General features: G+C 42.1%; 57 protein-coding genes and 2 riboswitches (2 of these 59 cut by a window edge). Of the genes, 50 read left to right on the forward strand and 7 right to left on the reverse strand.

Features of this window, described 5'->3' with window-relative positions; all coding sequences use genetic code 11:
* The 7 genes from comGB to AC1DIV_RS06170 all read left to right on the forward strand — a co-directional run.
* A protein-coding gene (comGB, locus tag AC1DIV_RS06140; protein WP_477575983.1) for a competence type IV pilus assembly protein ComGB crosses the window boundary here: on the forward strand, positions 1-56 show its 3' portion. 997 nt of this gene lie to the left of the window's left edge; 56 of the gene's 1,053 nt are visible here — the last part of the coding sequence; its start codon lies beyond the left edge, outside the window; its stop codon occupies positions 54-56.
* Between the two features lie 76 nt (positions 57-132).
* Positions 133-444, forward strand: a complete 312-nt coding sequence (gene comGC, locus AC1DIV_RS06145) for a competence type IV pilus major pilin ComGC (RefSeq protein WP_048688337.1) — start codon at positions 133-135, stop codon at positions 442-444.
* Between the two features lie 7 nt (positions 445-451).
* Positions 452-895 carry a competence type IV pilus minor pilin ComGD gene (gene comGD, locus AC1DIV_RS06150; protein WP_048688291.1) on the forward strand — a complete coding sequence of 148 codons (444 nt, stop codon included), beginning with the start codon at positions 452-454 and terminating at the stop codon, positions 893-895.
* A complete protein-coding gene (locus AC1DIV_RS06155) occupies positions 882-1,220 on the forward strand; it encodes a hypothetical protein (RefSeq protein ID WP_323598480.1) in 339 nt (112 codons plus the stop codon). Before comGD ends, AC1DIV_RS06155 begins: the two co-directional genes overlap by 14 nt.
* On the forward strand, positions 1,168-1,647 hold the full coding sequence (gene comGF, locus AC1DIV_RS06160) for a competence type IV pilus minor pilin ComGF (RefSeq protein ID WP_081088666.1): 480 nt from the start codon (positions 1,168-1,170) through the stop codon (positions 1,645-1,647). The genes AC1DIV_RS06155 and comGF overlap by 53 nt, the downstream gene beginning before the upstream one ends.
* On the forward strand, positions 1,640-2,026 hold the full coding sequence (gene comGG, locus AC1DIV_RS06165) for a competence type IV pilus minor pilin ComGG (RefSeq protein ID WP_477575985.1): 387 nt from the start codon (positions 1,640-1,642) through the stop codon (positions 2,024-2,026). Before comGF ends, comGG begins: the two co-directional genes overlap by 8 nt.
* A gap of 92 nt (positions 2,027-2,118) precedes the next feature.
* Positions 2,119-2,304, forward strand: coding sequence for a YqzE family protein (locus AC1DIV_RS06170; RefSeq protein WP_048688303.1), 186 nt, complete (start codon positions 2,119-2,121; stop codon positions 2,302-2,304).
* A gap of 44 nt (positions 2,305-2,348) precedes the next feature.
* Here AC1DIV_RS06170 and AC1DIV_RS06175 read toward each other — a convergent pair whose 3' ends face one another.
* Both AC1DIV_RS06175 and AC1DIV_RS06180 read right to left on the reverse strand, forming a co-directional pair.
* Positions 2,349-3,146 (reverse strand): YqhG family protein, encoded by a 798-nt coding sequence (locus tag AC1DIV_RS06175; protein WP_477575987.1) that lies wholly within the window; start codon positions 3,144-3,146, stop codon positions 2,349-2,351.
* Complete coding sequence (locus tag AC1DIV_RS06180; protein WP_057278810.1) at positions 3,124-4,812, reverse strand: DEAD/DEAH box helicase; 1,689 nt, start codon at positions 4,810-4,812, stop codon at positions 3,124-3,126. Before AC1DIV_RS06180 ends, AC1DIV_RS06175 begins: the two co-directional genes overlap by 23 nt.
* Before the next feature lie 375 nt (positions 4,813-5,187).
* A riboswitch (glycine riboswitch) is annotated at positions 5,188-5,275 on the forward strand.
* A gap of 3 nt (positions 5,276-5,278) precedes the next feature.
* A riboswitch (glycine riboswitch) is annotated at positions 5,279-5,364 on the forward strand.
* Between the two features lie 140 nt (positions 5,365-5,504).
* On the opposite strand from AC1DIV_RS06180, the gene gcvT reads away from it, so the two are divergent.
* The 3 genes from gcvT to gcvPB are packed head-to-tail and all read left to right on the forward strand — an operon-like array spanning position 5,505 to position 9,425.
* Entirely contained in the window at positions 5,505-6,611 is a 1,107-nt protein-coding gene (gene gcvT, locus AC1DIV_RS06185) for a glycine cleavage system aminomethyltransferase GcvT (protein WP_072273223.1), read from the forward strand.
* Positions 6,612-6,628: 17 nt separating this feature from the next.
* Positions 6,629-7,975: an aminomethyl-transferring glycine dehydrogenase subunit GcvPA gene (gcvPA, locus tag AC1DIV_RS06190; RefSeq protein ID WP_477575989.1), complete on the forward strand. Its 1,347-nt coding sequence runs from the start codon at positions 6,629-6,631 to the stop codon at positions 7,973-7,975.
* Positions 7,968-9,425 carry an aminomethyl-transferring glycine dehydrogenase subunit GcvPB gene (gene gcvPB, locus AC1DIV_RS06195; protein WP_063594101.1) on the forward strand — a complete coding sequence of 486 codons (1,458 nt, stop codon included), beginning with the start codon at positions 7,968-7,970 and terminating at the stop codon, positions 9,423-9,425. The genes gcvPA and gcvPB overlap by 8 nt, the downstream gene beginning before the upstream one ends.
* Positions 9,426-9,564: 139 nt before the next feature.
* Here gcvPB and AC1DIV_RS06200 read toward each other — a convergent pair whose 3' ends face one another.
* The gene (locus AC1DIV_RS06200) at positions 9,565-9,948 is read right to left on the reverse strand and encodes a rhodanese-like domain-containing protein (RefSeq protein WP_034308355.1); all 384 of its coding nucleotides are present in this window, start codon (positions 9,946-9,948) and stop codon (positions 9,565-9,567) included.
* A 201-nt stretch (positions 9,949-10,149) separates the two neighbouring features.
* Between AC1DIV_RS06200 and AC1DIV_RS06205 the strand changes: the two genes are divergently transcribed.
* Together AC1DIV_RS06205 and AC1DIV_RS06210 are read left to right on the forward strand one after the other, a co-directional pair.
* The gene (locus AC1DIV_RS06205; protein WP_048688324.1) at positions 10,150-10,986 is read left to right on the forward strand and encodes a lipoate--protein ligase family protein; all 837 of its coding nucleotides are present in this window, start codon (positions 10,150-10,152) and stop codon (positions 10,984-10,986) included.
* A 387-nt stretch (positions 10,987-11,373) separates the two neighbouring features.
* Positions 11,374-13,944 carry a vitamin B12-dependent ribonucleotide reductase gene (locus AC1DIV_RS06210; RefSeq protein WP_477575990.1) on the forward strand — a complete coding sequence of 857 codons (2,571 nt, stop codon included), beginning with the start codon at positions 11,374-11,376 and terminating at the stop codon, positions 13,942-13,944.
* Positions 13,945-14,096: 152 nt separating this feature from the next.
* On the opposite strand, the gene AC1DIV_RS06215 is transcribed toward AC1DIV_RS06210, so the two are convergent.
* Positions 14,097-14,282: a hypothetical protein gene (locus AC1DIV_RS06215; protein ID WP_477575992.1), complete on the reverse strand. Its 186-nt coding sequence runs from the start codon at positions 14,280-14,282 to the stop codon at positions 14,097-14,099.
* Positions 14,283-14,419: 137 nt separating this feature from the next.
* Here AC1DIV_RS06215 and splB point away from each other — a divergent pair, with 137 nt between their 5' ends.
* Both splB and AC1DIV_RS06225 read left to right on the forward strand, forming a co-directional pair.
* Positions 14,420-15,445: a spore photoproduct lyase gene (gene splB / locus AC1DIV_RS06220; RefSeq protein ID WP_034308346.1), complete on the forward strand. Its 1,026-nt coding sequence runs from the start codon at positions 14,420-14,422 to the stop codon at positions 15,443-15,445.
* 85 nt (positions 15,446-15,530) lie between these two features.
* Positions 15,531-16,412, forward strand: coding sequence for a patatin-like phospholipase family protein (locus tag AC1DIV_RS06225; RefSeq protein WP_340876908.1), 882 nt, complete (start codon positions 15,531-15,533; stop codon positions 16,410-16,412).
* A gap of 23 nt (positions 16,413-16,435) precedes the next feature.
* On the opposite strand, the gene AC1DIV_RS06230 is transcribed toward AC1DIV_RS06225, so the two are convergent.
* Together AC1DIV_RS06230 and AC1DIV_RS06235 are read right to left on the reverse strand one after the other, a co-directional pair.
* Entirely contained in the window at positions 16,436-16,810 is a 375-nt protein-coding gene (locus AC1DIV_RS06230; RefSeq protein ID WP_048677789.1) for an SA1362 family protein, read from the reverse strand.
* Positions 16,811-16,947: 137 nt separating this feature from the next.
* Positions 16,948-17,901 (reverse strand): DUF1385 domain-containing protein, encoded by a 954-nt coding sequence (locus tag AC1DIV_RS06235; RefSeq protein ID WP_340876907.1) that lies wholly within the window; start codon positions 17,899-17,901, stop codon positions 16,948-16,950.
* A gap of 333 nt (positions 17,902-18,234) precedes the next feature.
* On the opposite strand from AC1DIV_RS06235, the gene AC1DIV_RS06240 reads away from it, so the two are divergent.
* From AC1DIV_RS06240 to AC1DIV_RS06375, 28 genes are all read left to right on the forward strand, one after another.
* Positions 18,235-18,747 (forward strand): YqhR family membrane protein, encoded by a 513-nt coding sequence (locus AC1DIV_RS06240; protein ID WP_477575993.1) that lies wholly within the window; start codon positions 18,235-18,237, stop codon positions 18,745-18,747.
* A 94-nt stretch (positions 18,748-18,841) separates the two neighbouring features.
* Positions 18,842-19,291 (forward strand): type II 3-dehydroquinate dehydratase, encoded by a 450-nt coding sequence (gene aroQ / locus AC1DIV_RS06245; RefSeq protein WP_034308334.1) that lies wholly within the window; start codon positions 18,842-18,844, stop codon positions 19,289-19,291.
* Entirely contained in the window at positions 19,288-20,349 is a 1,062-nt protein-coding gene (locus tag AC1DIV_RS06250) for a M24 family metallopeptidase (protein WP_477575995.1), read from the forward strand. The genes aroQ and AC1DIV_RS06250 overlap by 4 nt, the downstream gene beginning before the upstream one ends.
* Before the next feature lie 26 nt (positions 20,350-20,375).
* A complete protein-coding gene (efp, locus tag AC1DIV_RS06255) occupies positions 20,376-20,933 on the forward strand; it encodes an elongation factor P (protein WP_034308328.1) in 558 nt (185 codons plus the stop codon).
* A 615-nt stretch (positions 20,934-21,548) separates the two neighbouring features.
* The gene (locus tag AC1DIV_RS06260; RefSeq protein WP_477575997.1) at positions 21,549-21,737 is read left to right on the forward strand and encodes a hypothetical protein; all 189 of its coding nucleotides are present in this window, start codon (positions 21,549-21,551) and stop codon (positions 21,735-21,737) included.
* 171 nt (positions 21,738-21,908) lie between these two features.
* The gene (gene spoIIIAA, locus AC1DIV_RS06265) at positions 21,909-22,841 is read left to right on the forward strand and encodes a stage III sporulation protein AA (protein ID WP_477575998.1); all 933 of its coding nucleotides are present in this window, start codon (positions 21,909-21,911) and stop codon (positions 22,839-22,841) included.
* On the forward strand, positions 22,834-23,349 hold the full coding sequence (gene spoIIIAB / locus AC1DIV_RS06270) for a stage III sporulation protein SpoIIIAB (protein WP_034308322.1): 516 nt from the start codon (positions 22,834-22,836) through the stop codon (positions 23,347-23,349). Before spoIIIAA ends, spoIIIAB begins: the two co-directional genes overlap by 8 nt.
* A 21-nt stretch (positions 23,350-23,370) precedes the next feature.
* On the forward strand, positions 23,371-23,574 hold the full coding sequence (spoIIIAC, locus tag AC1DIV_RS06275) for a stage III sporulation protein AC (RefSeq protein ID WP_034308319.1): 204 nt from the start codon (positions 23,371-23,373) through the stop codon (positions 23,572-23,574).
* A 23-nt stretch (positions 23,575-23,597) separates the two neighbouring features.
* A complete protein-coding gene (gene spoIIIAD / locus AC1DIV_RS06280) occupies positions 23,598-23,978 on the forward strand; it encodes a stage III sporulation protein AD (RefSeq protein ID WP_223255841.1) in 381 nt (126 codons plus the stop codon).
* 33 nt (positions 23,979-24,011) lie between these two features.
* Positions 24,012-25,220, forward strand: a complete 1,209-nt coding sequence (gene spoIIIAE / locus AC1DIV_RS06285; RefSeq protein ID WP_048681800.1) for a stage III sporulation protein AE — start codon at positions 24,012-24,014, stop codon at positions 25,218-25,220.
* Positions 25,221-25,236: 16 nt separating this feature from the next.
* Positions 25,237-25,845: a stage III sporulation protein AF gene (spoIIIAF, locus tag AC1DIV_RS06290; RefSeq protein WP_034308312.1), complete on the forward strand. Its 609-nt coding sequence runs from the start codon at positions 25,237-25,239 to the stop codon at positions 25,843-25,845.
* Positions 25,846-25,852: 7 nt separating this feature from the next.
* Positions 25,853-26,524 carry a stage III sporulation protein AG gene (spoIIIAG, locus tag AC1DIV_RS06295; RefSeq protein ID WP_053535677.1) on the forward strand — a complete coding sequence of 224 codons (672 nt, stop codon included), beginning with the start codon at positions 25,853-25,855 and terminating at the stop codon, positions 26,522-26,524.
* Between the two features lie 14 nt (positions 26,525-26,538).
* Complete coding sequence (locus AC1DIV_RS06300) at positions 26,539-27,120, forward strand: SpoIIIAH-like family protein (RefSeq protein WP_340876901.1); 582 nt, start codon at positions 26,539-26,541, stop codon at positions 27,118-27,120.
* Positions 27,121-27,743: 623 nt separating this feature from the next.
* Positions 27,744-28,244, forward strand: coding sequence for an acetyl-CoA carboxylase biotin carboxyl carrier protein (accB, locus tag AC1DIV_RS06305; protein ID WP_323598491.1), 501 nt, complete (start codon positions 27,744-27,746; stop codon positions 28,242-28,244).
* Between the two features lie 14 nt (positions 28,245-28,258).
* Entirely contained in the window at positions 28,259-29,611 is a 1,353-nt protein-coding gene (gene accC, locus AC1DIV_RS06310) for an acetyl-CoA carboxylase biotin carboxylase subunit (protein WP_034308301.1), read from the forward strand.
* Positions 29,612-29,648: 37 nt separating this feature from the next.
* Complete coding sequence (locus tag AC1DIV_RS06315; protein ID WP_477576028.1) at positions 29,649-30,053, forward strand: Asp23/Gls24 family envelope stress response protein; 405 nt, start codon at positions 29,649-29,651, stop codon at positions 30,051-30,053.
* A 432-nt stretch (positions 30,054-30,485) separates the two neighbouring features.
* Positions 30,486-30,878: a transcription antitermination factor NusB gene (gene nusB / locus AC1DIV_RS06320; protein WP_063590645.1), complete on the forward strand. Its 393-nt coding sequence runs from the start codon at positions 30,486-30,488 to the stop codon at positions 30,876-30,878.
* 69 nt (positions 30,879-30,947) lie between these two features.
* The gene (folD, locus tag AC1DIV_RS06325) at positions 30,948-31,823 is read left to right on the forward strand and encodes a bifunctional methylenetetrahydrofolate dehydrogenase/methenyltetrahydrofolate cyclohydrolase FolD (protein ID WP_477576000.1); all 876 of its coding nucleotides are present in this window, start codon (positions 30,948-30,950) and stop codon (positions 31,821-31,823) included.
* Between the two features lie 139 nt (positions 31,824-31,962).
* The gene (xseA, locus tag AC1DIV_RS06330) at positions 31,963-33,315 is read left to right on the forward strand and encodes an exodeoxyribonuclease VII large subunit (protein ID WP_057278793.1); all 1,353 of its coding nucleotides are present in this window, start codon (positions 31,963-31,965) and stop codon (positions 33,313-33,315) included.
* Complete coding sequence (locus AC1DIV_RS06335) at positions 33,312-33,545, forward strand: exodeoxyribonuclease VII small subunit (protein WP_034308286.1); 234 nt, start codon at positions 33,312-33,314, stop codon at positions 33,543-33,545. The genes xseA and AC1DIV_RS06335 overlap by 4 nt, the downstream gene beginning before the upstream one ends.
* A 1-nt stretch (position 33,546) precedes the next feature.
* Positions 33,547-34,440, forward strand: a complete 894-nt coding sequence (locus AC1DIV_RS06340) for a polyprenyl synthetase family protein (RefSeq protein ID WP_251540910.1) — start codon at positions 33,547-33,549, stop codon at positions 34,438-34,440.
* Positions 34,441-34,689: 249 nt separating this feature from the next.
* A complete protein-coding gene (gene dxs / locus AC1DIV_RS06345) occupies positions 34,690-36,582 on the forward strand; it encodes a 1-deoxy-D-xylulose-5-phosphate synthase (protein ID WP_048681832.1) in 1,893 nt (630 codons plus the stop codon).
* A gap of 4 nt (positions 36,583-36,586) precedes the next feature.
* Entirely contained in the window at positions 36,587-37,414 is an 828-nt protein-coding gene (locus AC1DIV_RS06350; protein ID WP_477576002.1) for a TlyA family RNA methyltransferase, read from the forward strand.
* A gap of 320 nt (positions 37,415-37,734) precedes the next feature.
* Positions 37,735-38,184, forward strand: a complete 450-nt coding sequence (ahrC, locus tag AC1DIV_RS06355) for a transcriptional regulator AhrC/ArgR (protein WP_034308279.1) — start codon at positions 37,735-37,737, stop codon at positions 38,182-38,184.
* Positions 38,185-38,206: 22 nt separating this feature from the next.
* Positions 38,207-39,922, forward strand: a complete 1,716-nt coding sequence (gene recN / locus AC1DIV_RS06360) for a DNA repair protein RecN (RefSeq protein WP_048681817.1) — start codon at positions 38,207-38,209, stop codon at positions 39,920-39,922.
* Between the two features lie 161 nt (positions 39,923-40,083).
* On the forward strand, positions 40,084-41,376 hold the full coding sequence (gene spoIVB, locus AC1DIV_RS06365; RefSeq protein ID WP_251540909.1) for a SpoIVB peptidase: 1,293 nt from the start codon (positions 40,084-40,086) through the stop codon (positions 41,374-41,376).
* Positions 41,377-41,705: 329 nt separating this feature from the next.
* Positions 41,706-42,497, forward strand: coding sequence for a sporulation transcription factor Spo0A (gene spo0A / locus AC1DIV_RS06370; protein ID WP_034308269.1), 792 nt, complete (start codon positions 41,706-41,708; stop codon positions 42,495-42,497).
* A 1,177-nt stretch (positions 42,498-43,674) separates the two neighbouring features.
* Positions 43,675-44,409: a glycerophosphodiester phosphodiesterase gene (locus tag AC1DIV_RS06375; protein WP_072273212.1), complete on the forward strand. Its 735-nt coding sequence runs from the start codon at positions 43,675-43,677 to the stop codon at positions 44,407-44,409.
* 38 nt (positions 44,410-44,447) lie between these two features.
* Here the strand turns inward: AC1DIV_RS06375 and AC1DIV_RS06380 are convergent, their stop codons facing one another.
* Entirely contained in the window at positions 44,448-44,684 is a 237-nt protein-coding gene (locus AC1DIV_RS06380) for a DUF2627 domain-containing protein (protein ID WP_034308264.1), read from the reverse strand.
* Positions 44,685-44,889: 205 nt separating this feature from the next.
* Here AC1DIV_RS06380 and AC1DIV_RS06385 point away from each other — a divergent pair, with 205 nt between their 5' ends.
* The 8 genes from AC1DIV_RS06385 to scpA all read left to right on the forward strand — a co-directional run.
* Positions 44,890-46,950, forward strand: coding sequence for a sigma-54 interaction domain-containing protein (locus tag AC1DIV_RS06385; RefSeq protein ID WP_477576004.1), 2,061 nt, complete (start codon positions 44,890-44,892; stop codon positions 46,948-46,950).
* 368 nt (positions 46,951-47,318) lie between these two features.
* Positions 47,319-48,416, forward strand: a complete 1,098-nt coding sequence (bcd, locus tag AC1DIV_RS06390) for a branched-chain amino acid dehydrogenase (RefSeq protein ID WP_048679307.1) — start codon at positions 47,319-47,321, stop codon at positions 48,414-48,416.
* A gap of 134 nt (positions 48,417-48,550) precedes the next feature.
* Complete coding sequence (gene lpdA, locus AC1DIV_RS06395) at positions 48,551-49,972, forward strand: dihydrolipoyl dehydrogenase (protein WP_477576006.1); 1,422 nt, start codon at positions 48,551-48,553, stop codon at positions 49,970-49,972.
* A 24-nt stretch (positions 49,973-49,996) separates the two neighbouring features.
* Positions 49,997-50,992 (forward strand): thiamine pyrophosphate-dependent dehydrogenase E1 component subunit alpha, encoded by a 996-nt coding sequence (locus AC1DIV_RS06400; RefSeq protein WP_048679300.1) that lies wholly within the window; start codon positions 49,997-49,999, stop codon positions 50,990-50,992.
* A 12-nt stretch (positions 50,993-51,004) separates the two neighbouring features.
* Positions 51,005-51,988: an alpha-ketoacid dehydrogenase subunit beta gene (locus tag AC1DIV_RS06405; protein ID WP_048679296.1), complete on the forward strand. Its 984-nt coding sequence runs from the start codon at positions 51,005-51,007 to the stop codon at positions 51,986-51,988.
* Between the two features lie 25 nt (positions 51,989-52,013).
* The gene (locus AC1DIV_RS06410; RefSeq protein WP_477576008.1) at positions 52,014-53,297 is read left to right on the forward strand and encodes a dihydrolipoamide acetyltransferase family protein; all 1,284 of its coding nucleotides are present in this window, start codon (positions 52,014-52,016) and stop codon (positions 53,295-53,297) included.
* Between the two features lie 318 nt (positions 53,298-53,615).
* Positions 53,616-55,517, forward strand: a complete 1,902-nt coding sequence (locus AC1DIV_RS06415) for a methylmalonyl-CoA mutase family protein (RefSeq protein ID WP_477576010.1) — start codon at positions 53,616-53,618, stop codon at positions 55,515-55,517.
* A 1-nt stretch (position 55,518) separates the two neighbouring features.
* Positions 55,519-57,671, forward strand: the 5' portion of a protein-coding gene (gene scpA, locus AC1DIV_RS06420) for a methylmalonyl-CoA mutase (protein ID WP_323598506.1). It continues 40 nt past the right edge of the window; only the first 2,153 of its 2,193 coding nucleotides appear in the window; it begins with the start codon at positions 55,519-55,521; the stop codon falls past the right edge of the window.

Consider the following 57,671-nt stretch of genomic DNA (forward strand, 5'->3'; position numbering starts at 1 on the left):
TGTCCATTTATTTGGCGGTTTTGCTGCCGATGTTCTCACTGCTCGAAGGTTTATAGGATTTCATTTTTGTATTCCGGAGGTGAAAGTGCCCGAAGGTCATCTGGTATTCAGATGCTTCAGGAGCATGATGATATGTTGAAGAAAGTGATGAATGAACGTGGTTTTACACTAATTGAAATGCTTATTGTTTTACTGGTGATATCCATCCTTTTGATTATAACAATCCCCAATATCACGAAAAACCAATCCACAATCCAGTCTAAAGGATGTGAAGCTTTCGTGAAGATGGCCCAAGCACAGGTGCAGGCTTATGAAATCGATAATGCTAAACTGCCCGGAAGTATCGATGAATTGGAAAGTCAAGGCTATCTCAAACAGACTTCCTGCCCAAATGGGGATGAAATTAGTTTGGATAGTAAAGGAAAGATAACGGTCGTTGAGTAGGAGAGAAGTGAATATACGGCATTCCGATGGTGGGTACACACTATCTGAAACCCTTATTGTCCTCGCTATTTTTGTACTCCTTATTTCCATCGGTCCTAATTTATATCCCAGCTTCACTAAAGGAATGGAAAATAGGCTATTTCTTTCTCAATTCCATGAAGATCTTTTCTATGCTCAACAGTATGCCATCAGTCATGAGAGCTTGATTTACCTCCACATTGATAATACCAAAAAGGTTTATACCGTTTCGTCTTATAAGGAGGGGATCGTTTTAGAAAGAAGCATACCAGAGGATATACAGTTTTTAAGCGGCACTTTGGGGTACAGCTTCCATTTTAATCAATATGGAAATGCTTCCAAAGCCGGAACGATTATGATTGACACGTCAAAGGGAAAGTACAAGCTAGTGCTCAATATCGGTAAAGGGAGGTTCCGGATTGAGAAATTGTAAAGGGTACGTCTACCTTGAACTGATGGCTGCATTTTCCGTTTGTATATTACTGGTCCTTGCCATTTTACCAATGCTTGAAGAGGTATTGACGCATCGGAAAGATATTTCCGTAAGGACAGAAGCCCACCATTTATTATATGAAAGGTTGACGGCGTTCATGGATGGGGAGATTCAGGCAGTTGGTCAGGAGATCATTTACAAAAAAAGAAGCTTTGAATTGGTTTGGAAGGACCATGGGGATTTCCCGGGAATGATTGAAGGGTGTGTACGCTATGAAGATGAAACGGGTAATTGGGAATCCATTTGTGATGCTGCAAAAAAATGATGGCTTTACGATGATCGAATTGCTTTTTTCTTTATTGATTTTAATGACGACGTCGCTTTTTGTTCTGCAGCTCTTCTCAATCATTCACACCCAGATGAGGTCCGTTGATAAATTGCATCCTAAAGAGTGGGAGGTCTTTACCATGCAAATGAAGCAGGAGGTCCGGAGTTCCAAAGCTCAAGATGTAATGGGAAATAAATTATATTTGCTTTCAGGTGAACAATTATCATCGCTGGAACAATATGAAGATAAGGTACGAAGACGAGTGGATGGTATGGGGCATGAGGTCATCTTGCAGAACATTTCGGAATTCCGGGTCGATAAGGATGGAAGTGTCATTGTTATAAATATAACGGATAAAGCAGGGACTACTTTCAGTCGAAGATTTCATCCCTTCTTTAGGAATGATACGAAAGTCGATGAATAATCAAAAAGGAGTCGTTTTCCCGATGGTCATGATTGTGGCGAGTGTTTTCATCATGTTCACGATACTAATGATCGACCAGTTTATCATTGATAAAAAGTTTTATAAAGAAGTGGAAGAGTCGCTTGTGGCCGACCATCTTGTCCATCTAGCCATCAAGGATGTGACGGCAGAGTGGGGCGAAGAAATCCCGAAAATCATCCAGGGGAAAAAATCATATCCCAATGGTGTGGTGCGATATTCCTTAATGAAGCAAGAAGGTCCTTACGTCTATATCGAGTTTTCTTCCAAAACTAAAAATGACCGAGAAGGAAGGGTCATCATTCAATACGATAAAGAAGCGGGGGAAGTGAAAGAATGGTTGGAGAAGCAAGCTATGTAATACCAAAACAACAGGTTCACGTGTTCAGGGAGCAAGGGAAGGAATAAAAAAAGCGTAAACCGGAAATACTTTGCGTAGGGTGATGATTTTATATGTCTACAAACGCTTATATTAAATATCTGACGCAGCAGCTTGTCGAGTATTTCAATCTGACGAAAAAAGAACGAAAAGAAAAACGCCGTCACAGAAAAGAGGATAAAAACCATGGTATGTCCCATTGGTTTGGCATTGTCCCTTTTGCTTTGTCGATGTTTGTAAGGAAAACGATCAAAAAGTAAAACAGATGTCCTGAACTTTGGACATCTGTTTTTTTGTTCTTTACTTATCCCAACGCACTATCTGAAAGGTAAAATAATCCTCCGTTGATGATGGATATTCTGATGTTGGGTTCATATTGTGCTTTTAGTGCTTCTTTTTCGGTATAATAGCTCTCACTTTTTTCGTCCATATCCTTGTAAAAATGCTCCAATAAATTCAAGTCATTCTGCCAGCGCAGCATTGCCTCCTCCGCCCAGGAATGGTCATCATCCTCGAAACTGGTTCTGATGTATGTATCCAGTCTTGCCAATCCACTCTTGGGCATGATGAGAGGTGAAAGCGTAAAGGAGTAATCCGGTATTTTCGGGGTGACGTTAATCGGTAAAACCCGATGGTGAAACCCTTCCATTATTTCACCCGAGATTAAATTCAATCCGATTGACATGAAAGTATCTTTTTTGCGGTCGCATTGATACGATATTTTCACATTCAAGGTCAGCCAAGGAAACAAAGGATTATTTCTGCCTTTTGATGGAGGCGTATTCTCAAAAAGTCTAGTATACCCTGCCAGCTTTTTGGTTGATTGAATAATCTGGTGAAGGCGAGGGGAGCCAAAATGAATCATTTCTCCCTTTAAATCGGATGGAGCTTGTTCTGGGTCGGTAATGAATGTGATCTGTGCCGGGTTCGGAACACCTCCTGTTTTTTCTAGATAATGCCAATAAAAGGGTCTGTTCATTAATTCCTTATCCATTTCAATCGTCAATTGCACTGTAAGGTGTGTTGGTGCATTATCCAGTATTTCACAATCGTTGGCTTTAAAGAAAGTGATTAAAAAATCATGAATTTCCCGTTGCTGCATGAACCTCACCTTCCTTCATTGATTGAGCGAATTGGATCAATGATGAAAAATTATCCATCTTGATTTTCATTTCGCCCTCTGTTTTGGACTCGCCGACTACATCAATTAAATATTCTTCAATGTTGTTAATATCCAGTTTGGTTAGAATATCATCCAATTCACCGATTACTTTTTCAAATAAATTTATTTTTTCGTATAGTAACTTCAGTATATGTTCTTCAACTGTATTTTTCGTGGCAAAGTTATAAATCATCACATCTTCTTCCTGACCAAGGCGGTGGATCCGTCCAATTCTCTGTTCAAGCCTCATTGGGTTCCATGGCAGGTCAAAATTAATCAAGTGATGGCAAAACTGAAGGTTTATCCCTTCCCCGCCAGCTTCTGTTGCGATTAATACCTGAATATTCTTTTGGAATAATTCTCGCATCCAGTCTTTCTTTCCGCGCTTAAAACCGCCCCGGAAAGGAACAGAAGAAATTCCATTCTGCTGTAGGTACCATTGGAGATATAGTTGAGTCGCCCTATATTCCGTAAAGATAATTACTTTGTCATCAATTTTCTTGATCAGTTCCAAAGCTTTTTCAGCCTTTGAGTTCTGGACCGTTTCATTCACTTTAGTAAATAAATCATCAAGCTTTGCCAAAAAATCAGGGGAAGGCTGATCGTATTTATCTCTCATATTCTTTAATGTATAAAAGACAGCCTCTCTGCTGCTGCATGCTTCCCTTTGGAGAGTGAGAGCCGAAAAGGCGCTTCCTTTTGATCCATCCGAAATTGGCTTGAATTTGGAAACAGCATCATACAATGCTTGTTCCGTTGGAGAAAATTCAATGGTGATGGTTTCCACATGCCGTTTTGTCCATTCAATGCCAGTATCGGCCCGCCGGTTTCGAATCATGACAGTGTTGACCAGTTCCTTTAGGTGTTCATCTTCAGTTATGTTCCGGCCTTTCCCTTTATACTTTTCCGAAAAGAGTGAGGCATTTCCCAAGTGGCCCGGTTTCAATAACGAAACGAGGTGGAATATCTCCTCGACTTTATTTTGAATCGGAGTGGCTGTCAGGAGTAAACAAAATTTCTTTTTCAGATTTTGGACGAATTCATAGTTCTTCGTCTTATTATTTTTAAGTTTATGAGCTTCATCAATAATGATGAAATCATATTCCTGAGTAAAGATGATATCTCGATGTGGAGCGCGTTTCGCTGTATCAATGGATGAAATGACCACATCACAGGAGTCCCAGACATAACTTTTTCTCTGAACGACTGCCGGAATATGAAACTTGGTATTCAATTCAAATGCCCATTGTGTGACAAGGGAAGCCGGAACAAGGATCAATACTTTTTTTACAAGTCCCCTAATCATATACTCTTTTAGGATCAAGCCTGCTTCAATTGTTTTTCCCAGCCCTACCTCATCAGCCAAAATAGCTTTTCCATTCATCTTTTCCACTACTTGCTTCGCCGCTTCCAATTGATGGGGAAGCGGGGTTAACTGAGGAAGGTGCTTGGGCGCCTGTAAACCTTCAAAATCAGGGATGATAAGATTTTCCTCCATTTGAACCGCCAACTTATAAAGTTCCCAATTTCCCCATGGACCGTCATTTTCCATCTTTTGCAGAAACTCGTCATTCCATTCAGAATTGAAGGATATATTGATTTTCATAGAAATAACTCCCTCTTAAATCATAATTTCCTTAATATAAGGTCAAAATCCGAACATTTCATATGTGAAGTAAGATAAATATTTCTCTTCAAAAGTTATTGCAGAGATAAGTTTCTTAGGGTAGGATATAAGTATATTTAGAAAATTCCAATTTCCAAACGCTGCAAAGAATGTTTGTACATCGATTTTGCAGTTCGCGTTTTCTTAGTATGGGCTATATGCTCCTAATTTATCCAAGATTACCGAGGAGATCAGTTAAACGGTTTCTGAAGTTTTAGGAGAATTGGCAGAGAATGCATTCCATTTATGTTCAAAGGTTTTACCGATGCTGGGGGCTTATTCGCTTCCTTTCAATGGTAGACCATTTATATGCGGGTGAAGATAAGGGGAGAGACTACGGATGTAGCGCCGAAGGAGCAAACTTAGCAGTGAATCTCTCAGGCAAAAGAACTCTTATTGGACGCAACTCTGGAGAGCGCCGCCCGTTATGGGACGCGGCCACCAAAGGGGAAAACCTATTACATAGGTAAACTTTCAGGTTTCAGGACAGAGAAAAAGCTCAAACGGGCTTTCTCTGTCCTTTTTTGTGCTTTTTTCACATCATGAATCAGGATGTATCTGATGCGTAATGACAAGAAGCTTTTGATAATGAAGCCAATTAATTTTTTAAAAAATCTGAAGGGGGTCATTTTTTGACCAATTTAAAAAGAACACCACTATTTGAGGTTTATCGTGAATACGGAGGTAAAACGATTGATTTTGGCGGCTGGGAACTTCCTGTCCAATTTTCGGGTATAAAGGATGAACATGAAGCCGTACGGACAAAAGCGGGGTTATTCGATGTTTCCCATATGGGGGAAGTCGATGTTAAGGGGCCTGGGAGCCTTTCCTTTTTACAGAAGATGCTGACCAATGATATATCAAAGCTGCAACAAGGCGGTGCCCAATATACCGCCATGTGTTATGAAAACGGAGGCACGGTTGATGATCTTATCGTGTATAAAAGGGCTGAGGACGACTATCTGCTCGTGGTCAATGCAGCGAATACAGAAAAAGATTTCAATTGGCTGCAAGCTAATTTAACGGAAGATGCCCAAATTACGAATGTATCCAGTGACTATACACAGCTGGCACTTCAAGGACCAGCTGCAGAGAAGATATTACAAAAACTATCAGGAAGTACTGACTTAAGTGAAATTGGATTTTTCAGGTTCAAGGATCATGTCATGATTAACGGTATCTCCACTCTGGTATCCCGTACTGGATACACTGGTGAAGATGGTTTTGAGATATATAGCGACAGTAAAAATGGCCCTGCCCTTTGGAAGGCGATTATGGATGCCGGTAAGGAAGAGGGGGTTCAGCCGATTGGTTTAGGTGCTCGTGATACCCTCCGTTTTGAAGCGAAACTGCCGCTGTATGGGCAGGAGCTTTCAGCGGACATCACCCCGATAGAAGCCGGGATTGGTTTTGCAGTAAAAGTGGATAAGGAAGTTGATTTTTTCGGGAAAGCCGTACTTGCTGAGCAAAAGGAGAAAGGGGCTCCCCGCAAGCTTGTGGGAATTGAAATGATTGACCGTGGCATTCCACGTCATGGGTATAAGGTCTACAGCGGTGATGAAGTCATTGGCGAGGTCACGACTGGTACCCAATCGCCAACATTGAAGAAAAACGTTGGATTGGTACTTATCGATAAGGAATTTTCGGTTCTGGATGCGGAGGTCGAAGTGGAAATCCGTTCCAAACGTTTGAAAGCCGTTATAATACAAACACCTTTTTATAAAAAACCACGTAAATAGAGGGGAATGGTCATTAGATGAAACATCGTTATTTACCCATGACAGAGCAAGATAAACAAGAAATGCTGGAAGCGATAGGGGTATCAACTGCTGAAGAACTTTTCAATGATATCCCTGAAAGCGTTCGTTTTCAAGGAGAATACGATATCAAGCCTGCTAAATCGGAACCTGCATTAATGAAAGAATTATCAAGGCTTGCTGCAAAGAATGCGGACCTTAAAAATTATGCTTCCTTCCTTGGTGCGGGTGTCTATGACCATTACGCCCCGGTCATCGTCGATCATGTTCTTTCCCGTTCTGAGTTTTATACGGCTTATACACCGTATCAGCCTGAAATTTCACAGGGCGAGCTTCAAGCAATCTTTGAATATCAAACGATGATATGTGAATTGACGGGCATGGATGTGGCTAACTCCTCCATGTATGACGGCGGGACGGCGCTGGCTGAAGCAGCAATGCTTGCTTCAGGACAGACAAGGCGGAAGAAGATTCTCATTTCAGGAACCGTTCATCCTGAATCAAGAGAAGTTGTGAAGACATATGCGAAAGGGCAACGCGTGGAAGTGATCGAAATTCCCCATAAAGACGGTGTGACTGACTTAGCTGCTTTAAGTGAATTGGCGAATGATGACATTGCAGGAGTGATCGTGCAATATCCGAACTTTTTTGGCCGGATCGAGCCATTGAAAGAAATGGAAGAAATCATTCATGGCGTCAAGTCCATGTTTATCGTTTCCAGTAATCCGCTTGCATTGGGAGCTTTGACATCCCCTGGTGCACTCGGTGCAGATATCGTAACGGGGGATGCTCAGCCATTCGGCATTCCAGCGGCATTCGGTGGACCTCATTGTGGATATTTTGCGGTTACTAATAAATTTGTACGGAAAGTTCCGGGCAGACTCGTCGGTCAGACGGTTGATGAAAATGGAAAAAGAGGGTTTGTACTGACGCTTCAAGCTCGTGAACAGCACATTCGCCGTGACAAAGCCACATCCAACATATGTTCCAATCAAGCTTTGAATGCCTTGGCAGCTTCTGTTGCAATGACCGCGCTTGGGAAAAAGGGTGTCAAAGAAATGGCCGTGCAAAATATTCAAAAAGCACATTATGCGAAAAAAGCAATTATGGCAAAAGGGGTGGAAGTGATATTCGACGGTCCTTCGTTTAATGAATTTGTCATTAAACTGCCTGCTCCGTTTTCAGAAATCAATAAAAACCTTTTTGAAAAAGGGATGATCGGCGGCTTCGATTTAGGTACGGTTTATCCTGAATTGAAAGACCATATGCTGGTTGCGGTAACTGAACTAAGAACAAAAGAAGAAATTGATGCACTTGCGCAGGAATTGGGGGATCAACATGAATAATCAAGATCAATCACTCATTTTTGAAATCAGTACTTCCGGCCGGATCGGGTACAGTCTGCCAGAAATGGATGTTGCAACTATTCCGCTCGAAGAAATTCTTCCTGCCGACTACATCCGTGAAGAAGAGGCAAAGCTTCCTGAGGTGTCCGAACTGGATATCATGCGTCACTATACTGCACTTTCCAAACGGAATCATGGGGTGGATTCGGGTTTTTATCCACTGGGTTCATGCACGATGAAATATAATCCGAAAATAAATGAAAATGTGGCACGCTTTAACGGTTTTGCCCATATCCATCCATATCAAGATCCCGCTACTGTACAAGGAGCATTGGGACTATTATTTGATTTGCAGGAACACTTAACGGAAATCACCGGGATGGACCAAGTGACATTACAGCCTGCAGCAGGTGCCCACGGTGAATGGACAGGATTGATGATGATTCGCGCTTTTCACGAAGCGAATGGAGATACAGAACGGACGAAAGTGATTGTACCTGATTCGGCCCATGGTACTAATCCTGCCTCTGCCACTGTTGCCGGACTAGAAACGATTACAGTGAAGTCCGATGAAAATGGGTTAGTCGACCTTGAAGATTTAAAACGTGTTGTCGGACCTGATACGGCGGCCTTGATGCTGACGAACCCCAATACATTGGGATTGTTTGAAGAAAATATTTTGGAAATGGCACAACTTGTCCATGACGCAGGTGGGAAGCTTTATTATGATGGAGCCAATCTGAATGCAGTCCTATCAAAAGCACGACCGGGTGACATGGGCTTTGATGTGGTTCATTTAAATCTCCATAAAACATTCACAGGCCCGCATGGAGGCGGCGGCCCGGGTTCTGGTCCTGTAGGTGTGAAGTCCGACTTGATTCCATACTTGCCTAAACCTCTTATAGTCAAGCAAGGTGAGCAATTCGTCCTTGATTATGATCGTCCGCAATCCATTGGTAGGGTGAAACCATATTATGGTAATTTCGGAATAAACGTGAGGGCATATACGTACATCCGTTCAATGGGTCCTGATGGCCTTAAAGCCGTCACAGAGAACGCGGTCATCAATGCCAATTATATGATGCGCAAGTTGGAACCTTATTTTGACTTACCATATAATCGTCATTGTAAACATGAATTCGTATTAAGCGGACGCCGGCAAAAGAAATTGGGGGTAAGGACTCTCGATATAGCTAAAAGATTGCTGGATTTCGGGTATCATCCTCCAACCATTTACTTCCCGTTGAACGTGGAAGAAGGAATGATGATTGAACCGACTGAAACCGAGTCAAAAGAAACGCTGGATGCGTTCATCGATGCGATGATCCAGATTGCCAAGGAAGCGGAAGAAACTCCGGAAATCGTTCAGGAAGCTCCGCATACAACCGTTATAAAGCGGCTTGATGAAACTCTTGCTGCCAGAAAACCCGTTTTGCGTTATCAAGCCTAGATTAGTAGCTTACACGAAAAAAATCCCTGCCTTCCGGCGGGGATTTTTCATGTTTATGTAAGATTCCATTAAAGTCCAACAGTTGACTTTCTTTTACTTGAGCTATGGAATTAAAAAGAGCCCATGCCGAGATGGGGTCTTATTTCTTTGCTTTGATTTTCCCGGTCCACATCTTGAAACCGCCCTTTAAGTGAAAAAGTTCCCTGTAGCCCTTTTTGTATAGCATGGCTGCAGCTCTGCCGCTGATGATTTCGCTTTGAGCATACAAATATACAGGCTTGTCCGGCCTAATTTCGACCAAGCGGGTTTTCATTTGAGTCATAGGGATGTTTCTTGCGCCTAAGATATGACCATTTTCGAAATCATTCGGTTCCCGCACATCGATTAGCTGCACTTTTCTGTAGTTGGCGATAAATTCGTCCTGTGTTAGTGTTTTAACGATTTTACGCTGGCGGTACCAATTAAAAAGTGAATACGCAATAACCACTCCTAGGATGATGAGCAGTGTATATAATATTTCCAAACATAAAAACTCCCTTCTACCTTAACGAATACAGACAATCTTTATTATATAATTGCTTTACCCAATAATCAAAAAGAATTTTCATCAAATTCTTCATGACTTGATAGCACTTTCTTTTTTAGAGTGTTAAAGTCTGTTAAACTACTACATGTGAGTTTTTTGTGGGGGATTGAAAAACGTCTATCGAAACGAGGGGTAAGGATGACTAAAGAAAAATGGGGTTTTATAGATTCGGGGTATTGTTCACCGGCTTTTAATATGGCGCTGGACGAAGCCCTGTTAAACTGGCAAAGCAAAGGGGAAATTCCGCCGATCATACGCTTTTACGGCTGGGATCCAGCGACATTGTCGATCGGTTATTTTCAAAAGGCAGAAGCGGAGATTGATCTGGAAGAGGTCAAAAGGCAGGGCCTTGGTTTTGTTCGCAGGCCGACAGGAGGACGAGCGGTACTGCACGAACATGAATTGACTTATAGTGTAATCGTTCCAGAATCCTATCCGGGAATGCCAACCACCGTTACTGAAGCTTATCGTGTCATTTCTGAAGGAATATTGATGGGGTTCAGGAATCTTGGATTGGATGCTTATTTTGCCGTGCCTCGAAGCGAACAGGAAAAAGCGGCTTTAAAATCGCCCAGGTCTTCCGTCTGCTTTGATGCACCTAGCTGGTATGAACTGGTCGTTGAGGGCAGGAAGGTCGCTGGCAGCGCTCAAACCAGGCAAAAAGGCGTCATCCTTCAGCACGGGTCCATTTTGCTTGAGCTTGATGATGATAAGCTCTTTAGCGTATTTAAATTCTCAAATGACAGGGTTAAAGAGAGAATGCAAAAAAACTTAAAAAACAAAGCTGTGGCCATGAATGACATTGCCGGGAGAAAGATAACCATCCCTGAAGCGAAAGAAGCTTTCGAAAAAGGTTTTGCCGAAGGACTTTCGGTCGATTTAGAGCCATATGTCCTCACCGAAAAGCAATTGCTGGAAGTGAAGGCCATTGCAGAAAGCAAATATGAAAGCGATGAATGGAATTTCATGAGATAGAGGAAGCATAATTAGAGTGGATAATAAAAAGTTTTTTCAGATTTGTTTGACCGAATAACACATCCCTTGCAGGGATAAGCCCTAAAAGGGATGGGGAAAAAGCAAGGTCCAAATTAATTGAAATCTGATGAAAAATTATTGTAAATCGACATTTTCCTCCCTTTTGCTAACTATATTAATTGATTTAACGTTTGACAAAATTAAAAGTTATTCAAAACAAACACAATATATAGTAGTTGAAATATTTAATGCGACACTATATGTTGATTTTTGAGTTTCGCTATGATAGATTTAGGGTACTTGTTAAGCGAAACGGACATGTAAGGCTACATAAGGATTTTTGCGGCAGCAAGAACGGATCATGAAACATATAAAGGAGAGGGAATTATGTCGGTTGTAATAAAAGAAGCTTTAAAGGTTGATCTAGAAAGGTTGAATAAGGATATTTCTTTATTTCCCCAGGTTCACCCTGTAACTGCTGATATGAAAATGGCGCATAAGGGAGTGTCCCGTCTAGTCATGCTTGACCGCTATTCTTTTAAGGATACTGAAAAAATCACACTCTCGGCAGGCGATTTCGTCGTGTTGACGATTAAGGAAGATCCGAAATTCCCGGCAAGGGGTCTCGGTTACATCGTTGAAATTGATTGGGAAACCAAAAAAGCCAAGGTATTGGTGGATGAAGAATTCCGTGGCGTATTGGATAATCCGGAAGAAGTCGAGACGGGAATTGTAAACCGTCCGTTGGATATAATCGAAAAGCCGCTTGAAATATACTATGAACAAATTGCGAAACGTAATGCAACGGGATTGGCATCAGTGGAAACCACGGAAGAAAAAAGAACGGAATGGTTCAATAAATTCTATGAAGAATTAAAGAACCTTAATTTCGTCCCGGCAGGCCGAGTATTATACGGTGCAGGTTCCAATACGGATGTTACTTATTTCAACTGCTATGTAATGCCATTCGTACCGGATTCACGTGAAGGTATTTCAGAACATAGGAAACAAGTGATGGAAATCATGAGCCGCGGCGGCGGAGTGGGTACGAACGGATCGACACTGCGTCCAAGAAACACTCTGGCAAAAGGGGTAAATGGAAAATCCTCGGGTTCAGTGTCATGGCTTGACGATATTGCAAAACTGACGCATCTTGTTGAACAGGGCGGCAGCAGACGAGGCGCGCAAATGATCATGCTTGCTGATTGGCATCCCGATATTGCAGAGTTCATCATTTCCAAAATGCAAAATCCAAGGATTTTGCGTTACCTAGTGGAAAACACTAAAGATGAAGCCATCAAGAAATATGCGACGGATAAATTGAAATTCACGCCGCACACGGAACAGGAAACGGCTATGTATCAAGGGATCATCAATTATAAGGAGATTCCTGGCCAAGGCGGGTTCAGCGAGAAAATCATTAGGGATGCAGAGGAAAAGATCCGTACAGGCGGAACGTACAGTGTTCATAATTCGGATTTCCTGACTGGAGCCAATATCTCTATTTGCCTGACTAAGGAATTTATGGAAGCGGCTGAACAAGATGCGGAATATGAATTGCGTTTTCCTGATGTTGAAAGCTATAATGCCGAAGAAATGGCCATTTACAATGAAGAATGGCATAATGTCGGTGATGTTCGCGAATGGGAGAAAATGGGCCATAAAGTCCGTGTTTACCGTAAAATCCGGGCTAAAGAGCTTTGGAACTTAATAAACATTTGTGCAACATATTCAGCTGAACCAGGTATTTTCTTTATCGATAATGCTAATGAAATGACGAATGCCAAAGCATACGGTCAACAGGTCGTAGCCACGAACCCTTGTGGAGAACAGCCATTGGCCCCATATTCAGTATGTAACCTTGCGGCTGTCAATCTGGCTGAAATGGCTGATAAAGAAAGCAAAACGGTTAATTTCGAGAAACTTAAGCAGACAGTTGAAGTCGGTGTGCGCATGCAGGACAATGTCATTGACGCAACTCCTTATTTCTTGGATGAAAACAAAAAACAGGCACTGGGCGAGCGACGGGTTGGACTTGGTGTAATGGGTCTGCATGACCTGTTGATCTACTGTGAAACGGAATATGGCTCTGAAGAAGGAAATATCCTGGTTGACAAGGTGTTTGAAACGATTGCGACCACAGCTTACAGGGCTTCAGTGGAACTTGCTAAAGAAAAAGGCAGTTTCCCGTTCCTGATCGGGTCAACGGACAAAGAAACCAATGAGCTTAGAACACGTTTCACACAAACCGGATTTATGGAAAAAATGCCGGAAGATATCAGGGAAAGTGTTGCTGCACATGGTATCCGTAACTCTCATTTATTGACAGTGGCTCCTACGGGAAGTACAGGAACGATGGTTGGGGTATCAACAGGTCTTGAACCATATTTCTCCTTCACGTATTTCCGCAGCGGCCGTCTTGGTAAATTCATTGAAGTTAAGGCTGACATTGTACAGGAATACTTGGATCGCCATCCAGAAGTCGATACAGAAGAGCTTCCAAAATGGTTCATTTCAGCTATGGAATTAGCTCCAGAAGCACATGCTGATGTTCAATGCATCATTCAACGCTGGATTGACAGCTCGATCAGCAAGACGGTCAATGCTCCAAAAGGATATACTGTCGAACAAGTTGAAAAGGTATATGAACGTCTATACAAAGGCGGAGCAAAAGGCGGAACGGTATATGTGGATGGCAGCCGTGACAGTCAGGTCCTTACGCTCAAAGCGGAAGAAAACCAAATGGACGAGCAGCTTGAAATGGATGAATTGACAGATGTGGAAGAAAAGAAAAAAGTTGTATTGGTCGATACGATAAATGAGCTGCGTTCGACGAATGTTACAATTGGTTCGGAAGTGGGTAACACTTGCCCCGTATGCCGTAAGGGTGAAGTTCAGGAAATGGGCGGATGCAATACGTGCACGAATTGCGGAGCGCAATTGAAATGCGGGCTTTAAGCTGATGCAAAGGAAGTCGTTAAGTATGCTGCAAAGCTATCTTAACGGCTTTTTTTTTAGAGTCATTAATCCAGGGCAGTGACAGTCTGTTCAATTAAATATCAATAAAGAAGACCGAATCATCGTAAATTCGGTCTTCTTTTCACGTTCAATCAACCATTTCCATTTTGCTGCCCTATTTCCTTTTCGGCTAGATATTGGTTGCCATCTTTCAATACCGAAAATTCATCCACCGAGTCTCCCGGTATATTCCTTGGATTTGGAAATTTATTATCTGTTTGAACGGTGATCGTTTGTTTTCCCATTCCATTTGTCAAGAAGTCTCGTTTATTAGCCATATCGCATCTCCTTCATTTTGAATTTCCAAGTAAAAACAATCATGAGGATAAAAGAATAAAGAAAAACTATCCTTATGAATTAGATTGTGTAGTTCGATTGAAAGTATGAACAAATCGAAAAAAGAATGGAGATCGAAATGAAACCATTTATGCCACAGTTAGTATATATCGAGCCGAGGGCATTGGAATACCCGCTTGGCCGGGAATTGAAGAAGAAATTCGAAGATTTGAACATTGAAATCCGTGAGACCACATCGCATAACCAAATTAGGGATCTTCCTGGAGAAAATGATCTGCAAAAATATCGTGTCGCCAAATCGACACTCGTGGTAGGAATCAGAAAAACATTGAAATTCGATTCTTCAAAGCCATCTGCTGAATATGCCATCCCTCTTGCTACAGGGTGCATGGGGCATTGTCACTATTGTTATTTACAGACGACACTCGGATCAAAGCCATATATTCGGACATATGTGAATCTTGACGAGATTTTCGAGGCAGCCGAAAAATATATAAATGAGAGAAAGCCTGAAATTACCCGTTTTGAGGCAGCCTGTACATCGGATATCGTCGGAATTGATCATTTGACACATTCGTTAAAAAGGGCCATAGAGTATTTTGGGAAAAGTGAATATGGGGTTCTTAGGTTCGTCACTAAATTCCATCATGTCGATCATCTGTTGGATGCTGAACATAATGGAAAAACGAGATTTCGCTTCAGTATAAATTCACGTTATGTGATAAAGAATTTCGAACCCGGGACTTCGAGCTTCGAAGAACGGATGGAAGCGGCACGTAAAGTGGCAGGTGCCGGATATCCCCTGGGTTTTATCGTAGCTCCAATATACCGTCATGAAGCATGGAAGGAGGGCTACCATGAATTATTCGAACGGTTGAGTGAGGCATTAAAAGGGGTGGATATCCCTGACTTGACTTTCGAATTAATCCAGCATCGGTTCACTGGTCCAGCAAAAAAAGTGATTCAAAAAAACTATCCGAAAACAAAATTGGAACTGGACGAAACGAAGCGTAAATATAAATGGGGCCGATATGGAATTGGTAAATATGTTTATCAAAACGAGGAAGCAGCAGAGCTGGAAACGACCATTCGGGGGTATATAGCGGAATTCTTCCCGAAAGCGGAAATTCAGTATTTTACCTGAATCAAGGCAATTTTCTTTTTAAAACTGTCATAAATCGCTCTAATCCTGCTTAGAAATGTAAAGACCGGATTAGGGGAGGGCAGCTATGATTATTGACGGCGTTTTTTCCGGTGGCGGGATTAAAGGCTATGGTTTAGTGGGAGCCCTGCAGGAATTAGAAGAAAAGGGATTTGTATTCCATCGAACAGCAGGTACGAGTGCAGGATCCATAATTGCAGCATTCGTAGCGGCTGGGTACACGGGAAAAGAAATGGAAAAGTTTTTTCTTGATATAGATTTAAGCGGCCTGCTGGATAAAAGGCGTGGCCTTTTGCCTATCCCATTTGCCAAATGGCTTCTTTTATACTGGAAACTGGGCCTTTATAAAGGCAACGCCTTGGAAGCATGGGTCGCCGGTAAACTTGCCGAAAGGAATGTAGTCACCTTTAAGGATGTTCGGCCGAAATCACTCCGTATCATAACCTCTGACATTACAAATGGAAAATTGGTCGTACTGCCTGATGATTTGCCGAATTATGGAATAGACCCGAGTGCTTTTCCAGTGGCAAAGGCAGTAAGAATGAGTTGCAGCATTCCTTATTTCTTTGAGCCAGTCAAACTTAATGTCGGAAAAAGCAAGTTCCTTTTTGTTGATGGAGGTGTGTTAAGCAATTTTCCAATGTGGTTATTCAATTCAGATCATGTTAGAAAGGAAAGACCGGTCATTGGCTTGCGGTTAAGCGTCGATGAGATATGGAAACCGCATGAGGTGGACAATGCGGTCGAATTGTTCTCCGCACTATTTAAAACGATGAAAGATGCCCATGATGCACGGTATATTTCCAAGAAACACGTCCATAATATTGTATTCATCCCGATGAAGGGAATTTCTGCAATGGATTTTAATCTGGATGATGAAAAAAAGGGTGAATTGATCAATAAAGGCAGGCAATGTACAAAAGAATTCCTTAAAAAATGGACTTATTGATGTTAAATAAAAAAATCGGGCTCTTAAAAAGAAGCCCGATTTTTCTTTTTATTCTTTTTCCCTTCGATGACGGTTAAGTGACTATCCGTTTTCTTTCTCCATTTTATTTTCTTTGATGATTTTGCTGCAGAGAAGCTAGCCACATTATCCTTTTTCGAAGTTCGGTTTTTTAGCCTTTTTTTCGATTGGCGGGCAGCCTTTCGGAATGCTTGCTGCTCTTTCTTAACTGGTTTTCCCTTTGTTAATCCGGTATAAATCATATAAATAATCCCTGCGACAATGGCTATTATGAGAATGTTTCTAAAAAAGCCAATCGGGTCATTAAATAGTCGGCTCAATAGTCCGAGGACTCCGAGGGCGATGATTCCGTATATCATGAAAGATATGAAACGTTTCAACAAAGACACCTCCTTAAGAGCATCATAAGCATTTTTAGCTTATTTTAAACATTCTAATTGTGAAATATTTGAAAAAAATGAAGATCATTCATTTAGTTAGTATATGATTTTTCATCATCAAAATGTGTATAGATGTTTTACACAATTACATCCGAATCTAAACCTTTTTCTGTCTCTTTTTCCATCCTCAACAGTTCTTGGAAGGATGCCAATGCGACTTCGACTTGATCATCGGTAGGGGCTTTGGTTGTCAATAACTGAAGCCAAAGGCCGGGATAGCCAAGGTAACGCAGGATGGGAGTGTCCCTTACTTTGTTAGTCAACTGCAAGACTTCGAATGCAATGCCGAGCACGACGGGGATAAGTAAAATGCGATTGACGACACGAACCCATAGCGGATCAATTGGTACAAGAAGATAGACAAACATCCCTACAATGACAGTAAATAAAATAAAGCTGCTGCCACAGCGATAATGAAGGCGGGAACTTGCCTGCACGTTTGCAACCGTCAATTCTTTTCCGCTTTCAAAGCAATTGATCACCTTATGCTCTGCTCCGTGATACTGAAAGACCCGCTTGATCAATGGCGTCAAGGAAACTACATAAATATATACGAGCAGTAAGATCAGCTTGAACAAGCTTTCCACTAATACCTGAGCCGTATGGCCACTGAAAATGGGTTCTGTCAATTTTGCGAGGAAGACAGGAATCAAGGTGAAAAGCAATTTCCCAAAAAGGAAGGAGATCACACCGATCACGGCAACACCTAGCCAAAGACTTAATTTAGAGGGGTCTTTCGTTTCTTTTTTCGTTTCGACCTCTTTTTCCCCGTCTTCTTCTTCATACTGTTCAGTTGAAAAGTTAAGATGTTTCGAACCGGTGGCACTTGACTGAAGCAGTGATACGATACCCCGTAGAAACGGTATTTTTTTTAAGCGGTTTACAACAGGTTTTGATTCACGCGGCAGATGATAATATACAATCGTCGAATCTTTGCGGCGTACCGCAGTGACTGTGTGATGTTTGCCACCGAACATGACGCCTTCCACTACAGCCTGCCCTCCATAAACGGGTTTTTGAACCTCAGACATTTCTACACCAACCTAATAGTTATTCACGTAGCTCTCTCATGGGTGCTAACATGTGTATTATCAAGCATCACAAGGGTTTAAGGCGGTCCTCCAAAATGGAATGGAAGCTTTACCCCCTGCAATTGCTTTTTGAATGTTGAATCACAGGAAGGTATTATCCTGTGTACATTATAAATTTCAACAGAGGAAGGGGATTTTCCTCTGAAAAAAGCAGATTATTTATGATTTAATCATACAGAATTAATCACAAAACCTCTAGTGATTCTCCTCCCCAATAATAAAAAAAATAGTTCTATTTAACAAAGGGCATACTACGTAGCGGAGGTGTTTGATATGTCTTCTAATGAAAATGGACAAATTCAACAGGAATATCAAAACATGTTAATCTACAATGTACTTGCTGTCGGTTTTGTAGGGGGGGCTTTAGCCAGTTTTATCGGGATTCTAGCCCATTATGTTAACTTTATGGATTTTAGCCCAAAATTCATACTGACTTCGTGGTCAAATATGACCTGGATCGATCATTGGCTCGGTACGGTAATGACCATGATTTTATTCGGAATTCTATCCGTGGGAATCGCTTTTATATACTATAGTCTTTTTAAAAGGATGAAGAGTATTTTTCCGGGTATTATTTTGGGGGTGGTCTGCTGGGCTTTGCTTGTATTTGTCCTGAAACCGATGTTCATCGATTTGCCAACCTTTTATAAAATGTCAGCAAATACGGTTATAACAAGTGTATGCATTTTTATTATATACGGTCTTTTTGTAGGGTTTTCTATATCATACGATCATCAGGAATATTTACGCTATAAAAACAAGTCCGAGAAGCAATCGGAAAGCTGATTGCTTCTTGGTTGTAAAAAAGTAGTAAGACAATTTGTAATTATGATAGAATGTTCATGGAAAGCATTCTTTTAACATGAGCAGGTGTTTGATGATGACAAAAATCTTACTAATCAATGGTCCGAATTTAAATCGCTTGGGGAAGCGGGAACCTGCACATTATGGATCCTCGACGCTTGCGGATGTGGAAGCGCAATTAATGCTGCAAGCACAAGGGTTAAATGTGGAATTAACCACTTTTCAAACTAACCATGAAGGAGCGATTATCGACAAGCTCCATTGGTCAGAGGATCATGGGATCGACGGGATTATCATTAATCCTGGGGCTTTTACTCATTATAGTTATGCGATTCGTGATGCAATAGCCGGAATTGATGTTCCAGTGGTGGAAGTGCATATTTCGAACATACATGCCCGTGAAAGCTTCCGACATGAATCAGTGACCGCTGCGGTATCGGCGGGACAGATTGTCGGCTTGGGGATACACGGTTATGAATTGGCGTTGCAGGCGATCACAAAGATTGCAAAGGGGGAAATTAAATGAATAAACTAATGCGCTTAAGAGCTTCGATGGAAAAGGTGGGCATTGATGGTTTTTTGATCACCAGTACATATAACCGCCGATACATGACCAACTTCACGGGAAGTGCAGGCGTTGTCCTCATTTCCCAAAAAGAAGCTAAATTCATCACTGATTTCAGATACGTGGAACAAGCGGGCAAGCAGGCACCGGACTATGAAGTCGTTCAACACAAAGGAACCATCATCGAAGAAGTCGGCAAGCAGGCTAAAGCGATGAATATCGGCAAGCTGGGTTTTGAGCAAGAGCACCTGACTTATGCTACATATAAAGCTTATGAAGCGGCCATTGATGGCCAACTTTTGCCGGTGTCTGGGGTTATTGAGAATTTACGCTTGATAAAGACTTCATCAGAGATTAAGATATTAAAGGAAGCGGCTGCTATTGCTGATGCTGCGTTTACGCATATACTGGATTTCCTGCGTCCAGGGATTTCGGAACTGGATGTATCCAATGAACTTGAATTCTTTATGAGGAAACAAGGGGCAACTTCTTCTTCCTTCGATATCATAGTAGCATCCGGCATAAGGTCCGCACTTCCGCATGGAGTGGCTACTAATAAAATCATCGAAAAAGGCGATTTTGTCACATTGGATTACGGGGCATATTATAACGGGTATGTGTCTGACATCACTCGGACATTAGCGGTTGGCAAGCCAAGTGAAGAACTTATTAATATTTATGACATTGTTTTAGAAGCTCAACTGAGAGGAATGGCTGGGATCAAACCCGGTATGACTGGCAGGGAAGCGGATGCACTAACTCGAAATCTAATTGAAGAAAAGGGATATGGGCAGTATTTTGGACATTCGACCGGACATGGAATCGGCCTTGAAGTTCATGAAGGTCCAGCATTATCCTTTAGGTCTGATATCATTTTAGAACCAGGTATGGCTGTAACCGTTGAACCGGGCATTTATTTACCGGGCGTAGGCGGAGTGCGGATTGAAGATGATACAATCGTTACAATTGACGGTAACGAAGCACTTACTCATTCAACTAAAGAGTTAATCATTCTGTAAACATGTACATGTAGGAGGACAAATTTATGATTTCTGTAAACGATTTTCGCACGGGTGTTACGATTGAAGTAGATAATGGAATTTGGCAGGTTATCGAGTTCCAACACGTTAAACCTGGTAAAGGTGCAGCTTTTGTACGTTCTAAACTTCGTAACCTTCGTACGGGTTCAATCCAGGAGAAAACATTCCGTGCTGGTGAAAAAGTTGCTAAAGCACATATTGAAAACCGCAAGATGCAGTACCTTTATGCAAGTGGAGACAGCCATGTATTCATGGATAACGAAACGTATGACCAAATCGAGCTCCCGGCTTCAAGCATTGAACGTGAACTTAAGTTCCTAAAGGAAAATATGGAAGTGCATATCATGACTTTCCAAGCGGAAACACTTGGTGTCGAGCTTCCAAACACAGTGGAACTAGAAGTGGCGGAGACTGAGCCTGGAATTAAAGGCGATACATCTTCAGGCGGCACGAAATCAGCCGTACTTGAGACGGGCCTTTCGGTTCAAGTGCCATTCTTCATCAACCAAGGTGACAAACTATTGATCAATACAAATGAAGGTTCTTACGTATCACGTGCATAAATGAAAGAAGGCCGAGATTAATTTCTCGGTCTCAAATTGCAGACAAAAAGGTTTCGGAATGGTTTCATTCCGAAACCTTTTTGATTTTTTATGGGATTGGACTTCATGATGACGCAGATGATCTGCTTCTTCCGTATATTCCTGCCAATATGGAGTGCCACCAGTTTCTGAAGGTCCTTACTTTCTGTACAACACTGTGATAAAGATGAACGAGTCCTGCACAAATGCAATTGGATGATTTGTACACACGATAGTCCTCTTTAATCTCCATTTTACAAGCTGGCACCAGTTGGTCCAAAGTAATCATTCATGCTGATCGAATCATGATCATGTTTAATAAGCAACCTCATCTCCTCAAGTTCCCAGTCTGGAAGGTCCGTATGGTCTCATCCCAAACCATGATTTTATAAGAAGACTTGGTTACCCTTCATGTTTTACTTTTTTATGGAGTGGAACCCTCACTGGATTGAAGAAAACTGCGACACTCCTGCCGAATAACTGGCTAGCCGAGACCCCACAGGCGCTTGCGCCGAGGAGGCTTGGCAGACAGTCGGCGGAAAGGGAGCGGATTTCTGAAATCAACTGAAACTTTTAAATGAAAAATGTATCCGAACCGTGTTTTTAAAACAAGACTTGGTTATCCTTCATGGTTTATTTTTTATATTGGATGAAACCTATATAGGATTGAAGAAATTTGCGACACTCCTGCCGAATAACTGGCTAGCCGAGACCCCACAGGCGCTTGCGCTGAGGAGGCTTGGCAGACTGTCGGCGGAAAGGGAGCGGATTTCTGAAATCAACTGAAACTTTTTTAAAATAAAAAGACGTAGACCGAGATTAATTTCTCGGTCTTTTTTAGATCCAGGAAGTTATAAAAAAATCAATAAATGGTCCGTTTCTTTAATAGCCTGTCATCATTGCGGGCTTGTCGGCATATATTTTATTGAAAGTGGTGTATACAGGAGGATTGTCAAAATGGAAACGATTCTTTCTTTTTTACCGAAAAGTTTATACGAGCAACTCCGCGGTATGACACCGATGATGATCGATAAGATGGAAGAACTGCGAATTCGGGTTGGAAGGCCGCTTGAGGTCATTGTAGGGGGGGAACCATACTTTTTTCCCTATGAAGTGACCCATTCGGATGCAGATCAATTATTGAATAATATAGGTCAATTTTCGTTATATACGCTTGAGGAAGAATTAAAGCGAGGATATATAACCATAGCGGGCGGACACCGGGTGGGGCTTGCTGGCAAGGTGATCCTGGAAAATGGTTCGGTCAAAGCGATCAGGGATATTTCCTCATTCAATATTCGGGTTGCACGTGAAAAAATAGGTGCAGCTGAACCTCTCACTTCATATTTATATGACGGGGAATGGCAGCATACCATGTTGATCGGTGCTCCGCAAACGGGAAAAACGACCATATTACGTGATATTGCAAGAATGATATCCAGTGGTAATGAAAAACTCGGCATTGCCCCTCAAAAGGTGGGGATAGTGGACGAGCGCTCAGAAATTGCCGGATGTGTGCATGGAGTGCCGCAGCTCGAATTCGGAACAAGAGTTGATGTTCTCGATGGATGTCCTAAAGCGGAAGGGATGATGATGATGATCCGTTCGATGTCCCCGGATGTATTGATCGTGGATGAAATAGGCCGCGAAGCGGATACGCAGGCTGTGCTGGAAGCCGTGAATGCAGGTATTAAACTCATGATAACCACGCATGGCCATACACTGGATGAAATCAAGAAGCGACCCATTATCGCTGAAATATTAAAGCAAAACATCTTTGAACGCTTTATTGAATTAAAAAGAAGTAAATCCGGTAGGAGGAGCTACAAAGTCCTTGATGCAGCAGGGGTTCCCATTTACTTGGGAGAAAGGGTGAACCCGCATGTTTAAGTTAATAGGAGCAGCGATAATTATTATAGCGACGACTTGGGCGGGTTTTGAAGCGGCGAAAAAATTAAGTATGAGGCCCCGTCAACTGAGACAGCTGAAAGTCGCCATGCAATCGCTTGAAGCTGAAATCATGTTCGGTCATACACCCTTGAAAGAAGCGGCAAGGAAACTTTCTAAACAGATGGCCAAACCTTTGTCCAGCTTTTTCGATACATTTGCAAATCGACTCGAGTCAGGTGAAACCACCGTCAAAGAAGCATGGGATGATAGTTTGAAGAAAATATGGCAATCCCTTGCTTTAAAACAGGGAGAATTCGAGATTCTTTCACAGTTTGGGGAGACGCTTGGGAAAAGCGATAAATATCATCAGCAAAAGCAAATCATGCTAACGATGGCACATCTGGAACGGGAAGAAACCGATGCACTCGACCGCCAGGGGAAATATGAAAAAATGATGAAAAGTCTTGGTTTTTTATCAGGGCTATTATTGATCATCTTGCTGATGTAGGAATATGTGGGGGGAATGAAAATGGGCATTGACGTGGACATCATATTTAAAATAGCGGGTGTGGGGCTTGTAGTGGCATTTCTTCACACGATACTCGATCAGGTTGGGAAGAAGGAATATGCCCAGTGGGTGACACTTTTCGGATTTATCTATATTTTATTCATGGTTGCTTCTGTAGTAGAGGATTTATTTCAAAAAATTAAATCTGTATTTCTATTTCAGTAAGGGAGGGATTCGCGATTGAAATCATAAAAATCGTGGCCATTGCCCTAGTTGCCACCTTTTTGGCACTGATCGTCAAAGAGCAAAAACCAAATTTAGCATTCCTGCTTGTTGTTTTTGTAGGATGCTCCATTTTTCTTTTTTTAGCTGACAAAATATACGAAATCATTTTAATGTTAGAAAAAATTGCAGTTAATGCGAATGTAAATACCGTGTATCTAGAGACCATTTTAAAAATAATCGGAATTGCCTATATTGCAGAATTCGCTTCCCAAATTACAAAAGATGCAGGGCAAGGTTCGCTCGCTTCCAAAATAGAATTAAGCGGAAAAATCTTGATTCTTGCCATGGCGATTCCGATTTTGACGGTCATTATCGAAACGATTCTACAGATGCTCCCAAGTTAATGGATTACTCCTACTAGTCAATGAGGTGAATGTATGAAGCAGCGGATGCCTTACTTATCCATACTATTCGTTTTACTCTTTTTTTTGCATGCATCTATTGGACAAGCTGCCGAAAATCCAGAAAATGGTGAAGTTGATCAAGAGCCGATCATGCAGTCCGAACTGGTACAAGCCCAAATAGAAAGGCTGGGCGTCGATGAGCTCAAACAATATTGGGATGGCATCGTTACGGAATATGGAGGATTCTTACCGGAAAGCCAGAAAGGGAGCTTCATGGATTTTGTAAGCGGCGATAAGAAATTTTCTTTTGATGAATGGATTAAGGGAATCACAAAATTCATTTTTCATGAACTGCTCGTGAATGGAAAGCTGCTGGGGTCACTCATTTTATTAACCGTTTTCAGCATGTTCCTCCAGTCTTTGCAGAATGCGTTCGAGCAAAGCTCCGTAAGTAAGGTCGCTTATGCAATCGTTTATATGGTGCTGATCATTTTGGCACTTAACAGTTTTCATGTGGCGATTGAATATACAAAAGATACGATAGATTTGATGATTTCCTTTTTAATGGCGCTCATCCCTTTACTCTTGGCATTGATAGCTGCTTCAGGCGGACTTGTATCGGCAGCCTTCTTTCATCCGGTATTGATGTTTTTGATGAATACAAGCGGCATCTTGATTCAGTTCGTCGTCCTTCCGTTATTATTCTTTGCAGCGATTTTAAGCATAGTCAGCACGTTGACCGAACATTACAAAGTGACTCAGCTGGCACAACTTCTCCGTAATTTTGCCATCGGGATCCTTGGAGCATTCATGACCATATTCCTTGGTGTGATCTCCGTTCAGGGAGCATCCTCAGCTGTAGCTGACGGAGTGACGATCAGGACAGCCAAATTCGTGACAGGTAACTTTATACCGGTCATAGGGCGCATGTTTACCGATGCAACGGATACGGTCATTAGTGCCTCCGTCCTTTTGAAAAATACAGTGGGATTGTCAGGTGTCATCATTCTCTTGCTCATTACCACATTTCCCGCCATAAAAATCCTGATGATTTCTTTTGTCTATAAATTGGCAGCGAGTCTTTTGCAGCCGCTGGGCGGAGGACCTGTAATAAAATGCCTTGACATTATAAGTAAAAGCATGATTTATATTTTCGCCGCATTGGCCATTGTCTCACTCATGTTTTTTTTAAGTATCACGGTAATCATCGCCTCTGGAAACATTACCCTGATGGTTCGTTAGAAAGGAGGAGGACTTGGTGAGTTTTTTAGCTGGCTGGGTATCCAACATCATCATATTTGTACTGCTGGCTACTGTGATCGATATGCTTCTGCCGAATTCAGCTTTACAGAAGTATGCCAAAATGGTTATCGGGCTTTTACTGATTGCAATCATCATCACTCCTATATTGGGATTATTCAATAAGGATTTCGATGATATTCTCACTGCGGCCACTAGTGAATTTGAGGATCAGAAAAAAAAAGATTTAGGAAATTTGACAGAAATGAAGAAAAAAGAAATACAAGCTACCCAGGGTGCATATATTTTAAAACAAATGGCTGTTGACTTACAGGCAGAAGTGGAAGAGGAGCTGATGGCGGATTATAACATGAGGATTAGTTCAATTGATGTAGGGGTCAAGAATGAGGAAGAGCCGGGTGTTGATGATCTGCAGAACATAACCATCTCATTGGAAAAGGCAGAAGGGAAAGAAAACTCGGAGATAGAGGCAGTAGCGAAGGTTGATATCAATACAGATAGCCCATCCACTTCGAATGATGCCAATCTGGATGCTGTCAAAAGGTTTCTGGCAACAAGTTGGTCTGTTGATGAAGAGATCATTGAAATCGCCGGGGAAAGGAAGTGACTGAGTATTGAACAAAGACAAAGGTCCATTATCCTGGCTGCAAAAACTATTAAATAAAGACCCTGACCAAAAAGAGCCTAAGGAAAAAAAACCTTCCCTGTATGTCTATGCTCTAATAGTTGTCCTTTTGGGATCGGGAATCATGATGGCCGGGAATTTGTTAACCACCAACAAGACGGGACAAACATCTGAAGTGACGACTGTATTCAATAATGATAAACAGCAGGAAGAAGATGAGGATGTTGAAACATTCGGCCAGAAGAAATCAGAATTCAAGACTACAAAAGACTATGAAATATATCTACAGAATGAAATGAAGGAAGCGCTAGAATCCATCGCAGGCGTCCAGGATGTGAAAGTCGTAATCTACGTCGATGCATCCGAGAAAAAAGTATATGAAAGAAATAAAGTCACCCAAAAACAAGTCACTGAAGAAACCGACCAGGAAGGCGGCAAAAGGACGGTCGAAGACACATCCGTTGATGAACAGCTAGTTTTGGTCAAGAGCGGTGAAAAAGAAGGACCGATCATTTCGGAAACGAAAAAACCTAGTGTACGAGGAGTCCTGGTAGTCGCTAAAGGGGCCGAAAACATTCAAATAAAGAAGTGGATCATCGAGGCTGTCACACGCTCACTTGATGTACCGAGTCACAGGGTTTCTGTCATGCCTAAAAAATAAGGGGGAAAATCTACATGTTATTAAAAAAACAAACCGTTTGGTTATTGACTATGCTAAGTCTGGTCGTTGTGCTTTCAGTCTATTATTTAACCGCTCCTGAAGAAAATGCCGCCGATATGACGGCAACAGAGCAAATGGAACAGGAAGAAAATAAAACAGAGAACAAAGCAGAGACAAAAGGGGAAAATAAAAGTGAAAAAGAAACTTCCAAAAATACAGAAGGTTCCTCTGTAACCATTGCATCTGGAGATGAGTTCGAATCGTTAAGGATGCAGATTGAAGATGAACGGGCGAAGCTGAATGAAGAATTGACTGCTAAGATGGGCAACACAGAACTATCAGCTGAAGAAAGAGACGAGGCTTATGCAAAAATCGAACAATTAAGTGAAACGAAAGTGAAAGAAAATATCATCGAAAACTTAATTGTTGCCATGGATTACAATGCCGCACTGGTCCGGGTTGACGGAACGGATGTTAAGGTGAGTGTCAAGGCGGATAAACAAACGAAAACAGAGGCCAATAACATTATCCGCCTCGTAAGGAAAGAAGTGAGCGATGCACAAAATGTAGTGGTCGATTTCCAACCGGAAAAGTAAACACACATACAGAAAAAAGTGACTGATACAGAACAGTTCAACATCATAAAAATTTGAAAGCCCCCTTAATAAAAAAATGGGAGGCTTTTTATTATGATTTTATTAACTATCTTACAAACCTGGAAACTTTAGAGGAAAAGTTTTTTTATGTCGATTGGAATCAGGAACTCAAATAGAAATGGTGATAATGATCATCCGTAATATTCTAGAAAAGTAATTACAATGGATATTATGGCTGGTTTTCCAGGAATGAAATGCAAAATTCAAGAGAAAGCGTTAAGGTGCCCCAGTTGATAAATATTCACAATATTATAATAAAGGTGTAAGATGGAAGTATGGATATTCAGTAACAATTAATCTATCATTGAATTTGTATAAGCTAATATTGTATGATGTTAGAAGCTGGTCATAAACTTTTCAATTTTCTTAGGGAAACAATATTTTGAGAAAGTGAAATATCTGTTATACTACAGATGAGGTTTGTATTCAGTTTATTCGCATTCGCGTAAAGAAAGCGGCTACTTTGTGCAGTATTGGACAAAGTAGGATAAGCTAAGGGTAGGGTTACATAAAATATTATTGCCTCACAAACTCATATTAAATTAGACAAGGGGTGCCACAAAATGAAAGTGCAAGAAATTCGTGAAATTATTAAGTTAGTCGATCAATCAAATATCGGTGAATTCGTTTTTGAAAATGAAGGAACGAAAATTAAATTGAAAAAAACCGAAACGGGTACAGTATTACACCAAGCAGCTATTGCTCCAGATGTTGTTCAAGCCAATGCAGCTGTAGAGGTCAAGCCCGCAGCGGCCCCTGCCCCTGAAGTACCGAAAGCTGTTGAACCTGCAAAACCGGCTGCTGCCGTCACTGAACAGGAAAATTTACATAAAATCACTTCCCCGATGGTAGGGACATTCTACCAATCTCCTGCACCGGATTCACCTGCATACGTAAAAGCAGGCGATAAAGTAACGGGGGATTCCATCGTCTGCATCGTGGAAGCCATGAAACTTTTCAATGAAATCGAAGCTGAAGTAAGCGGTGAAATCGTGGAAGTCCTTGTAAAAGAAGGTCAGCTTGTAGAATATGGTCAACCATTATTTTTAGTAAAGCCGGAATGAGGAGCTGTTTCTAAATGATTAAAAAGGTATTAATTGCCAATCGTGGGGAAATTGCTGTCCGAATCATCCGGGCATGCAAGGAATTAGGAATCGAGACTGTTGCTGTCTATTCAGAAGCAGATAAAGAAGCATTACATGTTCAAATTGCTGATGAAGCATATTGCATCGGTCCTAAATTATCAAAAGACAGTTATTTAAATACAACCAACATTATCAGCACAGCCAAGAAAACGGGATCCGATGCAATTCATCCGGGATATGGTTTCCTAGCTGAAAATGCCGACTTTGCCGAGCTATGCCGTGAATGCAATATCATTTTCATCGGCCCTAGCCCCGAAGCGATCAATAAAATGGGAACAAAGGACGTAGCAAGGGAAACTATGCGCAAAGCTGGTGTACCGATCGTGCCAGGTTCTAAAGGCATAATCAAAGATACGGATGAGGGTGTAGCACTAGCTAATGAAATGGGCTATCCAGTCATCATCAAAGCTACTGCAGGCGGAGGCGGTAAAGGTATCCGCGTCGCAAGGACGGAAGAAGATCTCATTAAGGGCATTAACATCACGCAACAGGAAGCCGCGACGGCATTCGGGAATCCTGGCGTGTATATTGAAAAGTTCATCGAGGACTTCCGTCACGTTGAAATACAGGTCATGGCAGATAATCATGGCAACGCCATCCATTTAGGTGAGCGTGATTGTACGGTCCAACGACGTTTGCAAAAACTTGTTGAAGAAACCCCGTCACCGGCGTTGGATGGTGAAATACGTGCGGAAATGGGGCAGGCCGCTGTGACGGCTGCACTTGCCGTAAACTATTCAGGTGCCGGAACAGTAGAATTTATTTATGACTATGTGAATAGAAAATACTACTTTATGGAAATGAATACACGTATCCAGGTTGAGCACCCAGTTACAGAAATGGTAACGGGCGTGGATTTGATTAAAGAACAGATCAAAGTTGCTTCAGGCAACAAACTATCGCTTTCGCAAGAGGATGTCACTTATAACGGATGGTCTATCGAATGCCGGATCAATGCCGAAAATCCAGAAAAGAATTTCATGCCTTCCGCAGGTAAGATTCAAATGTATTTACCTCCAGGCGGCTACGGAGTTCGTGTTGATTCTGCGGCATACCCTGGGTACTCCATACCGCCGTATTACGATTCCATGATCGCTAAATTGATTGTCCATGCACCGACTAGAGAAGAGGCGATCGAGAAGATGAAACGCGCCTTGGGTGAGTTTGTCATTGAAGGGATCAGTACCACAATTCCTTTCCATATTAAGTTGCTTCAGCATGAACAATTTGTTTCCGGAGAATTTAATACCAAATTCCTTGAAATATATGATGTAATGAACTCATAATGTAAAGGAAGACAGGAGGTGCTTTTGAATGAGTGAAATGGAAGGCCAATTACTCGAAATGAATGATTATAATAGTGGGCTGGGCAAAGTGGAGATTGCGCCTGAGGTGATAGAGGTGATTGCGGGTATCGCTGCATCGGAAGTTGAAGGTGTTGCACATATGCGCGGGAATTTCGCTACGGGTGTTGTTGAAAAGCTTGGTAAAAAGAACCACGGTAAAGGTGTTAAAGTGGACTTAACGGGAGAAACCATCAAAGTCGAACTTTATTGTGTCATGAAGTTTGGTGTTTCAATTCCGAAAGTTGCTCAGGAAGTGCAAGATAACATTCGTGAAGCTTTGTTGAATATGACCGCTATCGACGCTGGCGAAGTGAACATTCATGTAGTGGGCATTGCGTTTGAAAACGCTAAACAAGAAGCGGATTACGAACAAGAAGTGTAAGTGGGCTTCATTCGATTCACACCTGCAAAAACCCGGCAAAAAGCCGGGTTTTTGTTTTTTTGAATGTAAACTCAAAGATACCCGTTTTTGGAGCCTGCTTATAATATTAAATTTAAATGAACATAATAAGGCGGTGTCTGGAAATTTCCCTTTAATTCAAGGGTGATTTCTGTTAGAGTGTAAAAGGTGAAATATGAGCATGAAAGCTAGGCAAGAGCTTTTTGACACTTTCAAAAAGTATGGGACTGTGTTGGCCGTTGGAAAGTAATCTTGAATCAAGATATTGAATCTTTTGGCCTTTAATTTAGTGGGATTTAGCTTGTTTTTATAAATAATATAGCGAGAATCTTAATATTTTTGAAAAAATGTTATTTAATGTTCGTTTGTTCTAGCATTTTCATATATAATAGTAGATGTAAAAGGAGTAAGATTATGAAAAGAAGAGAAGCCCGTGAAAAATCCCTTCAAGCACTATATCAGATAGATATTGCGAACTCGAATGCAGAAGAAGCAATGGAAAGCGTACTGGATGGTGCTCCCACTGATAATTATTTCAAGAAATTAGTAATGGGGATAACGGAAAATCGTGAACAAATTGATGGAATGATCAGGGACAATTTAGAGAATTGGACGTTGGAAAGACTGGCGAACATTGATCGGAATTTACTGCGGATCGCGGTTTATGAAATGATTCACAGTGAAGATGTTCCTGTAAGTGTTGCAATGAATGAAGCTATTGAAATTGCTAAGAAATTCGGTGATGATCAATCAAGCAGCTTTGTAAATGCCGTTTTATCCAAAGTGAAGGTGAAAAGCGGCAGCTAAAGCTGCAGCCTTGAACAAGGATTCTCTCAGCAATTTCTTTAGCAAAATTAACTTGGGAGGAATAAACACATGTCAGCTCAACTCATTAATGGTAAAGAAATTGCAGAGTCAGTTAGGCAGGAAAYCAGTAAGGAAGTTCAACAGTTACGTGAAAAAAATATCGTTCCGGGTTTAGCTGTAATCCTGGTGGGTGACAATCAAGCCTCTCAAACTTATGTGCGCAATAAGCAAAAGGCCTGTGAGGACTTGGGTATGCATTCCGTACTAATTAAAAAGCCTGCGGAACTCTCTCAGGAGGAATTAATTCAGAGCATTGCTGAATTAAACCAGGATGACAGCATTCATGGTATATTGGTGCAGCTGCCCTTGCCTGGACATATTCAGGAAAAGGCGATCATTGAAGCGATTTCCCCTGAAAAGGATGTAGATGGATTCCACCCGATTAATATTGGGCGGATGATGACGGGACAAGATGCATTTTTACCTTGTACTCCATACGGCGTCATGGTGATGCTTGAGTATATCGACTATGACCTTGAAGGTAAGCATGTTGTCATCGTAGGGAGAAGTAATATCGTCGGAAAACCAGCCGGACAATTGTTTTTAAATGCAAATGCAACCGTTACATACTGTCATTCACGGACAAAGGATCTTGCTTATTATACCAAGCAAGCCGATGTCGTTGTGGCAGCGGTCGGAAAGAGGGACACGATCACGAGTGACCATATTAAAGAAGGCGCAATCGTCATTGACGTCGGAATGAACAGGAATGATGAAGGGAAGCTTTGCGGTGATGTGGCGTTTGATGAAGTGAAAAATAAGGCTTCATACATTACACCTGTTCCTAAAGGCGTTGGTCCCATGACGATTACGATGCTTATGAAGAATACGGTCAAATCTGCTCAAAAAGCACTTGAATTAAACAAGCAAGCATTAAAAAGCTGAAAAAAACGTTAAATTATTTTAAAGAAGCGGACCTCTTGTTTTATAATAACGGGAGACCGCTTTTTTTCCATTCATGGATTTATGATAATCTATAGGTGAGTTTTCTTTATATCCGATTTCCATCGGAAGGAGACATTATATGAGCAACCAACAATATTTGAGTGTGTCGGCTTTAACGAAGTACATCAAAAGGAAGTTCGATGCCGACCCCCATTTGCAAAATGTATACATAAAAGGTGAAATTTCAAATTTTAAACAACATACAAGCGGACATATGTATTTTACTTTAAAGGATGAGAAGGCACGGCTTCTCTCCGTTATGTTTGCCGCCAATAATAAAGGGATGAAATTCCTGCCCGAAAATGGCATGAAGGTACTTGTTAAGGGTGATATATCATTATACGAAGCTGGAGGACAGTATCAGCTTTATGTGAAAAGCATGGCCCCTGATGGTGTGGGGGATTTATATCTTGCTTATGAACAGCTGAAGAAAAAGCTGGAGGGGGCAGGCTTGTTTTTGGCCGAACACAAGAAGCCCATCCCGCAATACCCTAAGTCTGTAGGGGTCATTACTTCGCCGACCGGAGCTGCATTAAGAGATATCCTGACAACCATCAAGCGGAGATATCCGATCGCCAGGATCATCGTTTATCCAGCACTTGTACAAGGGAATAATGCCGCTAAATCGATTGCCAAGGCAATTTCCATGGCGAACGCAAGGGCAGAAAGCGATGTTCTCATTGTCGGAAGGGGCGGCGGGTCGATCGAGGAACTATGGGCCTTTAATGAGGAGATAGTGGCTGAATCGATATATGATTCCGATATACCGGTAATTTCTGCTGTCGGTCACGAAACCGACTTTACGATTGCTGATTTTGTCGCCGATATGCGTGCTCCTACACCTACTGGTGCAGCAGAGTTAGCGGTTCCTCACTTGAATGAAATACTCGAACGCCTGATGAACCGCAAGAATCGATTGACCCGCTCCATTCAAGAAGCGGTGAATTTTGAACGAACCCGTTTGACCAGGATGGAGAGGTCTTATGCTTTCCGTTACCCACATAAAATGTACGAACAGAAGCTGGAACAACTAGACAAGACGATGGACAGGCTAGGGAGGACCAGCACGCGATATTTCATGAAAAAGAGAGATGAGCTGAATCAGCTGAACGATATTTTGAAAAAGCAGCATCCTGAACAAGCGGTGAAAAATGCGAAAGATGAACTGCAGCAGCATGCAAAGGTTTTACGGAGGGCCATGGAAGCCATCTATCGGCATAAATCTCAGCAGTTCGTCCATATTACAGCCACTTTATCTGCCCTCAGTCCACTAAAAATCATGGAACGGGGCTATGGATTGGTTTTTGCTGAGGATGAGACATTAGTGAAAAGTACACAGCAAGTATCAAAAGGGGATAAGATAGCGGTTTCGATAAAAGATGGAACTCTTGAATGTGAAATTAAAGAAATTAAGGAGCGGATTGAATCATGACAAAAAAACAGGAAGCTACATTTGAAGAAGCGATGGAGAATCTCGAAAAAATTGTAGAGCAGTTGGAAGAAGGCGATGTGCCCTTGGAAGAAGCCATTTCGATATATAAACAAGGAATGGATTTATCAAGGCTTTGCCATTCAAAGCTTAAGGCTGTTGAAGATCAGTTGACTCAAATTTTACGCGAAGATGGGGAACTTGAAAACTTTGCTGTACAGGAGGAAGAATGACATGGGTACGGCGTCCTTTGAAATGTTTTCTAATGAATATAAGGCAATTATAGAACGCGAAATCGTCGAATATGTCAATAAACTTAAAGCCCCGGCAGTAGTCAAAGAAGCCATGATCTATTCACTGCAGGCAGGGGGGAAACGGATTCGCCCATTATTGGTCTTTGCGGTTTTGGAGGCCTTTGGAAAAAGCTTGAGGATAGGGATTCCAGCAGCGGCTGCCATTGAAATGATTCATACATATTCTTTGATTCATGATGACCTTCCGGCAATGGATGATGATGATCTCCGCCGCGGAAAACCGACGAATCATAAAGTGTTCGGTGAAGCGGTGGCCATACTGGCAGGTGATGCGCTTCTTACTTATAGCTTTCAATTGGTGACGGATATGATCGATCCCGAGGTCACGGCTGAAATGAAGCTGAACCTTGTAAGTGAAATTGCGAAGTCTGCCGGAGCCGAAGGAATGGTTGGGGGGCAAGTTGCCGATATGGAAGGTGAGAATAAACAGCTGACCCTTCAGGAATTGGAGTATATTCATGAACATAAAACAGGGAAGTTATTGACTGCAAGCATCCTTTCCGGTGCTATATTAGCAGGGGCGAGTGAAGAACAGCAACTGCATTTACGTGACTTTGCATACCACCTGGGGCTTGCTTTTCAAATTCGCGATGATATTCTGGATATTGAAGGGTCAGTCGAGTTGATCGGCAAGCCGGTTGGCAGTGATGTGGGGAATCATAAAAGCACATATCCTTCTTTACTAACCCTTCAAGGGGCAAAGCAAAAGTTGGAACATCATATAGAACTTGCCCATGCCGCTTTAGGAAAAACAACCTTACAAACGGGTTTGTTGAATGAACTAACTGATTTAATTGCGAACCGTAATCATTGATTGTGGCTAAATTTGTTATCAATTGAGGTTTTGTGGTATACTCATTGTGCAAAAATATGTGAAAATCAAAATGAATTTTTTAATTGAGATACGTGATAAAATAGGTATAATAAGCCGCCGAAATCACCTGGGTGTTGGCGGCTATTTTTTAACTTAAAACCAATTTTTCGGTCAAGTCTTCCATAGCCCTCTTTTATGAGGCTTTGTTTATGCTAACAACCGAAAATGACAGAAAGTGAGTGGTCCAGTTTGGATCTTCTATCTATAAAAGACCCTTCTTTTTTGAAGAAGATGAATAATGAAGAACTCGTCGAGTTAAGTGTGGAAGTACGGAAATTCCTTGTGGAAAAATTATCGGTGACCGGTGGGCATATTGGTCCCAATTTAGGTGTCGTCGAGTTGACTATTGCCTTGCATAAAGAATTCGACAGTCCGAATGATAAAATTTTATGGGATGTCGGACATCAATCCTATGTCCATAAAATCCTGACTGGCAGAGCAGGGGAGTTCGACACCTTAAAGAAATATAAAGGTCTTTGCGGTTTTCCTAAAATGATTGAAAGCCCCCATGATGTTTGGGAAACCGGTCACAGTTCGACTTCCCTTTCAGCTGCAATGGGGATGGCGGCTGCCCGTGATATCAAAGGGGAAAGCAGCTTTATTTTGCCTGTAATCGGAGACGGTGCCCTAACAGGGGGAATGGCGCTTGAAGCGTTGAATCATATCGGTGATGAAAAAAAGGACATGATCGTTATCCTGAATGATAATGAAATGTCCATAGCCCCCAATGTAGGTGCCTTACACACGATATTGGGAAGGTTGCGGACAGCAGGTAAATATAACTGGGCAAAAGATGAATTGGAGCTGCTTTTGAAAAAAATTCCTGCAGTCGGTGGTAAACTTGCGGCTACAGCTGAACGCTTGAAGGATAGCATGAAGTATTTATTGGTATCAGGAATCTTTTTCGAAGAACTCGGATTCACATACCTTGGACCAGTAGATGGACATAATTATGAAGAATTGCTTGAGAATTTAAGATATGCCAAGAAAACGAAGGGACCGGTCCTGCTGCATGTCATCACGAAAAAAGGCAAGGGATATTCACCTGCCGAGTTGGACACAACCGGGAATTGGCATGGGACAGGCCCATACAAGATAGAGACAGGCGATTTCGTGAAATCCCCTAGTAAGGGTCCTGCTTGGAGCGCTCTCGTAAGCGATACTGTCAGCAGGTTAGCCCGTGACGATGAGCGGATTGTCGCGATTACACCTGCAATGCCCGTAGGTTCGAAATTGGTGGGCTTCTCTCAAGAGTTCCCAGAGCGTTTCTATGATGTAGGGATTGCCGAGCAGCATGCTGCAACTTTTGCAGCCGGATTGGCAACGCAAAAAATGAAACCATTCCTGGCTATATATTCAACCTTCCTGCAAAGGGCTTATGACCAGGTGGTGCATGATATTTGCCGTCAGAATTTGAACGTATTCATAGGAATCGATCGTGCCGGATTGGTTGGTTCCGATGGTGAAACGCATCAAGGCGTTTTCGACATTGCTTTCTTGCGCCACGTACCGAATATGGTGCTGATGATGCCGAAAGATGAAAACGAAGGCCAGCATATGGTCAATACGGCCTTAAACTATAATGATGGTCCGATTGCGATGCGTTTCCCTCGTGGGAATGGTTGGGGAGTTGAGATGGATGCTGAATTACAGCAGATTCCGATCGGTTCGTGGGAAGTTCTTAAAGAAGGAACGGATGCTGCCATCTTAACGTTCGGCACAACGATTCCCATGGCTCTTGAAGCGGCAGAACTGCTCGAGAAAGAGGATTATTCAGTGAAGGTGGTCAATGCCCGGTTCATTAAGCCTTTGGATGAGAACATGCTAAGCAGTCTCCTTGGTGAAAAAATGCCTATCCTGACAATAGAAGAAGCGGTTCTTCAAGGTGGTTTTGGTAGTTCTGTTCTTGAATATGCTCATGATCAAGGATTTTATGGGGCAATTATAGATCGAATGGGGATACCTGATTATTTCATTGAACATGGAAGCGTCGATGAACTTCTTGAAGAAATCGGTCTGACAACTGAGACAGCCATCAAAAAGATTAAAATGATAACACCCAAAAAAGAAAAAAGGGCCTGAAAATATGAAAGTGATGAAAGAAAGAGTGGATGTATTACTTGTAGAACAAGGCTTGGCCGATACACGTGAAAAAGCGAAGCGTATGGTTATGGCAGGCCTTGTCTACGCGAATGAAGAAAGATACGAAAAACCGGGGGAAAAAGTGCCGGTCGATCTCGAATTCACGATCAAAGGAAAAGTCATGCCTTACGTTTCAAGAGGCGGTCTTAAACTTGAGAAGGCATTAAGGGAATTCGATTTACAAGTGAATGGAAAAATACTGATTGATATCGGATCATCAACTGGCGGGTTTACGGATTGTGCGTTGCAAAATGGCGCCATAATGTCTTATGCGCTTGATGTCGGCTATAATCAACTTGCCTGGAAGCTTAGGCAGGATGAGCGGGTAAAAGTAATGGAAAGAACCAATTTCCGTTATGTTACACCCGCCGATCTCGACGGGGAGATGCCAAACTTTGCAAGCATTGATGTTTCCTTCATCTCGCTTACGTTAATTTTACCGGTGCTAAAGACCTTGCTCGTCCCGAATAGTGATGTCGTTGCCTTGGTTAAACCGCAATTCGAAGCCGGGAAGGATCAAGTGGGTAAAAAGGGGATTGTTCGTGATCCCAAAATCCATAAACAAGTGTTGGATAAGATCATTTCTTTTTCTTTAAAGGAGGGCTATGATATCAAGGATGCCTCCTTCTCACCGATTACCGGCGGTGATGGAAACATTGAATTCTTACTTCATTTACACTGGCAAGGGTCGAAGGAAGATGGAGCATTATTGCTTTCGAAAACGGTTGATGACATCGTTGGAGAGGCCCATGCCCAATTTAAAAAAGAATAGCTAGAACTTTGTATGGCTCCTTTGGCTGAACGGTTGGCTAAAGGAGCTTTTTGACTATACATTGTCGTCATGAACTTGAATCATTTATGGGTGGATACATAAAATAGGTAAGTGCAAAAATTAGACTTGTATTCATTTTAGAGAAAAAGTTGTACAATTGCATAAAAATCCGATAACATTAATATTAGCCACTTAGTAAAGCGGCCTATTTGCACGTACTGATGATACCGAGGCAAATTGGGCAGCTTGCTTAAAGTAAGAAATGAAAGTGATACCATTACCATTAAATGAGCAACAGTTGAGAAGAGGTGCTTCTACTTATGAATAAAGGACAACGACATATAAAAATAAGGGACATTATAACGAATAATGATATCGAAACACAGGATGAGTTAGTTGAAGAATTGAAATTAGCTGGATACAATGTAACTCAAGCCACCGTTTCAAGGGATATTAAAGAGCTTCACCTTGTAAAAGTTCCTTTAACGGATGGAAGGTATAAATACAGTCTGCCGGCCGACCAACGTTTCAATCCACTTCAAAAATTAAAGAGAATCCTTGTCGATGCATTTGTACGCATTGACTCAGCCAACAATTTGCTGGTTATGAAGATGCTCCCGGGTAATGCCCAGGCCATCTGTGCATTGATTGATAATTTAAATTGGCAAGAAATACTCGGGACGATCGGCGGCGACGATACATGTTTAATTATCTGCCGTTCTGAGGAAGATGCAAAGATCATTTCCGGCAAATTCTTGGACATGCTCTAATAATGTTGTGAGGTGACCTAGTTTGTTAACAGAACTATCGATTAGGAATTTTGCGATCATAGACAGCCTGTCCGTTTCATTTGAGAAAGGCTTGACGGTCTTGACAGGAGAAACAGGGGCAGGGAAGTCAATCATAATAGATGCCGTTCATCTCTTGGTTGGGGGCCGTGGTTCTGCAGAGTTCATTCGGCATGGTGAGTCGAAGGCTGAAATAGAAGGACTATTCCAAATTGAAGATGAAAAACACCCGGTCTTTGCCAAAGCGGAAGAGTTTGGCCTGGATATGAATGATGGGATGGCGATACTTCGAAGGGATATCTCACAGAGCGGTAAAAGCGTTTGCAGGGTAAATGGGAAGCTGGTAACGATTTCCACATTACGTGAGATAGGGCGGACATTGATAGACATCCATGGTCAGCATGAACATCAGGAATTAATGGATGAACGACTCCATCTTCCGCTGCTCGATCAATTTGGCGGTGAAAAAATCGCATCTGCACTCACGGAATACCAAAAGCTATATAAACGTTATGAAACGGCTTCTAAACAATTGAATGGTTTGAGCCAAAATGAACAGCAGATGGTCCATCGCCTTGATCTGATCCAATTTCAATTCGATGAAATCCAAAAAGCTGATTTGAAATTACGCGAAGATGAAGAATTGATGGAAGAACGGAAGAAAATTAATAATTTCGAAAAAATCCATGAAGCGCTGCAAACCAGTTATAATGCTTTAAATGGCGAGCAGCATGCAATTGATTGGCTTTCCGTAGCCATGAATAATTTGGAGGAAGCGGCAGGGCTTGATGAAGGTTTAAAGCACAGCTCTGAAACCGTTTCAAATAGCTACTTCCTGCTCGAAGAGGCTGTGTCAAACATCCGGGACCAATTGGACTCTTTGGATTATGATACAGAACGTGTGGAATTCATTGAAAGTAGACTTAATGAAATAAATCAATTAAAGCGTAAATACGGGCGTACCATCGAGGAAATCCTGGAATATGGGGCCGCAATTGAAGAAGAAGTCGAAAAGCTGCAAAATAGGGAAACCCATATCGCGAAGCTTGAAAAGGAAATGAAATCCATCAAGGCAGATCTAATCGTCGAAGCAAAGAATCTGTCTGAACTTCGCCAGAAATTCGCTCAGCAGCTAACCAAAAAGATTCATCAGGAATTAAAGGATTTATATATGGAAAAAACAATTTTCGAACCTCATTTCCTTCAGACAGCCTATACTTTCGATGAATTGTCAGATAGGGGCATTAATCAGTCAGGGCTGGATTCAATGGAATTTTATATTTCCACCAATCCAGGTGAACCGTTAAAACCTCTTTCTAAAATCGCATCTGGTGGAGAACTGTCGAGGATCATGCTGGCTTTGAAAAGCATTTTCTCCAAGCATCAAGGCATAACGTCCATTATATTTGATGAAGTGGATACAGGTGTAAGCGGACGGGTTGCCCAATCCATTGCCGAAAAGATCTATAAAGTGGCAACTGGATCACAAGTATTGTGCATATCCCATTTGCCTCAGGTGGCAGCCATGGCGGATACTCACCTTTTCATAGCGAAAAATGTAAGGGCCGGACGCACGAATACCTCGGTCAAGCCGCTAATTGAAACTGAAAAAATAAAAGAAATTGGCAGGATGATTTCGGGAGTAGAGATTACGGACTTGACGAAACAACATGCCAATGAATTAATCCAGCTGGCCAAAAGGCTGAAGATTACATCTTGATGGGCCGGTAAGAACATTATTTGAACTTATCATAAGCATTCATTGTAAAGCTATCCAAAAACGGATAGCTTTTATTTTTTGCACCTGTTATAAATGACTGTCATGAGGGCTAAATTAAAGGTGTAGCCATAAAGTTTCAGAGAGCGAGGAGAGTGAATGGATTGAAATTTATATGGATAAACAGGATCATCGGTGGAATTCTCCTTGTTTCGCTATTAACATTAGGGTTATACCAGCCATCTCGTGAATATTTTTTAATTCCAAATCATCTTGTACTATTTGAAGGAAGTCAATATAGTATTTCCAAATCATTGCCTGTTTCTGCAAAAACTTCGGGAACCAGTGATGGAATTTCACTTCATGATGAACAAGCTTCGATTACGCTTGGTGCTGAGAAACCAGGTACGAATGAAGTGTTACTCGATGTAGCAGGCTTGCCTGCCAAAAAGGTCGACATCAGGGTGTTAAAAGACTTTAAGGTCATGCCTGGAGGCCAATCCATTGGAGTGAAGCTTAATACTCTTGGGGTGCTCGTAGTGGGTCATCATCTTATTGATACGGCGCAGGGGAAAAAATCACCGGGAGAAAAAGCGAAAATTGAAATCGGTGATATTATTACAGAAATCAATGGTCAGACGATAAAGAAGATGGGGGATGTAACCCCTTTTGTTCAGCAGGCAGGTGAAAAGGGTGAGGCGTTGAAAATTGTCATTAACCGTGATAATGAAGTGCTTCATAGTACCTTATTACCGCTAAAAGATAAGAATGAAGGAACTTACAAATTGGGTTTGTATATCCGTGATTCGGCAGCTGGCATCGGAACGATGACGTTTTATCACCCGGATTCAAAAAAATATGGGGCGTTGGGACATGTCATATCCGATATGGATACAAAAAAGCCGATTGTTGTTAAGGACGGACAGATCGTTCAATCGACGGTCACATCCATCGAAAAAGGAAGCAATGGTGATCCGGGAGAAAAATTGGCACGCTTTTCTTCCAATAAAGAAAAAATAGGAAATATTAATCGCAATAGTCCCTTTGGCATTTTTGGGAAATTAAATCAAGATTTTAAAAATGGAATTAACGACAAACCACTCCCCATCACCCTTTCCCATGAGGTAAAGGAAGGGCCAGCAAAAATCCTTACAGTGGTGGATGGTTCTCAAGTGGAGGAATTCGATGTAGAAATCGTCAGTTCCATCCCACAGAAGTTTCCTGCAATCAAAGGAATGGTCTTAAAAGTGACGGATAAAGAATTGCTTCAAAAAACGGGTGGGATTGTTCAAGGTATGAGCGGCAGTCCTATCATACAAAATGGGAAATTAATCGGTGCAGTCACCCATGTATTCGTTAATGATCCTACAAGTGGGTATGGAGTCCATATCGAATGGATGTTAAACGAAGCCGGTATAAATATATACGACAAAGATAATTATGAAAAGGCAAGCTAAGAATCCGGGTATCCTTTTGGATGCCCCTTTTTAATGGAAAATTATGATTAGCATAGGTTTGGGTCGGTATTAATTTTGATTTCTTCAAAAAATAGAGGTTTTTTTGGAACGATGTGATAAAATGAAAACGATATGAAGATTTTTCGACAAACGGTTTATTCCAATAGCAAACGAAGTCGAAAACAAGAGATATCCGGAGAATAATATTGAATTCCTTATATTTTTTCAAAAATAAAAGGAATTTAGTTTCCATTGTCGAAAAGTTCAATTACAATAGAATTTAGTCATATAGAAAAAAAGACCAATTGTAGTTGAGGAGGAAATCAAGCGTGAAAAAAATTAAGGTGTGCGTTGTAGATGATAATAGAGAACTTGTTGGCCTTCTGGAAGAATACATTTCTGCACAGGAAGACATGGAAGTGATTGGGGTGGCACATAACGGTCAAGATTGCCTGGGTATGCTAGAAAGCGTTGATCCGGATATTTTGATCCTCGATATTATCATGCCTCATTTAGATGGGTTAGGTGTACTTGAGAAACTTCGTGAAGTAAAACGGGGTGCCATGCCTAATGTGATAATGCTTACTGCCTTTGGTCAAGAAGATGTAACGAAAAAAGCAGTTGATTTGGGTGCGTCTTATTTTATCCTGAAACCATTTGATATGGAAAATCTGGCCAATCACATCCGTCAGGTAAGCGGTAAAGGGCAGGCGGTTTTAAAAAATCATAGTCAATTTAGCTATCGTCCCCAAAATGAATCCAAACCGAAGAACCTTGATGCAAGCATCACCAGCATCATTCACGAGATTGGAGTGCCTGCACATATTAAGGGCTATTTGTATTTAAGGGAAGCCATATCCATGGTATATAATGATATTGAACTATTGGGTTCCATCACCAAAGTTTTATATCCGGATATCGCAAAAAAATACAATACTACGGCCAGCCGAGTTGAACGTGCTATCCGGCATGCGATTGAAGTGGCTTGGAGCCGTGGAAATATAGAATCCATATCATCTCTTTTCGGCTATACCGTAAGCATGACAAAGGCAAAACCTACAAATTCCGAATTCATTGCCATGGTTGCCGATAAGCTGCGCCTCGAACATAAAGCTTCTTGACAGGGGTAGGAACGTTGATTTGACGCAATTTGGACGGGAATTTAACCGTGAATTTATCGCTATTCCGATAAACCTTCCGGTGGAATACCAATAAAGACTGATCGTATTTGGCGGATGAATGAACACGGCATCTTTACGAGTCAGTATATAGGAAAATTCCGCAGTCGTCCAAACTGGGCGGCTATTATTTTTGCGTAGGGGCTGGTATTCATGTCAATCCGTAATCGATTGAAAGAAATACGTCATGACCATCGTATGTCCCAAACGGAATATCAGTTTTACCCCTGCGAATAAGAGACAGGCGAACCTTCGCTTGGCAAAGTGATGCTCATCAGGAAGGTTTGGAATGATGGTCAACGAAATCATTGATAGGGAAGAATCATGACGTCCATTGTTGGGCGTTTTTTTATGCTTTCGGCTTGCCGCTCCGTTTGAATTTTTTTGGGTAAGGCACTTCCATACACTCGTCTATACGCACTGCAACACTGTTGTTATGGCGGCTATTTTAATTTTCGATTCAGTTGCAGAATCAACTCAGTTAGTAAAATGGACTTATATGAGCGATAAAGCTGGTGTAATAGGAATCCGGAAACCTGATAAGAAACGTTGGGAGGGAGAGAGCGCGAGGGAGGATGGGGAGTATTCAAATATCCGAGATGAGCGAAATGTTAAAAATGTAGAAGAAACTCGTTAAAAAAGGTGCATAGTTTAAGATATAAAGTTCAGAGGCGCAAAACATATTGGAGGTTGTCCATTTTGGACAATCTTTTTTTGTACCTATTGGAACGGATATTTTAAAACTAAATTTATGATATTTTTTGGTGGATTTCTTTATTTATAGACGCTGATTGAGGAATTGGGAAAACAAAATATGTTTTAGATTTAAAAGAATCTGTATGAACAAACAAGAAATCAATTCGAGAGGGTATGTCTCTAGGACGAAAAACGGAAGTCAAACATGGATATGCTTGAACCAAAAGGGCAATTACGATTTCCAGATATCCGCTTGCAAATCAAAAGCTTGGAAATGAAGTGGAGTGATTTGAGGAAAGGAACCTTCTATGCAGAAAATAATCACCTGCGTTTTGATTGTAGAATTGATCTAGATGAAAATAATTTGCTGTTACTGTTCATAAAATCGGTGTATAACAATTTTTGAGAGAGGCGGCGTTTCATCATGACCTTAATCTTTGCACATCGAGGCTCTGCAGGAACTCATCCGGAAAATACGATGTCGGCGTTCAAGGAAGCTGCCCGTGTCGGTGCGGACGGAATTGAAACGGATGTCCAGCTCTCGAAAGATGGAGAAGTGGTCATCATCCACGATGAAAAGCTCGATCGGACCACGAATGCCTCGGGGTATGTAAAAGACCGGACCTTAAAGGAGTTGAAAACCCTTAATGCGTCCGCAACCCATAAGGGTAATTTTGGCAAACAAAAGATTCCCACACTTGAAGAACTGTTTATTTGGCTTAATGATAATCAGCTTTTTTGCAATATTGAATTGAAAAATACGGTTTTTTTGTATCCAGGCTTAGAAGAGAAAGTCATCCGGCTCATCCGTACCTACGAAATGGAGGAAAGGATAATCCTTTCTTCTTTCAATCATTACAGTTTGGTCAATTGCCATCGATTGGCACCTGAATTGGAAACGGCACCGCTATATAGGGATGGCCTGTATATGCCGTGGATATATGCAAAGGCAATAGGCGGAAGTGCAATTCACCCAAATATCCGGGCTGCCCCTGATGAACTCATTCAATCATCGGTTAGTATGGGTATTCCTGTAAGGCCCTATACCATTAATGAAGAAACCGAGATGAAGCGGTTATTCAAATTGGGGTGCAGCGGCATCATAACCGATTTCCCCGAAGCAGCGGTACGGGTCAGAGAAGGTTTGAAGTCAAGATAAAGAAAGAAGGTGCCATAAGAGGCACCTTCTTTTTGCGTTTAAAATTTATTGAACCTGCTCTGGACCTTATTTTGTTTTCGATCTCGATGTAGGACGAAGCCGGCGATAAAGGCTATTCCGCCTATCGTAATGAGCAGTCCTATTAAAAATTGCAGCCAAAGGAATGGATAGGGAGGCTGTAAAATACCGAACACCATGTCCCTCATTATTTTTATGCCATAGGCAGCAAAGGCACCGGGGATAAAAAGAATCAAAAAAGCGATTAAACGTTTCATGCAGTCAAATCCCTTCCGAAAATTCCGTCTTTAAAAAATGATAAAGGATATAAATTATTTGTCAAGTAACGGGAATCTAGATAATGACTGGGAGTTGGCGGCTGTTTTTAAAGGGGGCCGATATGGTAAAATGGTGTGGAGTATGAAAAAAATTGCAGGGAATGATCTATTTAAAGGGGTAATTATTTCTTAAGGGGGATGGCTGATGCAAAAGGTCATGATAGTAGGGGGAGGAGTGGGAGGGACGACCGTGTTGAAACTCCTATCGGAAAGTGAAGTGTTCTCCATTGTTTGTATGGCTGATACGAATGAATCTGCTGAAGGGATGCTTGCTGCGAAGGAACGAAAGATTCCTACTGTGACTAATTGGAGCATGGGATTGGAGTGGGATTTGGACATCATATTTGATACGACCGGTGACCCGTCTGTCTATAAAAAGATAAAAAGGGACATGGGCGAACAAACGATTCTCATTCCTGGAAGTGTCGCCCTCATTATGACTAAGTTGTTTGAAGAGAAAAATCGTTTAATAAGTAAATTGGAGAATACCTCCGCAAAAATGGATTTGATCCTTAATACGACCAGTGAAGGGATGGTGGTGATTGACCATGAAGGATTCATCATCATGTTCAATGATAGTGCGGAACGTGCATCAGACACAAAGCGCGAGGATGTGATAGGGAGACATATCAAAGATTTCATCCCATCAACAGGATTGCTGCGAGTGATGCAAACGAACCAAAAAGAAGTGAATCAGGAAATCACCCTTGGCAATGGGATGGAACTCATAACGACAAGGATACCTCTCGTGAATGCCGATAAGGAAATCATAGGGGCTTTTGCTGTGTTCAGGAATAAAATGGAAGCTGTGCGATTGGCGGAGCAGATCACTGATTTAAAAGAAATACAGACGATGCTCCAGGCAATCATTCAATCCAGTGATGAAGCTATATCTGTTGTGGATGATCAAGGAAGGGGGCTTTTGATCAATCCTGCATATACAAGAATCACTGGCTTAACAAAGACCCAAGTGATCGGTAAGCCGGCTTCCATCGATATTTACGAAGGCGAAAGTATGCATATGAAAGTGCTTCAGACAAAAAAACCTGTTCGTGGTGTCAATATGCGTGTCGGCCCAAAACACAAGGAAGTGATCGTGAATGTTGCTCCAATCATTGTGGATGGGTGCCTGAAAGGAAGTGTTGGCGTCATTCATGATGTATCGGAAATTCAAGCCTTGACCCACGAACTTAATCGGGCAAGACAGATCATCCGGACATTGCAGGCTAAATATTCCTTTGATGATATAATTGGGGCTTCCGAAGAGATGAAGCTTCCCATTGAACAGGCGAAATTATCGGCAAGAACACCAGCTACTGTCTTATTAAGAGGGGAATCAGGGACGGGCAAAGAGTTATTTGCACATGCCATCCATAATGCAAGCGATAGAAAGTTCAATAAATTCGTTCGGGTAAATTGTGCGGCCATCTCGGAATCATTACTTGAAAGTGAACTATTCGGTTATGATGAAGGAGCCTTTACCGGGGCAAGCAGGGGCGGAAAGGTCGGTTTTTTTGAAGAGGCAAATCAAGGGAGTATCTTTTTGGACGAAATTGGTGAATTGCCAGCCAACATTCAAGCTAAATTACTGCGGGTTTTACAAGAAAAGGAAATCGTCAGAGTGGGGGGGACGAAGCCGATCCCCATCAATGTCCGGGTCATAGCCGCTACGAATATCAATCTTGAACAGGCCATCGCAAACGGATCATTCAGGGAAGACTTATATTTCAGGCTGAACCGCATGCCTATTTTCATTGCTCCATTAAGAAAGAGAAAAGAAGATTTGAGAGAATTGGCGGAGCATTTGATTAATAAAATCAATCAGGAGTATGGACGGAGCATAGAGGGAATTACAGCAGCAGCTATACATAAGATGCAAATCTACAACTGGCCGGGAAATGTAAGGGAACTGGAAAATATCTTAGGACGGGCAATCATTTTCATGAAATTGAACGAGACAATCATTGATATCCATCATATTCCGGATTTTATCGAAGAGATTCCATTAAAACAACAAGAGAAATTATTAATGAAGCCTTCCGGCTACGTATCGGGGAAACCGCTCTCGGAGATAATAGACCAGTATGAAGCCGAAATCATTCAGCAAGCGTTCCACACCCACAAGGGAAATAAAACACTTACGGCAAAAGCGCTGGGGATTTCAGTTAGAAATCTATATTATAAAATGGAAAAACTAAATCTGTGAAAAATTTTGCATGCAATCATTTGCGCACTATGAAAAAAAGTGCGTGGAATTTTCTGATTTATTTTAATTTAAGCGAGACTCCACTTCTGACATGAAATTTTTTTGAATTTGTTATAGGCTATAGTTGCCCAACATATTAACCAGCATGTCCTTTTTTTGGATAAAAAGATGCTGATTATGTATTTTATTGGCATGTTATTTGCATATTTAAAGGTGCATGGGTTTTTCAAGGGAACCATTCCCCATGGGGAAAATATCATGTGAGTAGCGGATTTTTATTTAAAACGAACGTAGGAACAAGTAAGAATGAGGAGAAATTCAGTAGTCTCATATCTGACATGTATTAAACATCTAGGGAGGATTCCTTTATGGAAATTTTTAAATATCTTGAGAAGTATGATTACGAGCAACTGCTATTCTGTCAGGATAAACAATCGGGTTTGAAAGCGATTATTGCCATTCATGATACAACATTAGGGCCTGCGCTTGGAGGCACAAGGATGTGGACGTATGCATCTGAAGAAGATGCCATTGAAGATGCCTTAAGGCTTTCGAGAGGAATGACATATAAAAACGCCGCTGCCGGCTTGAATTTGGGCGGGGGGAAAACCGTCATCATCGGCGATCCGCGTAAGGATAAAAATGAAGAAATGTTCCGTGCATTCGGAAGGTATATCCAAGGGCTGAATGGCCGTTATATAACAGCTGAAGATGTAGGTACAACGGTTGAGGATATGGATCTCATTCATGAGGAGACGGATTTTGTCACGGGGATTTCCCCAGCATTCGGTTCTTCGGGTAACCCTTCCCCGGTAACGGCATATGGGGTATACCGCGGTATGAAGGCTGCTGCAAAAGAGGCATTCGGAACTGATTCCTTAGAAGGCAAGGTGGTTGCAGTCCAAGGCGTCGGGAATGTTTCTTATAACTTATGCCGTCATCTTCATGAGGAGGGCGCCAAGCTTATCGTTACGGATATCAATAAAGAAAGCGTGGCCCGTGCGGTTGAATCCTTTGGGGCGACTGCAGTGAATCCAGATGAAATTTATGGAGTCGAATGTGATATCTATGCACCTTGTGCATTAGGGGCTGTCATAAATGATCAAACAATCAATCAAATCAGGGCGAAGGTCATTGCAGGTGCTGCGAATAATCAATTAAAGGAAACTGTTCATGGCGATCAAATTCATGAAAAAGGGATTATATATGCTCCTGATTATGTAATTAATGCAGGGGGAGTCATAAACGTGGCCGATGAGCTTTTAGGGTATAATCGGGAAAGAGCCCTTAAGAAAGTGGAAACGGTTTATGATACAATTGAAAGAGTCATCGAGATTGCAAAACGTGATCAAATCCCAACTTATAAAGCGGCGGATAGGATGGCAGAGGAGCGAATTGCTCGCATGAGGAATTCAAGGAGCCAATTCCTGCAAAATGAAAAACATATCCTGAATGGAAGAAAATGAATGTAATTTTACAAGATTAGATTCCTGTGTTTTTTTAAATAAACACAGGAATTTTCAACATGGATAACGTAATAAACATAGGGCAAGTAAAAATGGTGACAAATTGTATGTATTTGTGAGGAGGAGGAGTGGTTTTGGCTGAAGAATTTGACCTCGTTATCCTCGGAGGAGGAACAGGCGGGTATGTGGCGGCAATAAGGGCTGCTCAATTAGGATTGAAAACGGCTGTCGTGGAGAAAGGCAAGCTCGGCGGAACGTGTCTACATAATGGCTGTATCCCTTCGAAAGCACTTTTAAGGAGTGCGGAAGTTTATCAGACTGCAGTGAAAAGTGAGGAATTCGGTATTGTTACCGGGGATGTAAAGGTAGATTTCCTTAAAGTGCAGGAAAGAAAGAATAAAGTGGTCGATCAACTCTATAAAGGAGTTCAGCACTTGATGAAACAGGGAAAGATAACGGTTTATGAAGGGTTAGGGCGTATACTTGGTCCTTCTATATTTTCACCGATGCCTGGGACAATTTCCGTGGAAATGAATGATGGCACCGAAAATGAAATGCTCATCCCCCAGAATGTCATCATTGCCACCGGATCGCGTCCGAAGACACTGCCCGGTTTAGCGATTGATGGGGAATTGGTGCTTACATCGGATGAAGCTCTAAAGCTTGAGAGCCTGCCAAAATCGATGATTATTGTAGGCGGTGGAGTTATCGGCATTGAATGGGCTTCGATGCTCAATGATTTTGGTGTGGAAGTGACAGTACTGGAATATGCAGATAGAATCATCCCGACAGAAGACCATGATATTTCCAGTGAAATGCTTCGTCTCCTGACGAAAAAAGGCGTCAAATTCGTTACAGGTGCCAAGGTATTGCCTGAAACCCTGAAAACGGATGATTCAGTATCCATTTCTGCTGAAGTCAGAGGTTCGGTAGAGGAATTCACAGCTGAAAAAATGCTGGTTTCCGTAGGCAGATCGGCAAATGTTGAAGGGATCGGCCTTGAAAATACGGAGATTGTGAAAGAAAAAGGTTTTATTGAAACCAATGACTTTTTCCAAACGAAGGAATCACATATCTATGCGATCGGTGACTGTATCGGCGGTCTGCAATTGGCACACGTTGCCTCCCATGAAGGTATTACGGCCGTTGAACATATTGCAGGCAAAAAACCGGAACCGCTGGATTATTCGCTCATTTCAAAATGTGTATATTCAAGCCCTGAGGCTGCAAGTGTCGGTTTGACGGAAGATCAGGCAAATAAGGAAGGCTTTGACCTTAAAATAGGGAAATTCCCATTCCGTGCAGTTGGTAAGGCCCTTGTTTTCGGGGAAGCGGATGGTTTTGTCAAAATCATCGCCGATAAGAAAACGGATGATATACTGGGCGTTCATATGATCGGGCCACATGTTACGGATATGATTTCAGAAGCTGGACTTGCAAAAGTGCTTGACGCGACACCTTGGGAAATAGGCAAGACAATTCATCCGCACCCAAGTCTTTCCGAAGCAATCGGAGAGGCGGCCCTTGCTGTCGATGGACGTGCCATTCATTCATAAAGAATAAGGTCAGGAGGTTTTATGATGGTAGAAAAACGTCATGAACAATTAGGCTTAAATGAGGAAACGGTTTTAGATATGTACCGGACAATGCTTTTGTCCCGCAGAATTGATGAGCGCATGTGGCTTTTAAACCGATCCGGGAAAATTCCCTTCGTGATTTCCTGCCAGGGGCAAGAAGCTGCTCAAGTTGGGGCAGCGTTTGCGCTTGATCGGCAAAAGGATTATGTACTGCCTTATTATCGGGATGTAGGTGTTGTGCTTACCTTCGGAATGACCGCAAAAGACTTGATGCTTTCAGGCTTCGCGAAAGAGGAAGATCCCAATTCCGGCGGGCGCCAAATGCCTGGTCATTTTGGTCAAAAGAAAAATAGGATCGTCACTGGTTCATCGCCTGTAACGACACAGGTCCCGCATGCTGTCGGAATTGCCCTTGCAGGGAAGATGGAAGGTAAGGATTTGGTAACATTCGTAACGTTTGGGGAAGGTTCATCCAATCAGGGCGATTTTCATGAAGGGGCCAACTTTGCAGGTGTGCATAAGCTACCGGTCATTTTCATGTGTGAAAATAATAAATATGCGATTTCCGTTCCTATTGAGAAACAGCTATCGTGTGAAAATGTTTCCGACAGGGCGATTGGATATGGAATGCCTGGAATAACGGTGGATGGCAATGACCCATTGGAAGTGTATGCTGCGGTGAAAGAAGCGGCTGACCGTGCACGAAGGGGAGAAGGCCCTACACTGGTAGAAACCGTCTCATATAGGCTCACACCACATTCAAGTGATGATGATGACCGAAGCTACCGGACGGCGGACGAAGTGGCCGAAGCCAAAACGAAGGATTCCATAATGACATTTGGAGCCTATTTAAAAGAAGTGGGAATCATGGATGATGACCTTGAGAAACAAATGAATGATGAAGTAATGAAGATAGTCAACGAAGCAACCGATTATGCTGAAAATGCTCCATATCCGAAGGCTGAAAGTGCTATGAATCATGTGTATGCACAAAAGTAAGGGGGTAATAGAATGCCAGTGATTTCATATATAGATGCCGTGACAATGGCAATGAGGGAAGAGATGGAACGTGATTCCCGTGTATTCGTATTGGGTGAGGATGTAGGAAAAAAAGGCGGGGTCTTTAAAGCCACTAATGGTTTATACGACCAATTCGGTGAAGAGAGGGTCATCGATACTCCGCTCGCTGAATCTGCAATCGCAGGAGTTGGGATTGGAGCCGCCATGTATGGGCTTCGGCCGATAGCTGAGATGCAATTCGCTGATTTCATCATGCCTGCCATTAACCAAATCGTTTCAGAGGCAGCCAAAATCAGATACCGTTCCAATAATGACTGGAGCTGTCCTATGGTAATCCGTGCTCCATATGGAGGGGGGATTCATGGAGCTCTTTATCATTCGCAATCGGTTGAAGCGATCTTTGCCAATCAGCCGGGCTTGAAAATTGTGATGCCATCCACTCCATATGATGTAAAGGGTTTGCTTAAAGCTGCCATTCGCGACGAAGACCCAGTGCTTTTCTTTGAACATAAACGCGCGTACCGCTTGATCAAGGGTGAGGTGCCTACTGAAGATTATGTACTTCCCATCGGTAAGGCGGATGTGAAAAGGGAAGGGGAAGACATTACTGTCATCTCCTATGGCCTTTGTGTGCATTTTGCCCTTCAGGCAGCCGAAAAATTAGCTGCAGATGGAATTTCTGCACATGTTCTTGACTTGCGTACCGTCTATCCTTTGGATAAGGATGCCATCATAGAAGCGGCTTCTAAAACAGGAAAAGTATTACTTGTTACGGAAGATAATAAAGAAGGAAGCATCATGAGTGAGGTCGCAGCCATAATTGCCGAGCATTGCCTTTTTGATTTGGATGCCCCTGTAAAACGATTGGCCGGCCCGGATGTACCTGCCATGCCTTATGCGCCTACGATGGAAAAACAATTCATGGTGAATCCCGATAAAGTGGAAAAAGCAATGAGGGAATTGGCCGAGTATTAATGACTGTTAAGAAGGAGGATGAATTATGGCTATGGAATTAATGAAGATGCCCCAACTAGGCGAAAGTGTCACGGAGGGAACCATCAGTAAATGGCTTGTGAAGCCTGGGGATCATGTCACGAAATACGACCCGCTAGCTGAAGTGATGACGGATAAAGTAAATGCTGAGGTTCCTTCTTCCTTCACCGGCATCATCAAGGAATTGAAAGCGGATGAGAATCAAACATTGGCAGTCGGGGAAGTCATCTGCTCGATTGAAGTTGAAACGGCAAAGACGGGTAACGAAAATGCCGGGCAAGTTTCTCATAGTGAGGAAAAAGTTGATGCACCTGTTACAAGAGATGTGCAGCAAGCGGCAGAACCATCAAGGAAAGCTCGCTATTCGCCAGCTGTGTTAAAACTTTCCCAGGAGCATGGAATCGATCTATCAAAAGTTAAAGGAACGGGGAATGAGGGACGGATCACCCGTAAAGATTTACTGAAACTTGTTGAATCAGGGAATCTTCCTAAGGCGGATGAGCCTTCCGCAATTTCCGATGCGGCTCCTGAAGAGATTGCCCCTCAAGTCAATCGTCAAACAAGTCCAGTAACAAACGTGCCGACTGCGGCTGGTGACAAGGAAATACCGGTAACCGGCATCCGTAAGGCAATTGCGTCCAATATGTTGAAAAGTAAGCACGAAATTCCGCATGCTTGGACGATGGTGGAAGTTGATGCCAGCAATATGGTGAAGTTGCGTGATAATCTAAAATCCGATTTTAAACAAAAAGAAGGCTATAATTTAACGTACTTTGCCTTTTTCGTAAAAGCAGTTGCTCAAGCCCTTACGGAATTTCCAGAACTGAATTCGATGTGGGCCGGCGAAAAAATCATACAAAAGAAAGAAATCAATATATCGATAGCCGTTGCAACTGAAGATGCCCTATTTGTTCCGGTCATTAAAAATGCAGATGAAAAATCAATCAAAGGTATAGCAAGGGAAATACAGGAACTTGCATCCAAAGTGAAGTCAGGTAAGTTAAAAGCAGAGGATATGCAAGGTGGTACGTTCACTGTTAATAACACTGGCTCATTCGGTTCTGTCCAGTCCATGGGAATCATCAATTATCCACAGGCAGCCATTTTACAGGTTGAAACGATTGTAAAACGTCCAGTGGTCATTAATGACATGATTGCAGTACGAGATATGGTGAATCTCTGTTTATCACTTGATCATCGTGTTTTGGACGGACTGGTATGCGGACGATTCCTCGCGAGGGTTAAAGAAATCATCGAAAAGATTTCCAAAGACAACACTCCGATATACTAAAATGAAGAAAAGGAGGGCCGGAAGGTCCTTCCTTTTTTTTTGCACTTCGCTTTTCCGTAGAAAAACATCGACAAAAATTTTATTTTTGCTATTATTTTATTAAGAGCTGTTCTAATACAGGTCAGGGGCTGTACTTGATTTGAAGAGGCAAAATAGGCTAGTGGTTTCCCTAATAACAGGTTTGCTAATTTCTATTGTCTTAAACTTCAAGAAAATTATGGTAGAATGTTAGTATAATCCAGATCAAATTGACGGGAGGGTGGTTTTCTTATCCAAAACTGACTGAGCGTTCGTTCTCCCAATGGAGGAAAAGGGCGTATGAGGATAAGAAAGCGATTACAGATGGAACTGAAAGATGTAAAAAACATAACCTTTCCTAAGCCTTCTTATGAAGAGTGGAAAGAAGCTGCGGAAGCAAGTTTAAAAGGGAAAAGTGTAGAAAAGCTTAAAACGAATACATATGAGGGCATCGCTTTATATCCACTCTATACAGAAAAGGTGGAATCAACGGAAAAAGTAGCTGAATTGCCAGGATTTTTCCCTTTCACCCGAGGAACGTCCCCAACGGGATATCATGACAAACCTTGGCTTGTCGTTCAACCTGTAAGCGGTATCACGGCTGAAGAAGCAAATGAAAAGATGAGGGCTGCATTCAAGCGCGGTCAAAATGTCGTGGCATACCCTGCACGATTGCTTTCCGAGGGAGCAAGGGCTGAAACATTGTTTAAGGAAATACCATTAAAAGAAATGCCGGTTTTCATTGACCTTAAGGGGAAACAAAAAGAATTATTCCCTCAATTCAAAGCTGTTGCCGAAGCACAAAATACCCAATTGACAGGCGTCATTGCTGAAGATCCAATTGCAGAATGGCTCATTTGCGGTCAGATGCCAGAAGATACGGATAACTATTTTGCAGATTGGCTGAAGACGATCCAGGATTATCAGAAGGTAGGCAGTGATTTAAAAACAGTTTTGATTAATACGGCAGTCTACCATAATGGAGGAGCCAATGCCGTACAAGAAATAGCTTACGGATTATCGGCAGCCATCCAATATCTATTGGAAGGGCAAAAGCAAGGGCTTTCTATTGCTGCGGTTTCCGAAAAAATAGTATTCTCGTTTGCAGTGGATTCAAATTACTTCATGTCCATCGCTAAACTGAGGGCTGCCAGAAGGCTTTGGGCAGGTCTTGCAGAAGCTTTCGATACAGCATCGGACCATTTTAAAATGACGATACATGCCGTAACTTCCGAGTTGACAGAAACGCTATATGATCAGTACGTCAATATTCTTCGGACCACGAACCAAGCTTTTGCAGCAGCTATTGGAGGCATTCAATATCTTCAAATCCATCCATTTACACACGCAACAGGTGAAACCGATGAGTTTTCAGAAAGAATTGCCCGTAATACTCACTTGATTTTAAAAGAAGAAACAAATATTACAACAGTAGTCGATCCTGCTGGCGGTTCATGGTATGTTGAGCAACTAACGGATGAATTGGCTGAAAAGGCTTGGGTAAAATTCCTTGAAATCGATGCAGCTGGAGGGATTCTGGAGCTAATTAAACAAGGTACCCTTCAGAAAGAAATAGCTGAAGTTTTCCAAGGAAGAGTTCAAAATGCTGCTTTCAGAAAAGAAAGTATCATCGGAACGAATGTATATCCGAATCCCGCTGATAAGATTAAAACCACGACAAAGGATAAACATGTGTCATATATGAAAGTTGCGAAGCCGTTTGGCATTACCCCACTTGAATTGGAACGGGTATCCAGTCAGTTCGAACAGATAAGACTACGCAGTGAAAAGCTTAAAGGAATAAGCGGAACGGCTCCAACTATCGGTTTAATTAATTTGAAAAATCTCAAATCCTATAAACCTCGTGCAGATTTCGTTCAAAGTCTTGCGGCAGCAGGTGGTATCGAAACAATCGGCAGTAAGGGATGTCAAACCGTTGAGGAAGCAATCGATTATGTAGCTGCGACCAAGCTCCCAATCTATTGTCTTTGCGGCAGTGATGGTGACTATTCGGAATTAGCGCCAGTCATCATTAAAGAAATTAAAAAGCAATTCCCTGAAATCACTATTTATAGTGCCGGCAAGCAGCAAGAAGAATTGGAGATTACACTAAGAGAAGCCGGGGTCAAAGATTTTATCCATGTTAAAACGAATGCAATATCCATTTTACTTGAATTATTGCAGAAGCTAGGGGTGAACTGAAATGAAAAAACCGAATTTTTCTGCTATAAATCCTGCTAAGTCCGAGATGAAAGGTACAGTGGAAGCTTGGAAAAAGGAAGTCGAAAAAGCCGTTGGTAAAAACATTGAGGATCTTCTGTTTGAAACCAATGAACAAATAAAAATCAAACCGCTTTATGTTGAGGAAGATATTCGCGGCCTGGAACATATGGAAAGTGTGCCAGGCATCGCTCCTTTTACAAGGGGGCCCTATCCTTCGATGTATGTCAATCGTCCTTGGACGGTACGGCAGTATGCAGGTTTTTCGACTGCTGAGGAATCCAATGCGTTTTACAGACGTAATCTGGCGATGGGGCAAAAAGGGCTTTCAGTTGCTTTTGATTTAGCTACACACCGCGGTTATGACTCCGATCATCCACGCGTTGTCGGTGATGTGGGGAAGGCGGGAGTTGCCATTGATTCCATTCTTGACATGAAGATCCTGTTCGACGGCATTCCGCTTGATCAGATGTCCGTGTCAATGACAATGAACGGTGCAGTATTACCGATCCTTGCGTTTTATATCGTGACAGCTGAAGAACAAGGCGTAACACAGGATAAGCTTTCAGGCACGATTCAAAATGACATCTTAAAGGAATACATGGTTCGGAATACGTATATCTACCCGCCTGAAATGTCCATGAAAATCATAGCTGATATCTTTGAGTATACTTCCAAATATATGCCCAAGTTCAATTCCATTTCCATCTCCGGTTATCATCTGCAAGAAGCGGGGGCGCCGGCTGATATCGAACTTGCCTATACGTTGGCGGATGGGCTTGAGTATGCACGTACCGGAATGAAAGCAGGCATTGATATCGATAAATTTGCACCACGCCTGTCATTCTTCTGGGCTGTAGGAATGAACTATTTCATGGAAGTGGCGAAAATGCGGGCGGCTCGTTTCATTTGGTCAAAACTGATGAAACAATTCGAACCGAAAAATAATAAAGCGATGGCATTGAGGACTCATTCCCAAACCTCCGGCTGGAGCCTTTCCGAGCAGGATCCGTTTAACAATGTCGCAAGGACCCTTATCGAAGCGCATGCTGCTGCACTTGGACATACACAGTCGCTCCATACTAATGCATTGGATGAGGCCATTGCCCTGCCAACGGATTTCTCGGCACGTATTGCACGTAATACACAGCTCTATCTGCAGGAGGAAACCGGGATCACAAAAGTAATCGATCCATGGGCGGGTTCTTACTATGTAGAATCGCTCACTAGTGAATTGATCGAACGGGCTTGGGCTCACATAGAAGAAATCGAAGGTCTGGGAGGAATGGCGAAGGCAATTGAAACCGGCCTTCCAAAAATGAGGATCGAGGAAGCCGCTGCAAAGCGTCAGGCAAAAATCGATTCTCAAGATGAAACGATCGTAGGCGTCAATAAGTATCGGTTGAAAAAAGAAGATCCGATTGAAATACTGGAGATCGACAATACAGCAGTTCGCGAAAGTCAGCTTAAGCGTTTGAGCGAATTAAAAGCCAAACGTGATCAGGCAAAGGTGGATGAAGCTCTTCAAGCACTTTCAATGGCTGCCAGAACTGGCGAGGGTAACCTTCTTGAACTGGCTGTGCAAGCAGCAAGAGTACGGGCTTCATTAGGTGAAATCTCGGATGCGATCGAAGAGGTGGCTGGACGTCACAAAGCAACGATCCGTTCTATCAGCGGCGTATACAGCTCGGCATACTCAAAAGAAGCGGAAATTGAGGAAGTCGTCCGCATGACGGAAGAATTCCTTGAAAATGAAGGAAGAAGACCGCGTTTGTTAATGGCTAAAATGGGTCAGGACGGTCATGATCGCGGAGCTAAAGTAGTCGGAACGGGGTTTGCGGATTTAGGTTATGATGTCGATATCGGTCCATTATTCCAAACACCGAAAGAAACCGCCATCCAGGCCGTGGAAAATGATGTGCATGTAGTCGGAATGAGTTCGCTTGCTGCCGGCCATAAAACATTGTTGCCGCAGCTTATGACGGAACTGAAGAACTTGGGACGAGAGGACATCATAGTGATCGTAGGCGGCGTCATCCCTGCGCAGGATTATGAATATCTTATGGAAAATGGCGCTACAGCCATTTTTGGACCTGGAACGGTCATTCCGCAGGCAGCAAAGAAAGTGCTTCAGGA

Source organism: Peribacillus sp. 05N428, assembly GCF_056397085.1.

What these genes read in the sequence shown, in the direction of transcription:
- aroQ (WP_034308334.1), top strand. Translation starts at nt 18,842, where the DNA reads ATGACAAAAATCTTACTAATCAATGGTCCGAATTTAAATCGCTTGGGG.
- AC1DIV_RS06315 (WP_477576028.1), top strand. Translation starts at nt 29,649, where the DNA reads ATGGAAGGCCAATTACTCGAAATGAATGATTATAATAGTGGGCTGGGC.
- accB (WP_323598491.1), top strand. Translation starts at nt 27,744, where the DNA reads ATGAAAGTGCAAGAAATTCGTGAAATTATTAAGTTAGTCGATCAATCA.
- comGC (WP_048688337.1), top strand. Translation starts at nt 133, where the DNA reads ATGTTGAAGAAAGTGATGAATGAACGTGGTTTTACACTAATTGAAATG.
- AC1DIV_RS06340 (WP_251540910.1), top strand. Translation starts at nt 33,547, where the DNA reads ATGGGTACGGCGTCCTTTGAAATGTTTTCTAATGAATATAAGGCAATT.
- bcd (WP_048679307.1), top strand. Translation starts at nt 47,319, where the DNA reads ATGGAAATTTTTAAATATCTTGAGAAGTATGATTACGAGCAACTGCTA.
- AC1DIV_RS06240 (WP_477575993.1), top strand. Translation starts at nt 18,235, where the DNA reads ATGTCTTCTAATGAAAATGGACAAATTCAACAGGAATATCAAAACATG.
- AC1DIV_RS06225 (WP_340876908.1), top strand. Translation starts at nt 15,531, where the DNA reads ATGATTATTGACGGCGTTTTTTCCGGTGGCGGGATTAAAGGCTATGGT.
- AC1DIV_RS06415 (WP_477576010.1), top strand. Translation starts at nt 53,616, where the DNA reads ATGAGGATAAGAAAGCGATTACAGATGGAACTGAAAGATGTAAAAAAC.
- AC1DIV_RS06350 (WP_477576002.1), top strand. Translation starts at nt 36,587, where the DNA reads ATGAAAGTGATGAAAGAAAGAGTGGATGTATTACTTGTAGAACAAGGC.
- AC1DIV_RS06170 (WP_048688303.1), top strand. Translation starts at nt 2,119, where the DNA reads ATGTCTACAAACGCTTATATTAAATATCTGACGCAGCAGCTTGTCGAG.
- AC1DIV_RS06385 (WP_477576004.1), top strand. Translation starts at nt 44,890, where the DNA reads ATGCAAAAGGTCATGATAGTAGGGGGAGGAGTGGGAGGGACGACCGTG.
- AC1DIV_RS06210 (WP_477575990.1), top strand. Translation starts at nt 11,374, where the DNA reads ATGTCGGTTGTAATAAAAGAAGCTTTAAAGGTTGATCTAGAAAGGTTG.
- AC1DIV_RS06300 (WP_340876901.1), top strand. Translation starts at nt 26,539, where the DNA reads ATGTTATTAAAAAAACAAACCGTTTGGTTATTGACTATGCTAAGTCTG.
- AC1DIV_RS06205 (WP_048688324.1), top strand. Translation starts at nt 10,150, where the DNA reads ATGACTAAAGAAAAATGGGGTTTTATAGATTCGGGGTATTGTTCACCG.
- splB (WP_034308346.1), top strand. Translation starts at nt 14,420, where the DNA reads ATGAAACCATTTATGCCACAGTTAGTATATATCGAGCCGAGGGCATTG.
- nusB (WP_063590645.1), top strand. Translation starts at nt 30,486, where the DNA reads ATGAAAAGAAGAGAAGCCCGTGAAAAATCCCTTCAAGCACTATATCAG.
- comGG (WP_477575985.1), top strand. Translation starts at nt 1,640, where the DNA reads ATGAATAATCAAAAAGGAGTCGTTTTCCCGATGGTCATGATTGTGGCG.
- AC1DIV_RS06180 (WP_057278810.1), bottom strand. Translation starts at nt 4,812, where the DNA reads ATGAAAATCAATATATCCTTCAATTCTGAATGGAATGACGAGTTTCTG.
- comGF (WP_081088666.1), top strand. Translation starts at nt 1,168, where the DNA reads ATGAAGATGAAACGGGTAATTGGGAATCCATTTGTGATGCTGCAAAAA.
- efp (WP_034308328.1), top strand. Translation starts at nt 20,376, where the DNA reads ATGATTTCTGTAAACGATTTTCGCACGGGTGTTACGATTGAAGTAGAT.
- AC1DIV_RS06400 (WP_048679300.1), top strand. Translation starts at nt 49,997, where the DNA reads ATGGTAGAAAAACGTCATGAACAATTAGGCTTAAATGAGGAAACGGTT.
- spoIIIAE (WP_048681800.1), top strand. Translation starts at nt 24,012, where the DNA reads ATGAAGCAGCGGATGCCTTACTTATCCATACTATTCGTTTTACTCTTT.
- gcvPB (WP_063594101.1), top strand. Translation starts at nt 7,968, where the DNA reads ATGAATAATCAAGATCAATCACTCATTTTTGAAATCAGTACTTCCGGC.
- AC1DIV_RS06215 (WP_477575992.1), bottom strand. Translation starts at nt 14,282, where the DNA reads ATGGCTAATAAACGAGACTTCTTGACAAATGGAATGGGAAAACAAACG.
- spoIIIAC (WP_034308319.1), top strand. Translation starts at nt 23,371, where the DNA reads ATGGGCATTGACGTGGACATCATATTTAAAATAGCGGGTGTGGGGCTT.
- AC1DIV_RS06250 (WP_477575995.1), top strand. Translation starts at nt 19,288, where the DNA reads ATGAATAAACTAATGCGCTTAAGAGCTTCGATGGAAAAGGTGGGCATT.
- AC1DIV_RS06410 (WP_477576008.1), top strand. Translation starts at nt 52,014, where the DNA reads ATGGCTATGGAATTAATGAAGATGCCCCAACTAGGCGAAAGTGTCACG.
- AC1DIV_RS06175 (WP_477575987.1), bottom strand. Translation starts at nt 3,146, where the DNA reads ATGCAGCAACGGGAAATTCATGATTTTTTAATCACTTTCTTTAAAGCC.
- AC1DIV_RS06375 (WP_072273212.1), top strand. Translation starts at nt 43,675, where the DNA reads ATGACCTTAATCTTTGCACATCGAGGCTCTGCAGGAACTCATCCGGAA.
- spoIIIAA (WP_477575998.1), top strand. Translation starts at nt 21,909, where the DNA reads ATGGAAACGATTCTTTCTTTTTTACCGAAAAGTTTATACGAGCAACTC.
- spoIIIAB (WP_034308322.1), top strand. Translation starts at nt 22,834, where the DNA reads ATGTTTAAGTTAATAGGAGCAGCGATAATTATTATAGCGACGACTTGG.
- accC (WP_034308301.1), top strand. Translation starts at nt 28,259, where the DNA reads ATGATTAAAAAGGTATTAATTGCCAATCGTGGGGAAATTGCTGTCCGA.
- AC1DIV_RS06380 (WP_034308264.1), bottom strand. Translation starts at nt 44,684, where the DNA reads ATGAAACGTTTAATCGCTTTTTTGATTCTTTTTATCCCCGGTGCCTTT.
- ahrC (WP_034308279.1), top strand. Translation starts at nt 37,735, where the DNA reads ATGAATAAAGGACAACGACATATAAAAATAAGGGACATTATAACGAAT.
- AC1DIV_RS06335 (WP_034308286.1), top strand. Translation starts at nt 33,312, where the DNA reads ATGACAAAAAAACAGGAAGCTACATTTGAAGAAGCGATGGAGAATCTC.
- AC1DIV_RS06235 (WP_340876907.1), bottom strand. Translation starts at nt 17,901, where the DNA reads ATGTCTGAGGTTCAAAAACCCGTTTATGGAGGGCAGGCTGTAGTGGAA.
- AC1DIV_RS06405 (WP_048679296.1), top strand. Translation starts at nt 51,005, where the DNA reads ATGCCAGTGATTTCATATATAGATGCCGTGACAATGGCAATGAGGGAA.
- xseA (WP_057278793.1), top strand. Translation starts at nt 31,963, where the DNA reads ATGAGCAACCAACAATATTTGAGTGTGTCGGCTTTAACGAAGTACATC.
- gcvPA (WP_477575989.1), top strand. Translation starts at nt 6,629, where the DNA reads ATGAAACATCGTTATTTACCCATGACAGAGCAAGATAAACAAGAAATG.